This window comes from Streptosporangium sp. NPDC049046 (genome assembly GCF_040649155.1).
GTDB lineage: Bacteria > Actinomycetota > Actinomycetes > Streptosporangiales > Streptosporangiaceae > Streptosporangium.
Genome location: NZ_JBEZEZ010000010.1, coordinates 57672 through 115342 on the forward strand (window position 1 = coordinate 57672; position 57671 = coordinate 115342).

Sequence of the window (57671 nt, forward strand, 5' to 3'; positions counted from 1 at the left end):
CGACCGTGCTGTTGAAACCGACCACTTCCCACAAACGTGCGTCGTAGTAGACGACGTTGCCGAAGCTATAGCGCTGAGAGGAACTCCACTGCGGATAGTCCGCGCACCAGACGGTCGAAGCCGAAGCCGTCGCACCACCGGAGGTAGCCGCTCCCTGACGTTCGGCTCGTTGACTGTCGGAGAGAAGCAATCCCCTCTCCTTGGCGGCCGAGGCCTGAGAATCCGTGCCGTTGAACCGCTTTTCGATCGGCAACACATCTTTGCTGCCACGGATGTCCTGCTCGGGGCTTTTGGGCAGGCTTACCGACGTGGTTGTAGCCGAGGAATCCACCAGGGACGGAAAGCCCGCCGCCGAACCGGTCAACTGGTCAGGGGTGTCGGGAGGGCCGTGAAAGAGGGCGGGGGGTTGAACCGTCGCGGCGGATGCCGGAAACGCCTGGAACAGCAGCAGGCCCGGTAGCGCCGTCACCAGCACGGCCACCGCTGTCCAGGTTCTCACGACTACCGAAAACGACCATGACAAACTCCGGCGCATACGCCGTCACCCTCCGAACAAGTCAGCGCGAGAGCCAACCGCTCCCGCGTTACCCCAGCCCGCCATCAGGCCCGAGGTGGGCCGAGGTCGACGGTTCGGAGCGAGCTAACAGCAAACGATCAGAAATTACCCATAGAGCCTTTATGTCCGCAATATGTACAAGAGGGGCTAAATAGGACACGTGTTTCGGGTTTGAAAGTGTGACATGTCTGGATCGCGTTCTCACGGTGACGTTCGGTTGTGGAGGGAGACAGGCCGAAACGATCACGTAGGGGGAGGGGGTGGTGGCTCACGGTTCGCCTGGGGTGCTTCGTCTTCGAGTTTTGAGAAAAAGCGGTTCACGAGCGGTGGGATATGGCGGGCTTCACGACGGTCACGAGGGGAGAAGAGAGCTTGAACTCGTGGTTTTGGGGCGGGCCGAAGGTGGTGGCGGTGGTGCTGGAGTGGCTGGGGGTGATTTCTCGCGGGTTGAAAGCGGCGACGGGAAGGTCGTGGGGCGATGTGATTCGGAGCACATCGGGCCGGGCGTGGCGGGGATCAGGCGCGGAGCCAGGCACGTACGCGGTCCGCGAACCAGCCGGGACGTTGTAGCGGGATGCCGTGCCCGCAGTCCGCCACAATTTCCAGCTTGCTGCCCGGCAGGGCCTCGTGCAGCACGCGGGCCGAATCCCGCATCAGGGCCCGTTCACGTTCGCCGGCGAGGATCAGCGCCTCGCGGGGGAAACGCGACCACTCGGGCGGCGGCGTGAAGCGCAGGTTCTCGCCGACCGCGGCGAGCAGGGTCTGCTTCGAGATGCTCGCGGACGTGCGGACGTAGTCGTCGAGCAGCGGATCGGGGATGAACAGCTGCTTGGCCTGCAGTTTGGCGAACCACCGCTGCCGGGCGAGCCCGGCGGTGGCGCCGAGCAGACCGAGGGTGAAGCCGGTGGCCGCGATGGGCTTGGCCTGCGCGCTGACCACGACCACACGTTCTACGAGCTCAGGCCGGTGCGCGGCGAGCAGGACCGCCAGTTGCGCGCCCAGGGAGAATCCGACGACGGAGACGCGACCGCCCGCGTCGTGGAGGAGCTTCGTCAGGGCTTCTGCGGTCTGGGCATGGGAGTGATACGTCTCGTCCGCGCTGCGGTCGTGGCCGGGCAGGTCCGGGACGATCAGCCGGTGGTCGCGCGCGAGACGCTCACGCACCGGCTCCCACATCCAACCGGCGACACCGCCACCGTGCAGCAGGAGCACGGGCGGGGCGTCGGCAGGACCGTGTGTCTCGACATGCATGTGGGCCGCTCCCGTCGCGTCGGTTGATGACCATGATGCCAGGGGGTGGCCGTCCGGCCGACTCGGCAGCGATCAGGTGCCCGTCTGGCGCTCTCATGCCGGGTGGCGGTCTCGTCTCCGGTCTATCCGGTGCCTCGTGGTCGGAGGAGGACAAGGCGCCGGGCCAAGCAGGCGCTCGGGTCCGGGATGATGGCCGGATGAACGAGTTCGTCGAGGCGATGGCCCAGGTGGTGACCGGGGTGACGATCGTCACCGTGAAGGACGATCGCGACGACGTGGGGGTGACGGTCTCCACCTTCACCTCGCTGTCGCTGGATCCTCGGCTGGTGATGGTGAGCCTGGACAGCACCGGATATCTCAACGAGCTGCTGCTCAGGCAGGACCGCTGGGCCGCGAGTGTGCTGTCGGCCGGGCAGAAGGCGATCGCGAGCCGGTTCGCCACGGCGGGCCGTCCGGGGGCGAGGTTGCTGCTCGCGGGGACGCCGCACCACCGGGGTGCACTGAGCGAGGCACTCGTGGTGGACGGTGGTGTCACCGCGTTGGAGGCCGAGACGGTCAAGGTGGTCCCGGCCGGAGATCACACGCTGTTCATCGCGAAGGTCCTCGGGGTCGAGTACGTCGACGCGTCCGTGCTGCCGCTGGCGCGCTACCGGAGCCGCTACCGCTGATCGCTCGCTCTTTTCTCACGGGTTCCGTACACGTGAGAGCCGCCCCGGTCGACCGGGACGGCTCTCACGTGTACGACGAAGGTCAGCGGATCGTCCAGGTGCCCGGCAGGATGAGCGGGCCGTACGAGGGCAGGCCCAGCTCGCCGGCGAGGTGGGCGAGGGGGCCCCACGACTCCAGGCGGACCTTGGCCAGGGCGGCGGCCTTGTCCTCGCTGGACTCCGCGGGGCGCAGCCGCTCCAGGGGGTTGAGCTTGGGGTAGACGCGTACGGGGGCGTCGACGGCGAGGCCCGCCTTCTTGCGGGCGATGGCGAGGGCGTCCTCCAGGCCGCCGAGCTCGTCGACGAGGCCGCCCTCCAGGGCGTCGGCACCGGTCCAGACCCGGCCCTTGGCCAGCTCGTGGGCGCGCTCGCGCGACAGGCCGCGTCCCTCGGCGACCTTGTTCACGAAGTCGTCGTAGACCCGGTCGAGCCAGGCGTTGATCCGCGCCCACTGCGCCTCGGAGAAGGCGTTGGTGGGGGAGAACATCCCGGAGTTGGCGCCCTCGCCGACGGTCTCGGAGGTGACGCCGATCTTCTCCAGCAGCCCGCCGATGACCGCCTTGCCGCCGAACACGCCGATGGAGCCGGTGAGCGTGCCCGGCTGGGCCACGATGACGTCGGCGGCCATCGAGACCATGTAGCCGCCGGAGGCGGCCAGATCGCCCATCGAGATGATGATGGGCTTGCCCGCCTTGCGGGTGAGCACGACCTCGCGCCAGATGGCGTCGGAGGCGGTGTACGAGCCGCCGGGGCTGTCGACCCTGAAGACGACGGCCTTGACATGGTCGTCGTTGCGGGCCGCGCGCAGGGCGGCGCAGATGGTGTCGGAGCCCATCGCGCCACCGCCGCCCAGCGGGCTGCGACCGCTGCGGCCGAGCCGGATCGCGCCGTTGCCGCGGACGAGTGCGACGACCTGCTCGCCGGGGTGCGGGAGCTTCTTCGCGGACAGCGACTTGGCGTAGCGGCCGACGTACAGCAGAAGCGCGCCGTCGCCGACGGACTGCTTGACCTCGTCGTAGACCTCGTCGCGGTAGGCCAGTCGGTCGACGAGCTTGGCCTCGACGGCCTCGGCGCCGATGAACGGGCCCTGGTCGATCAGCTCGCGTACCTTGGCCGGCTCCAGGCCGCGTCCCTCGGCGATGCCCGCCACGACCTGTTCGGTGATCGACTCGGTGATGCGGCTCATCGACTCGCGGTGGGCCTCGGTCATGTGGTCCTGGGTGAAGGTGTTGGCGGCCGTCTTGTACTCGTGCCGCTGGCCGATCTGGTACTCCACGCCGATCTTGCCCAGGGCGCCCCGCAGGAAGCGCTGCTCCATCGCGACACCGGTCAGCCCGACGTCACCGGAGGGCTGGAGGTAGACCCGCTCGAAGGCGCTGCCCAGGTAGTAGGGGACGGTGCCCCCGCCGATCTCGCCGAAGGTCTCGGCGAACGCGACGGTCAGTTTGCCCGAGGCCCGGAAGTGGATCACAGCCTGGCGGAGCTCCTGGACGATCGCGAGGCCCAGCGGCTGGGTGCCGATCTTGACGATCAGTGCCCTGACCCGGTCGTCCTTCCTGGCGCGCTTGAGCCCGGCGAGCACGTCGGTGAGGCTCGTCTTGCGCATCGCCATGATGGCGCTCAGCGGGTCGGCCGGAGGACTGCCGTCTGTCAGGCCCTCGGTGAGGTCGAGCTCAAGGATCAGGGGAGCGGTACGCCGCTGCTTGAACCGTTCGACACTATCGATGATCACCTTGGTCGCGTCCATGCTCCTCACCCTAAGCGACACATACCGGGCTTATGCGGCTCGGCGGGTTCTCACCCGTTTTCCGGCACAAGCGAGCCCCGTAGTCCGCGTGCCTTCCGGCTTTACGCGGGCTACGGGGCTACACGGCCGCCGGGCTACGCGGCTCGGCGGGCGTTCACCTGCTTCTTGAGCATCGTGGTGGACGCGGCGGGGGAGGAGCCCTTCAGGCGTGCCTTCTCGACCGAGGTGAGGACCGTCTTCAGCGTGGCCGTCTCCTTGATCTTCGCGGTGAAGTTCACGCCGCCGTTCGCCCAGTTCAGCCAGGCGGCGAGCAGCTCGCTCTCCAGCTTGGCCTTCGCCGTCTTCTTGGCGGGCTTGAGCACCTTGTACGCGCCGCCCAGGGTGGAGGCGGGCGTGACCTCGGAGAAGACCTTGCTCGCCTTGGCCACCAGGCCGAGGTAGCAGCTCACCGTCGCGTCCTTGATCTTGCCCTTGCCCCGGGTGACCTCAACCGCCCACTGCGCGGCGCTCAGCGTCTTGGTGGACTTGCCACGCGTGCACACCGTGGCCGTCGCCGGCGGGGGGACGGTCACGGTGACGGTGACCGTCACCGTGGGCAGCGGGACCGGCGTCGGCACCGGGTCGGTCGGCGGGGCCGGCGGAGGGGGAGCGGAGCTGGGCCCGGGACTGGGTTCGGGGCTGGGCTCCGGGCTCGGGTCGGTGCCGGTCTCCGGGCCGGGGTCGTCGCTGGGGACCTCGGGGCCGGGGGGAGTGACGGGGGCACCCGGGGTGCCTCCGGCGATCGCGGCGTTCAGGTCGAGGCGGGGGGTGGTCACGCCGCCGTAGGTGACCTGCCGGCCCGCGGTCTTCAGCGCTGCCTCCAGCGCGTCCGGGGCGCCGGGGGTCTTCTGGGCCATCAGCGCCATGGCACCGGTGACGAACGGGGTGGACATCGAGGTCCCGCTGTAGACCTGGTGGCCGCCGCCCGGCACCGCGGACTCGATCTCCAGGCCGGGGGCGAAGAGGTCGAGCACGGAGCCGTAGTTGGACCAGTAGGGAACGGTGTCGTCGTCGCCCGTCGCGCCCACCGTCACCGGGGCGGAGAAGCAGCCGGGAGCCCCGGCGCCGGGCACGCCCTCGTTGCCGGCGGCGGCCACGACGGCCACGCCCTTGGCGCGCAGGTCGTCGATGCGGCTCTTCATCGCGGCCAGGTCCGGTTCGGCGTCACAGGTTCCCTCGTACAGGCCGCCGCCGAGGCTGAGGTTCACCGCGGCGATGTTCCTGCCGCCGTCCTTGAGCTTCGCGACGTGCTCCAGGGCGAGCAGGAGCGTGGACTCGAACGCGCTCAGGCAGACCCCGCCCTCGTCGTCGCAGTCGTTGAACCTGCTGAAGACCTGGATCGCCACGATGTCCGCCTCGGGCGCGACGGCGTGGGCGATCCCCGCCACGTGGGTGCCGTGGTCGCACAGGTTGACGCCCTCGTGGACGCAGGCGGGGGTGTTCGCGTCGGCGGATCCGGGGTCGTTCGTCTGCCCGTTGGGGCACAGGGACTGCGCGCCCTCGTCCGTCGCGGAGAAGCACGCCTGCTCCACGACCTTGCCCCCGAAGTCGGGGTGGCCGGCGTCGATCCCGGTGTCGATGATCGCGATCGTCTGGCCCGCGCCCTTGGTCCCGGTGGCGTGCGCCTTGTCCGCGCCGATCACCTGCAGACTCGTGGCGAGCGAGCCGGAACTCAGCGAGCCCAGCGCGGTGGGGGAGTAGACGCGGTCGCGGCGGATGGAGAGGACGCGCGGGTCCTCGGCGAGCTTCGCGAGCGACTCGCCGGTGCCCTCGACCACGATGAACGAGGTGTCCGCAGGTTCGAGGACGACCTCGGCGTCGGGCAGCTGCCGTGCCTCCCCGGCGACCGGGGCCGCCTCGGCGGGGGCCGCCAGCTCGACGATGACCCGGGCGCCGTCGGTGTCGGAGGCGAGCCCCTCCTCCAGTTTCGGCTGCGGGGGCGTCGCGTCGGCGGGGGGTGAGATCGGTGTGTCTGCGGGGGTCTCCTGACCGCCCGTCCCCTCGGCTCCGTCGCCCGTCTCCCCTGCTCCGGCCTCGGCTCCGGATCCGTCGCCCGGGGCCACGGGTGGGCTCTCGCTCGCGGAGGCCGTCGGGGGCGCCGGTACTTCTTCGGCGAGGGCGGGTATGGCGGGCGAGAGGGTGAAGACCAACGCCATGGCCACGACAGCTCGAAGTCGCACGCGTCCTCCGGGGGGATCAAAAGGGCGTTTCGGAGTCTAAGCAGCCGTATGCGCCAAGTGAATACTTTGCCCCAGATTTGGAGGATCTTCGGAGAAAAGCTCTGCCCCCGCGGCGTGACGCGCACGGAAGGCCGATCGGTCCCTGCGGCGTGACGCGCCGGGGGACCGAGTGGAGAAAAGCTCGGCCCCCCGCGGCGTAACGCGCTCGGAGGGCCGAGTGGTCGAAATATTACTTGAGGCCGTTGGAGATCGCGGTGATCAGCTCACCGTTGGTGGTGTCGCCGCTGGTCTCCCAGAAGAACGCCCCGCCCAGACCCTGGTTCTTGGCGTAGGTCATCTTCCCGGTGATGGTGGAGGGGGTGTCGTAGCTCCACCAGTTGCCGTTGCAGAAGGCGTAGGCGGTGCCGCCGACGGTGCCGGTGGGCGGGCACTTGGTCTTGAGGACCTTGTAGTCCTCGATCCCCGCCTCGTAGGTGCCCTGGGCCGCGCCGGTGGCGGAGCCGCCGGGAGCCGCCTGGGTCACGCCGGTCCAGCCGCGGCCGTAGAAGCCGATGCCCAGCAGCAGCTTGCTCGCCGGGATGCCCTTGGCCTTGAACTTCTGGATCGCCGCGTCGGAGTTGAACCCGGCCTGCGGGATGCCGGTGTAGGAGGTGAGCGGCGAGTGCGGAGCCGTCGGGCCCTGCGGGTTGAACGCGCCGAAGTAGTCGTACGTCATCGGCATGAGCCAGTTCAGGTTGTTGATCGCGCCGGCGTAGTCGGCGGCGTCGATCTTGCCGCCGTTGGAGCCGTCGGCCGTGGTCGCCGCGGTGACGAGGGCGTTGGCGCCGAACTTGGTGCGCAGCGCGGAGATGATGTTCTTGAAGGCGTTCGGGCCGCTGTTGTCACAGGTGAGGCCGCAGGCGTTGGGGTACTCCCAGTCGATGTCGATGCCGTCGAACACGTCGGCCCAGCGCGGGTCCTCGACCAGGTTGTAGCAGGAGTCGGCGAACGCGGCCGGGTTCTGCGCGGCCTGGGTGAAGCCGCCGGACCAGGTCCAGCCGCCGAAGGACCAGATGACCTTGATGTTCGGGTACGCCTTCTTCAGCTTGCGGAGCTGGTTGAAGCTGCCGCGCAGCGGCTGGTCCCAGGTGTCGGCGACGCCGTCGACGCTGTCGGCCGCGGTGTAGGCCTTCTCGTAGTCGGCGTAGGAGTCACCGATGGTGCACCGGCCGCCGGTGGTGTTGCCGAAGGCGTACAGGATGTGGGTGAGCTTCGACGCGGAGCCGCTCGTGACCAGGTTCTTCACGTGGTAGTTGCGGGCGTAGACGCCCCACTGGGTGAAGTATCCGACGATCTTCTTGCCGCCGGGGGGAGGCGGGGTGGGGGTGACCGTCGGGGTGGGGGTCGGGGTCGGCGTGGGGGTGACCGTCGGCGTCGGGGTGGGGGTCGGCGAGGGGCCGGTGCCGTTGCAGGTGGCGCCGTTGAGCTTGCAGTTCAGCACGCTGGTGATCCCGCCGGGCGCGCCGTTGAAACCGAAGCTCGTCGAGGCGCCCGCGGCGAGCGCGCCGTTCCACGACTTGTTGACGAAGGTGTAGTGGTTGCCGCTCTTCGTCAGGTCGGCGTCCCAGGACGTGGTGATCGAGGTCCCGGCGGGGAGGTCGAACTCGACCTTCCAGCTGGTCAGCGCGCTGGTCCCGGCTTGCACGACGACCTTGCCCTCGAAGCCTGATCCCCAGTTCGAGGTCGTCGTGTAGGTGGCGGTGGCGGGTGTGGCGGCCGTCGCGGTGCCGATCCCCAGGGGAACCAGCAGCGCCGCCGCCGCGATGAAGGAGCCGATGGTAATTCGTCGCAAGGGTCGCTCCAGGTCAGAGAGTGCCGAGTCCCCGTATTCATAGGAAAGTTTCCTATTAATTACCAGAGCGTAGGTTCTCGTACGCCGACGGTCAATGCCTTGTTCGTTGATATAAGGCCGATTTAAGGTTTTCGGCCGAACGGGCTGCGGCGAGGGTGCCGGAAGCATAGAGCGCGAAAACGGGCCGGTCGCGCGAATCGCGCGACCGGCCCGTTCTCACCTGGTCTGTTGGGCTCTGCGGAGGGGGAGTTCGGTCAGGCCGGTTCGGCCTCCCGGCGCTCCTCGGGTCCCTCGGGCTCGGTGGCCTCGGCCGCCTCCCGTACGACCTCAAGCCGCTCCCGTGTGATCTCCTCCTCGGCGGCCTGGACGATCTCCTCCGCGCGCTGGTCCGCGGCGGGTTCGAGCGCGCCGGGGTGGCGCAGCCAGAGGGCACCCAGCGGCGGGACGCGCATCGTGGCCGAGTACGGGAGACCGTGGCGCGGCTCCTCGGTGGCCTGGACGGCGCCGAGGTTGCCCACGCCGCTGCCCGCGTAGTCGTAGGCGTCGGTGTTGAGCACCTCCTCCCACGCGCCGGGGAAGGGCAGCCCGAGGCGGTAGTCGTCGTGCGGCGCGCCGGAGAAGTTGGCCACGCACGCCACCACCGAGCCGTCCTCGGCGTAGCGCAGGAAGGAGAAGACGTTGCCCAGCGCGTCGTCGGCGTCGATCCAGCGGAAGCCGTCGGGGGAGGCGTCCACGCTCCACAGGGCCGGAGACTCCTTGTAGACCCGGTTCAGGTCGCGCACCAGCCGCTGCACCCCCTTGTGCCCGTCGAAGTCGAGCACCCACCAGTCGAGCCCGCGCTCCTCCGACCACTCCGACCCCTGGCCGAACTCGCCGCCCATGAACAGCAGCTGCTTGCCGGGATGGGCCCACATGAAGGCGAACATCGCCCGCAGGTTCGCGAACCGCTGCCACTCGTCGCCGGGCATCTTGCCGAGCAGCGACCCCTTGCCGTGCACCACCTCGTCGTGCGAGAGCGGCAGCACGAAGTTCTCCGAGTACGCGTACATCAGCGAGAACGTCATCTGGTGGTGGTGGTACTGGCGGAAGACCGGCTCGTGCTTGAGGTACGCGAGCGTGTCGTGCATCCAGCCCATGTTCCACTTGAACCCGAAGCCGAGCCCGCCCAGGTGCACGGGACGGGAGACGCCCGGCCAGGCGGTCGACTCCTCGGCGACGGTGACGATGCCCGGCGCCTCCCGGTAGGCGACCGCGTTCATCTCCTTGAGGAACGCGACCGCGTCGAGGTTCTCCCTGCCGCCGTACTCGTTGGGCGTCCACTCGCCCTCGCGCCGCGAGTAGTCGAGGTAGAGCATCGAGGCGACCGCGTCGACGCGCAGCCCGTCGATGTGGAACTCGCGCAGCCAGTACACGGCGTTGGCGACGAGGAAGTTGCGCACCTCCCGGCGGCCGAAGTCGAAGATGTAGGTGCCCCACTCGGGGTGCTCGCCCCGCGCGGGGTCGGCGTGCTCGTACAGCGGGGTGCCGTCGAACCTGGCCAGCGCCCAGTCGTCCATCGGGAAGTGCGCGGGCACCCAGTCGACCAGCACCCCGATGCCCGCCTCGTGCAGGGCGTCGACGAGGTGGCGGAAGTCGTCGGGGGTGCCGAAACGAGAGGTCGGGGCGTAGTAGGAGGTCACCTGGTAACCCCAGGAGCCGCCGAACGGATGCTCGGCGACCGGCATCAGCTCCACGTGCGTGAACCCCATGTCCACCACGTAGTCGACCAGCTCGACGGCGAGCTCGCGGTAGGACAGGCCGGGGCGCCAGGAGCCGAGGTGCACCTCGTAGACGCTCATCGCCTCCCGCAGGGCGTTGCCCTCCGCGCGGCGCCGCATCCACTCGTCGTCCCGCCAGGCGTAGTCCGACTTCTCGATCACCGACGCGGTCGCGGGGGGCAGCTCGGTGCGCCGGGCCATCGGGTCGGCCTTGGCCCGCCAGACCCCGTCCACACCAAGGATGCTGAACTTGTAGCGGTCGCCGGGGCCGAGACCGGGGACGAACAGCTCCCACACGCCCGACCCGCCGAGCGAGCGCATGGGGTACGCGGCGCCGTCCCAGTGGTTGAAGTCGCCGATGACCCGCACCCCGCGGGCGTTGGGCGCCCAGACGGCGAAGGCCGTGCCGTCCACGTCCTCGTGCCGCATCACCCGCGCGCCGAGGACCTCCCAGAGCCGCTCGTGGCGTCCCTCGCCGATGAGGTGCAGGTCCATCTCGCCCAGGGTCGGCCAGTGCCGGTAGGGATCGGTGGTCTCGTACGGCTCGGCGCCGGCGTAGGCGATCCGGAGGCGGTAGTCGGGGATCTTGTCGACTCCGGGCAGGGTGACCGCGAACACGCCGTGGGCGACGTGCTTCATGTCGTGGGCCTTGCCGTCCACGAGTGCCTGGACCCGCTGCGCCATGGGGCGCAGCGTCCGGATCGTCACGCCCTCGGGACCCAGGTGCGACCCGAGGATCGAGTGCGGATCATGATGTGCTCCGCCCGCGAGCCGGTCCAGGTCCAAGTGCGCGCTCATGGCTTTACTCCCGTAGATCGATAGCCCCTACCTTGCCCTACTCGGGTGACCGAACCCATGCCCATGTCCGCTATCACCATGCGTATTGGGAAACGCGCGGAGCCAAAGGAGGGGAAAGTCACGATTGTCGGTCATGTGGGGCCATCACAACGCTGTGCGCCGACCGTATCCGATCATCGGCGGCGGCGTCCCGGTTGAACCCGGCCGATTCCGATGATCACATCACCCAACACCGCCCGGTGCCGCCCTGTGCGGTCAAAAGCTGCATAAAGTAGCAGAAAACAGCAGGTCAGTGCGGGTTTTTGGCGGTGACGTCGCGGGGGGTGATCCGGAACCCCTGCCAGTGGCTCGGCATGGGGTCGGCGTCCTCGTCGCGGGGGACGTGGTGGTAGCCGACGTTGACCCACAGGACCGGATCGGTGAGCCGCTCCCCGTTGGTGTAGCGGTCGACGGACAGGGCGCACCCGGGAGACGGGTTGACCGTCGCGAGGCGCTCGCAGGAGCGGTAGTCGGTGACGTAGAGATCGGCCCGGGTGAAGGCCTCATCGGCGGGACCCCGGTACTGGGCGGTGTCGGAGTTGTTGATCTCCCAGGAGACGCGGTGCCCGTCGGCGTTGCGCACCTTCCTGTCGACCACCCGCCACCAGCGCATCGGTCTGCTGACGGCCTTGGCCTCCGTCCCGAACACCGTCCGCTGGATCTTGCGGGTCGCGGTGCCGGAGCCGCCGAAGTCGTACTGCTCCACGACGTCGTCCGCCCGGCCCGCCACGTCGAAGTCCAGGCGCCAGAAGATGTTGTGGGTGTGGTTCGCCTCGAACCCGGTGGCGCCCACCCCGATGGGCCAGCCGTGCTCGGGCGTGGTGGTGAACCCGGCGAGCGACCCCGTGGCCCCCACGCGCGGGGTGATCGCGCCGTCGTCGGAGAAGGCCCACTCGGCGAGGTAGGTGTACCAGCCGACCTGGAAGGCGGCGAAGACCACCAGGTCACGCCCCTGGGCCGTCATGTTCAGCTGATCGGGCACCGCCTTGAGGTACGCGTGGCCGCGCGCCCTCGTCGTCACGCAGACGAACTGCTCGCGACGCTCGCCGAGCGGGCAGTCCGCGGCCCGCAGCGGAATGGCGGCATATCCCAGCGAGCCGATGTCGTGGTAGCGGGGCCTGCCCCTGTCGTACGGCACGTGGATCTGGGCGAGCGAGGTGCTGCGCAGCACGGCGATCGGCCGATGGCCTCTCGGGGTGTAGACGACCCCGGTCAGGGTGAGGCCCTCGACGTTGCGCATCTCCCAGCAGAGCTGCCAGCGCGCCCCGTTGGGCAGGGTCTTGTCGACGCGGTACGGCGCGTTGCAGGGGGCCGCGGGAGGTTGCGCGCCGGTTCCCGTCGCCGCCGGCGCCGTCTGCGGGCCGGGGGACGGCGCCGCGCCGGAGGAGGTGAGCCGTGGTGGCAGCGGCGGTATGGGGGCTCTCGGCGCGGAGGGCGGCGCGGCGAGCCCTCCGGCGAGCAGGGCGCAGGAAAGGGTGAGGCGGAGGAACACGGATTACCACTCCAGGGTGTGGATCTTCTTGGCGGACAGGTCGACGACCATCCGGCTGGTGTCCAGCCAGGTGCCGTCGGGCAACCGGACGAACAGCCGCAGGCACCGGTGGACGTCGCACTCCTTGGCGGACCCGCGCTCGCCGTACGGGGTGAAGATCAGCCCGCGCAGCCCCAGCTCCGCCGCCGACCTCAGCGGTCCGCCCCCCGCCTTGGTGTACGCCTCGCGCACGGTCTTGCCGTATCCCGGGTGGGCGAGCAGGAGGGCGGCGGCCGTCGTCTCCTCCTCCTGCGACGGCGGTGGCTGCACCCCCCGCGCCACGGTCTCCCGTATGACCTCGCCCCGGCCGAGGTCGACGGTCCGCACGATGAGCCTGTCGCTGCCGTAGTCGTAGAGGTACGCGTCGGCGCGGCGCCGGTCGGAGGCGTCCTTGTCGTCGTCGCGCTCCACGTAGAGCAGCTTGATCCGGCCGGCGGCCATGTGCGACCTGGATCCCGCCGACGCGATCGTGGTGGCCTTGGCGACCTCCTGGCCGGTGAGCGGGTCCTCCCGCGCGGGCGCTCGCAGGGCGGCCCCCGCGGCCTGCGACCCCTGCTCGCCGGAGACGAACAGCGCCGCCCCGGCGACGACGGCCACCCCCGCTCCCGCGACCGCCATCACCATCAGTCTTCGCCCCATGAGCACCTTCTTTACTCACCGTTGACTTTTCCTTGCGAAGAGTAGCGATCGGTGAGTGTCCCGGCGGGTCCAAAGGCGTATTGCACTTTTGGTTTACGTTGTTGGTTTTTGGGAGCTTTCGTCCGTTTTCAGGGCCGCGACGGGCCATGTGGTCACTGAGTCGGTCACTGAGTCGGTCTTGGAGTCACTCGGCCATGAGGCGACGACGACGTCGATCGTCATCTCGTCGTCGCCCGGTGTGCCGGAGACCTCGACGGTCACGCCCGTCCACCCGCCCTCGGGCAGGTTCAGCGCCGGTGAGGTGTCCCCGCCGATTCTCGCGTTGCCCAGCGAGGGGTACAGGTCGTTCGCGTCGCCCCGGTTGCCCAGGCTGCCCGGCCTGGCGAGCTGGCGCAGACCGTCGGCCTGCATCAGCTCGATCGCGAGGCGCCGCTCGTCGTCGACGTTGGGAACGGACTCGTCCACCACGTAGACGGCGACGCCCTGATCGGGCAGGAACTCGTCCTGACCTCGCCGGCGGCGGTACTCCACGACGACGTACTGCGTGCTCGTCATCGTCCGGTCGTTGTGGACGACGACGAAGTCGCCGCCCTCGGCTGCCGGTCGCAGCGTGATGCCGCGGGTGGTCTCGGTGACCAGGCGCGGGGTGACCCAGTCGTGGAACATGCGCAGCATGCCGGTCGGGAAGACGGGCGTGACGCCCCCGTTGCCCCACGACCCCGCCGCCATCAGGCAGAAGTTGCCCAGCCCGTGCGACTTGACGCCGGTCTGCGCCCGGTCGGTGTCGTAGTAGTCGGCCCAGCGCGCGGCCAGGTGCCCCCACTCGTGGGCGCAGACGCCGACGTTGCAGTCCTCGGGAACGGTGAGGAAGGTGCTCACCTGGAGGCCGGGCCCGACCGTGATCGGCTGATCGCCGACGGTCCACTTCAGGCTCCAGATGAACCGCAGCCCGGCGGCGTCGGAGAAGGTCTCGGCGCCGGGACCGGCGTGCACGACGAAGAGCGCGGTGACCCGGTTCTCGCCGAGCGCGTCGTAGGAGGGGTCGAAGACGACGCCCGCCTCCAGGGCGGCGAGCACGGCGTCGCGCGCCATGCCCTGGGCGTTGCGCGGGAAGTTGCGCTCGTCCATCCCCGACTTGTCGTTGGCGTAGAAGGCGAGCGTCCGCGGCAGCCGGAACCAGCCGAACACCTCACCCTGCACGTCGATGCCCCGCCCTTCGGGGTCGCCGTCGAAGCCGCTCACCTTCCGGTAGAAGTCGCGCATGCTGCCCGGCTGGGTGCCGAACAGCAGCTGTTCGAAGTGCGCCGCGTCGTGGGCGGGGTCGTGCGGCCGGTCGTCGAAGTCGACGAGCAGCACCAGGGTTCTGACGACGCCCCTGAGCTTCCTGGGCGGCCGGCTGATCAGGCTCGCGTCGGGATCCTGCGGGGTGGCGCTGCCGTCGTCCAGGCCCGCCGCGCGCGGCCCGCGACGCTCGGAGCGCCACACCGCGTAGTAGTCCTCGAACGTGAGGTGCTCGGGCAGGATCCCGGCGGTCCTCAGTTCGTGGAAGCGTGCCTCCAGCCTGTCCAGCGCGTCCGGCGCCAGCGGAACGAGATGCATGGTGTCCCCCCATCGTCCGTTCTTGCGGCGAAGGTAGGGCTCGTGGAGGTTCGTGTCGTGAGTAATCCCCTACTCAACCGGTGACCGGTACGACATCGGCTGCCTCCGGGGTCCGGAGGCAGCCGATGTCGTGTTCCCGAGGTCAGCTACAGGTCGAGCCGTTCAGGGTGAAGGAGCCGGGGGCGGCGTTGGTGCCGCTGTAGGCGCCGTTGAAGCCGATTCCGGCGGACTGCCCGGGGCTCAGGGTGCCGTTGTAGGAGGCGTTGCGGCCGGTCACGACCTGTCCGGACTGCGACCAGGTGGCGCTCCAGCCCTGGGTGACCTGCTGGTTGCCGGGGAAGGTGAACTTCAGCTCCCAGCCGTTGATCGTCGAGGTGCCGGTGTTGGTGACGGTCAGGTTGGCGGTGAAGCCGGTGTTCCAGCTGTTGGCGCTGTAGGTCACCTGGCAGGAGGCACCGCCGGGCGTCGGCGTCGGCGTCGGCGTGGGGGTGGGGGTGGGCGTCGGGGTCGGAGTAGGCGTGGGCGTCGGGGTGGGGGTCGGGGACGGGCCCGAGGTGTTCAGGCCGAAGAACTGGATCGCCGACTCGGCCATCCCGCCCTGCGGCAGGCTGTGCCCGACACCCGGCAGGCTGTAGGCCTCGACCTTGACGGTGCCGGTGGAGTCGGCGTAGCGGCTGCGGTTCCAGCCCTGCCGGGGGGTGTCGGTGGAGGTCGGCGTCTGGCTCAGACCGTGGACGTTGGTCCACTGCTTGACCGCCTCGCCCAGGTTCGGATAGCGCAGGGTGGAGTCCTCGGTGCCGTGCCACAGCTGGACGCGGGGCCGGGCGCCGGTGTAGCCGGGGTAGGCGGCCCGTACGAGGTTGCCCCACTGCTCGGGGGTTCTCACGATCGTGCCGTTGGCGCACTCGCTGTTCCATCCGGAGGTGCTGGCGAAGCAGCCGAAGGGCACTCCCATGAAGGCCGCCCCGGCCTTGAACACGTCCGGGTACAGGCCCAGCATGACCTCCGTCATCATCGCGCCCGAGGAGGCGCCGGTCACGTAGACCCGGGAGGGGTCGCCGTTGTGACGCTGCTGGACGTAGTTCACCATCGACATCAGCCCGACCGGGTCGCTCCCGCCGCCGCGCCTGAGCGCCTCGGAGGAGGAGACGTCGAAGCAGTTCCCGCTGCGGGTGGCCGACGGGTAGATCACGATGAACCCGTACTGGTCGGCGAGCGAGGCGAACTGCGTGCCGGAGTAGAAGGCGGGGCCGGAGCCGGTGCAGTAGTGCACCGCGAGCAGGATGGCGGGACGGGGCGCCACCCGGTCCGGGACGTAGAGGTGCATCCGCAGGTTGCTCGGGTTCGTCCCGAAGCCGGTGACCTCCACCAGGGAGGCGGAGGACGCGGGCGAGGTGGTGAGCGCGAAGCCGAGCAGGAGGGGAAGGACCGCGCACGCCATTCGCAGTGCCGTCCTCAGCCGACTCCTCCCCGGTCCCCGGTCGGTCCGGCGTGGAACATCGCTGTCGGACATCGTCGATCTCCTTTCGGCCGTGGCCGATCGCCGGAGCCCCCTGACCTTCGCGGCCCCGGCGTTCGACGTCTCACGCTTGTCGCCGAAAGTTAAATTTGTTAGCCGAAATTTTCAATCACAGGATGGGGGTGCGGGTTCGCGTCCGGCGTACGCCCTCCTTTCCACGGCGGTTTCTCGCAGGTGAGAAACACCTTTGGTGGCGAAAGCGGTACGGATGCCCTCACCCCCTTCGATGAAAGTTTCCATCCTCCCTGGCTCCCGGGCATGTTCCGGGTGGTGCGCGGAGGACTCGGGCCCAACGGGGCGGTGCTCAGCCGGGCGCGGATTTCCACGGGCTTCCGGCGACGAGCCCGCCGTCGACGCGGATGCTCGTCCCGGAGATGAAGGACCCGGCGTCCGAGGCGAGCAGCAGGCACGCCCCGACCAGTTCCGAGGGCATCCCCGGCCTGCGCAGCGGGCAGCGCTCCAGGATCCAGGAGGCGCGGTCGGCGTCCTCCCAGAGGGGCCGGGACAGCGAGGTCATCAGGAACCCGGGGGATATGCAGTTCGCCCTGATGTTGTATCGGGCCCATTCGATGCACATCGTCTTGGTCACCTGCGCGAGGGCGGCCTTGTTCGCGCCGTAGACGGAGACGCCTTCGAGCCCGATCTCCGTGTTGATCGACGTGACATTGATAATGGAGCCGCCCCCTGTCGTCCGCATGACGAGCATCGCCTCGCGGGCGAGGAAATACGCCGCCTTCAGATTCACATCGGAAATCTCGGTCCACAGTTCGGGGGTGACGTTCGCTATGGGCTCTCTGGTGTTGATGGCGGCGGCGTTCACCAGCACGTCGAGGGTGCCGAATTCTTTCCGCGCCGCGTCCGCGAGTTTCTTGGGGGCACGCGGGTCCCGCAGATCGGCCGCCGCCACCGCGAATTCCACCTTCCCCGCCTCCAACAGGGATATGAGATCCGCGCAGCGCTCCACACTGACATCGCTGACGATGACACGTGCCCCCGCCGCGGCGAGTCCCGCGGTCAGCCATCCTCCGACCCCGCCACCGGCTCCCGTGATCAGGGCGACTTTGCCGCTCATGTCGAACAGGCTGGCTGGAGCCAGATCGTCCAGGCTCCATGAATTATTCTGATCGTGCGCCGACATCGTTGCGGAAAGGCCGTGATGACTGTTATACATGAATTGCCCATCGATTGGTGCCGTGGCTTCATGAGGTCAGCTCCAGAGGCGCAGGATATCCGACGTCTGCTCCCTCCCCAAGAATCCTGAAATGCTGACACGCCGCCCCTGTGTCGTCTCTTTCACCGCATGGAGTCGTGTTGATCTGATGATGACCAGGTCGCCGACGCCTGGCTTTATGGTGATGTCAGGTGAAGGCAGGCTTTCTACATCGAAGCCATACGTCCCTGACATGGAGGGGATATTTCGAGATTTGATCCCTTCGAAGGTCAGGTCCCAGACATGTAGTTCTCCGCCGTTCTCCGGGGCCTCCAGATACAGGTTCACCCCGAACTGTTCCGTGAACCGGAACCTGCCGCGGAGGGTCGGGCCGGCCTCGCCGATGATGTCGAAGTGCGGCAACGCGGACATTCCCGCCTCCCAGCTTCTCATCATTCCGAAGACGAGGGGCCGGTCATGATATTTCAGGAGGCCCGCGCCGCCCGGCCAGATCTCGTCGATCTCCGCCCTGAACACGTCCGCCGGATTCGCGAAGGGAAGAAACGCCTCCCTGAGCGAGCGCAGGACCGCCCGGGACCGCCTCAGGTATTCCTCCGAGCCGTCTGCCTCACCGCTCACGGTCTCGGAGAAGGCTTTGACCTGGCTTCTGTATATTCTCTGGAGCGAACTCTCCAGGACCGATGGGATCGCATTCAACCGGGCGTGTTCGCATATCCGGTCCGATACGTAGGAAGGCACTTGCAGGGCCAGCACGGCCGGATCGCTCAGGAGGTCCTCCAGGGATCGCTCCAGTGAGTGCGATCTGATCAACAAGTGGTCACCCCTTCTGTTGTAGCTCCGTCAGCGCGGCGGAACCTCCGGCGAAGACGTAGCCGGTGTCCGACCCGACGGCGATCAGCGTCGCGCCGTGATCGACCTCCTTTCTCGCGGCGGCGGTGCTCGGGCAGAAGATGCCCAGGGGGACCCCGCTCTCCTCGCACGCGGTGCGGACGCGGCCGATCATCTCGATGAGCAGGGGGTTGGCGAGGTCACCGAGGATCCCCATGCTGCCCGAGAGGTCGTACGGTCCGACGAAGACCGCGTCGATGCCTCGTACGTTCAGGATGTCGTGAATGTTCTCGACGCCTTCCGTGTCTTCTATCTGAGCGATCACGGCCACGCTCTCGCCCGAGGTCTCCAGATATCTCGCGAAACTCGTTCCGTAACCGTGAGCCCTCGCTATACCGACGCTTCTCTTGCCCGCAGGGGGATATTTCGCTCGCTCCACGGTGGTTCTGGCCTGCTGGGCGGTTGACACATGGGGAACGATGATTCCGTCGCAACCCGTGTCCAGCGCGTGTTTGATCCATGTCTCCGAGTCGTCGGGAACCCGGATCACGGCATATGACGCGGGCTGTAGCACCTCGATGATTCTCTGCGTACTCTTCAGATCGAGTATGGCTGAATGTTCGAGGTCAAGGAAGAACCAGGAAAACCCGGCTTTCTGCAGCAGCAGTGCCACCTCCGGGGAATCCAGAGTGATCAAAGTGCCCAGCAGGACGTCCTGTGAGTCCAGTCTGCTTCTGAGGTTGTTCACGAGTTGAGTGCCTTCTTGAGTGTCTGGTAGTGAACGCTGTTCTCAATATCGGGATTGAGTTTTACCAATCGCTCCAGACCGGCTGCCCGGACCTGTTTGCCCTCGTTTATCTTCGGCGAGAAATGCCACAGCATGTTGAAGTAGTCGAGCATGATCTTCGCCAGCACCGGATCGGAGATCAGCACCGAATCCATCGATCCCGTCAGGTCGACCGGCGGGAATATGAAAACGTTCACCCTGCCTTCCTTGTGGGTGATGTGCAGGCTGAGCGGATGGGGGAGAGGGCCGATGTAGTCCTGGTCGAACACCGCGAAGGAGACCCGCCCGGTGGCGAGTAGCTCGCAACTCCGCTCGGCGAGCCACAACGACTTCTGCAGGGTGTCCACGCTGGCTATGCTGCGGAAGCTCTTGAGCGGGCTCCGGCGACTTTTTATGCTGTTGTGGACCTCCGTGAAATACTTGTCCAGACCGGGATGTTCTCCCTTGGGCGGCGACAGGTTCAGGGTGCTGACGGTGGTGGCCCCGACGGTGATGCCGACCAGCTTCTCAAGAAACTCCTCGCTGGTGGTGAAGACCTCGATTCCCCTCGCCGGTTGCCTGAGCAGCCTCTCCTGTCTGTCGCGGATGTTTTCGAGGCGCCCGTAGACATATCCGATGAAGGTCGCCAAGGTGCCCAGGAGATATCCCGCCACGAGATCGAGTGGTACGGGTATCGGCCGGGGGAGAAACAGGTTTATGACTCCGACCGGCAGTGCGACGATCACAAATAGCCCTGACAGCCACATTGCGAGTTTCCCTGCCACGCGAGTCGCCTCGTCACTCAACGCGCCACCTGCTCGTGTCGGTGTCCGGCCGATCGTCTGGCGATCAGGTTACGCCCGCACCACGATCCTTTGTAGGCCCATATCGCGAGTGTCAGACGATGATTCGCGCCATATCTGATGTATTCCAGTGATCGGCCACCTTTTTCCGACCGGAATGCATAGGCGTAAACAGATGTAAACAGACGTGAGCGGACGGGAGTAGGCCGCCGCGCCGGCTAAGGGGCGGGTGCATCGGGCCACAGAGAGCGTTGTCGAGCGGGCAGCGAACGAGCGACGGGAGCGACACGCCGGTGTGCGGGAGGGCCACACCGGTGACGCTGCTTCGGCGCGCCACGTGGGAGCCGAGGCGGCGGGTCGGTCAGCGGAGCTGTCGAGATCAGCCGCTCGGGATGAATGTCAAACCGGTGTAGCGTTTGTCATATTATATAGATAAAAATCCTATTTAGGTAGTTATAAGCTGTTTTGATATTTTTGTTATGCATGCGAAAAGTGGTGTGGGTCACCGATTCTTTGCCGCAGCCGCCAATTCGTTGATCTTCCGGACAGCTGGATGGTCGGTCCCGTACAGTCGCTCACGCTCATTCGTGCGGTTCTTCCGCAGGGCTGAGGGTAGATCCCCTGTGGGAAGGAGGTCAGCACGCCAATGTTGCTAAGTTTCCGTACGGCCAACCATCGATCGCTCCGCGACGAACAGCAGTTGTTGCTGACTCTCAACTACGGTTCCGACACTCCGGCCGACGTTGAGTGGGAGTGTGTCCCCGTGGTCGGTCTCTTCGGCCCCAACGCCTCTGGCAAGTCCAACGTCATCGATGCGCTGATCTACATGCGGAACCTGGTGCTGGACTCCCTCAGGGAGAGCGAACCGGGCAGCGGAATCCGGCGATCTCCCTTCGCCCTGGATCCCGTCATGCGGGAAGAATCGTCTACCTACGTGGTCGACCTCCTTCTTGCGAAGGTTCGGTACACATACGGTTTTTCGGTCGACGACACGCGGGTGACCGAGGAGTGGATGTACAGCTATCCGCGGGGGCGGAAACGCACGATCTTCCATCGGGAGTTGGACGCCTACTCATACGGAGAGCACTCTCCGGAGTCCATGAAGCAGGTGGAGGGAATCACGGATTCGAACGTGCTCTTCCTGTCTGTCGCGGCGCGATCGAAGCAGGATCTGGTCAGGCCGGTCTACGGCTGGTTCGGTGGTGTCCTGGATCGCAAGCCCATGGTGACGCCCTTTCCTCGTAGCGCCGAGTTTCTTGACCGTTCCGGCTATCTCGATCGACTGACATCGCTGCTGCGAGCTGCGGACACCGGGATCGAGTCTGCCGAGATCGTTGATGAGACGGACGCGCAGTTCGCCGAGCGAACTGCGCGTTTGGGGCATCTATCTCGTTCGAGAGGGAGCGAAGGGTACTCACTGCAGCGACGCAAGGAAGTGCTATTTCGACACAAGGGGGAAAAGGGGGCATTCCCTTTGGGCTTGAGTGACCAGTCCTTCGGGACCAGGGCTCTCTATGAAATGGGCATTCCGGTCTTCAGGTCACTCGATCGGGGAACCCTTCTCATCGTCGACGAACTCGATGCGAGCCTGCATCCGTATCTGTCGGCTCAACTGGTCAAGCTCTTCAGGGAACCCTCGACCAACCCCCGGGGAGCTCAGCTCGTCTTCACCAGCCACGACGCCACGCTGCTCGGCCGGATTCAAGGTGAGGAAGTGCTTCACCGAGACCATGTCTGGTTCACGGAGAAGGACGAATGCGGTGCGACGGAGCTGTTTCCGCTCTCCGACTTCAAGCCACGCCGGGACGAGAACCGAGAGCGTAGATACATGGCCGGTCGTTATGGTGCCGTCCCCATCGTCAATGACGAGGTTTTCGCTACTGCGCTCTCAAGGCGCGGAGAGGCAGGCGATGTCCCCCCAGACATCCAAGTCCACGAAGATCAGCACTGAAACCAGTCTGAAGGGAGGTAAGAAAGGTTTTAAGAAGGAACGCTCCACCTTCCTGATCCTGTGCGAAGGGAAGACCGAGAAAGATTATTTCGCGGGTATGCGCTCCCGGCGCGGACCTCAGATCGACGTGGACGTCCCCAAGGGTGATCATCTCGCTAAGGTTCGCGAAGCCGTCGATCGTGCTTCGAATGATTACGACACCGTTTGGTGTGTTCTGGATACAGAACTTGATGGGCGTCTCACCGCCGAGATGACGCGCGAAGCAGAGAAGAGCAGCAGGGTCAGACTTGGCCTTTCCACGCCATGCTTCGAACTCTGGCTGATTCTTCACCATGCCGACTGGGCGAGACCATTTCAATCGGCCGATGCCGCCAAGAAAGAACTTAAAAAAATTAAGCCTTCCTGGAGTGAGAAAAACACCAGGTTTTCCGATTTCTCGGCCGGGGTCGACGCAGCGTGTGACAGGGCGAAAAAGCTCAATCCCGACGGTGGGAATTCGCTGAAGAATCCTTCGACCAGCGTCTGGGAGTTGGTTACCGGCATTCGCGAAAGTGGACCATCGGCCGCCAAAAGTAAGATCCTGGACACTTGATCGATGCTGGCGCGTCCGGCGGGGCTCCCTGTTCTCGCCTCCGTGAAGCGATCCTCGGTGGTGTCCCGAGGTCGGCTCCGGTTGCCGCGACGCGCGAACGGTGACCCCCTGACGACGAACAAGGGGTCACGGTTCGAACGACGTCGACACCGCCTCCTCTGAATCACGTCGAACACAGGTGTCTCACCGGGTCGCGGGAGCGCTTCAGGTGCTCCACGGGCGGCCGGTCGGCACGATCGGGCTGAACCGTACGGGCAGGGCCTCCAGGCTGCGAACCCACAGCGAAGGGCGCCATCGCAGCTCGTCCGGTTTCACGGTGAGATAGACATCGGGCAACCGGTCGAGAAGGACCTCCACGGTCGTCTTGGCGATGATCTCGGCGAGTTCGGGCGCGGGGAAGGGACAACCGTACTCGCCGTGGCCGAAGGACATGTGCGCCCGGTTGGCGCCGGAGCCGCCATGGGAGGCCGGTCGCACCTGCGGATCGGCGTTGGCCGCGGTGACGCCGAGCACCAGCATGTCGCCCCGGCGGATGCGCCGCCCGGCCAGCTCGCAGTCCTGCACGGCCCAGCGTGAGGGCAGGTTCGGCGTGGGCGGGTCCTTCCACAGCACCTCGTTCAGCGCCTCGCCGACGCTGCTGCGGCCGCCCTGCAGGCTCATCGAGAAGTGGTCGTCCACCAGCATCAGCCGCAGGGCGCTGCCGATCCAGTTGGCTGTGCTGTCGTGGGAGGCGATCATCACCACGATCAGATCCATGACGATCTCCTCGTCGGTGAGCCGCGAGGGGTGTGCCAGTACGCGCGAGGTGATGTCGTGGCCCGGCAGGGTGCGCTTGTCGGCGATGAGCCGGCCTATCTTGTCCAGGATTCGGGCAATCGCCGAGGGGGCCTCCTCGCCTCCGCTCAACACGTAGTTGACGTCCTCGACCAGTTCCGGCAGGTCGGTTTCCGCCAGCCCGAACAGCCGGGTGATGACCTGAGCCGGAATCCGGTAGGCGTACCGGGAGATCAGGTCGGTGTGGCCGTCCCCGGCGAACTCGTCGATCGCGAGGTCGGCGATCCGCTCGCAGATCAGGGCCAGCTCGGTGCGGTCGACGGCGTCCATCGCGTCACTGACGGCGCCGATCCGCCGCTGGTGCTCGGCCCCCTCGGAGTACATCACGGACGGCTGCCAGTTCACCTGCGGGAGCGACGGCCAGTCCGGGGGGAGGTGATCATTCATGTTCCAGCGCCGGGAGTCGCGGCCGAACAACTGCGGCTGGCTGGCGACATGGTGCAGCTCGCGATAACCGATCACGTACCAGACGGGGATGCCGTCGAGGAGAACGGGGACGACGGGGCCGTGCCGGCGGCGCATCTCCTGGAACAGCGCGGTCGGGTCGTCGCCGATCAGTGCCCCGTACAGGGGTACGGCATCGGCGTGGTCGGGGTATCCCTCCAGCAACTCCCGCCTCCGCTCGGGATTCTGCGATCCGGGCGAGGTGGCGGACGGGTCTGTGGAGTCGGGCAGGGGAGGGGAGTTCGTCACGGCATGCTCTCTCGGACGGGCGACTGTTCGTAGATGCGGGTGAGGTGCTCGATGAGCGTGATCAGCACGTGCTTGGACGAGGACCGCTCTCTCGCGTCGCAGTCGATGAGCGGGACCTCGGGCGACAGCGCCAGCGCCTCGCGCACCGCATCCAGGGAGGGCCCGTCGCTGAAGCGGTTGACCGCGACGACGAACGGGGTCCGGTGGTGCTCCAGCCGGTCGATGGAGTACCAGGAATCCTCCAGGCGGCGGGCGTCCACCAGGACGACCGCGCCCAGACTGCCGGCGAACAACTGGTCCCACACGAACCAGAACCGCTGCTGACCGGGCGCGCCGAACAGGTAGAGCACCTTGCTCTCGTTCAGCGTGATCCGGCCGAAGTCGAAGGCCACCGTGGTGGTCGACTTGTTGCGTACCTGGCTGGCGTCGTCGATGCCCACGCTCGCCTGGGTCATGACCTCCTCGGTGCTCAGCGGGCGGATCTCGCTCACCGAGCCGACCAAGGTCGTCTTCCCCGCGCCGAACCCGCCGACGACCACGATTTTCAGGGCGTCCGCGGCGGTCGTGCGCAGTGGCGTTCGCGCGGCGGCCGCCATCTGGTCAGAGGTTGTGGAGTGCAACGAGCACCTGCCTCAGGATTTCGGGATCCGGTCGTCCGGTTTGTGCGGCGATCGACGGATGACGGACGGTGATGCGACCGGTGTCCAGCAGGTCGCGCAGCAGGATCTTCACCACGCTGACCGGCAGTCGCAGTTCCGCCGAGATCTCCACCACCGCCGTCGGCCGCTGGGCCATCCGCAGGATCTTGATGTGCTCGGACTGCATACCGGGGGTGGGGGCGCACTCGGCGACGATGAGGGAGACGGAGTCGAAGGTCTTCTCATCGGCGCTGGTACGTCCCCCGGTGACCGTATAAAGCCGGTCGGGGTCTTCTCGGTCGATGGCTCGCCGTGTCATCCGTGGTCGTCGCCGTTCTTCGTTTGCCGCGGTGCCGCGGTGAGGTAGACCCCGATCTGCTCCACCAGCTCGTTCATGTTGTGCGCGATGAGCCCCACCTCGCCGTCCTCGTCGGCCACCACGGCCAGGTGGGCGCCGTCCCCGGCCGGCACGATGAGCAGCAGTCCGCCGGCGAACTCCACCATCGCCTGCCCCGCTCCGATGCCGTCCCCGAACTCGGCGGAGGCGCTCAGCGAGAGACTCTGGATCCCGGCGGCCAGGGCGGAGAGCTGGTCGGCACCGTCCCGGCCGAGGCCGGCGGTGAAGCTCATCTTCAGACCGTCCCTGGTCAGCACCAGCACATGCCTGATCCCCGGGGTCTTCTTCTTGAGGTTCTCCAGTAGCCAGTCGAAGTCACGATCGGTGGTGTTCGAAGCGTCGGTTGTGCTCATAGAAACGACGGGGTGCCCCTGCGGCGCGGGCCCGGGAGGGACGGCCCCTGCCTCCTCATCTGTGAATCCAAAGATGTCCGGTGGTCGGCGGACACGTGTCAAGAGTCGCCCGGGTCCGGGGAAGGGTCCGGAGGGGACGTGGGTCCACGACCGCCGGCCTGGCGGAACGCGGCGAACCTCGCGGCCGAGTCACGCCCCTCGCGCACGGGCTTGGCCGGCGACGCCTGCCGAGCCCTGGTCGCCTCGGCCAGCGTCTGCCCCCGGCGCCGCCTGGGCAGCAGGTCTTCGGACTCGTCGGCCGGCCCCTCCTGCGCGGGTACGGTCGCCTGCACGGTGGCCTGCGCGGTGGCCCGCACGCCGGCTTGTACGGCGGCCCGCACGGGGCGGCGGACCAAAGTCTCGGCGTCGGGCGACACGGTGATCGACAGGGGCTGCGTGATCAGCAGGCGCGGGATCAGCATCACGACCCCCATGCCACCGCGGGCGGACGACCGGAAGCTGACCGTCAGGCCGTACTTGTCGACCAGGCGTCCCACGACCGCCAGGCCCAGCCGGGTGCCGGACAGCGTCCGCATGTCGAGCGGCTCGGACACGATCCTGGTGGCGTGCTGCCGCTCGCGCGGGCGCATCCCCAGGCCACTGTCCTCGATCGTGATCACCACGCCGGCGTCCTCCTCGTCCACGTACACGTGGACCTCGGTGCCGTGCGCCGAGAACGTGGCGGCGTTGTCCATCAACTCGGCCAGCGCGTGCATCACGCCCTCGGCCGCGTATCCCGCGACGGCGGCGGTGCTGGTGGAGTGCAGCCGGATGCGCCGGTAGCCGCCGATGCGGCCCATCGCGCCGCGCAGGACGCTCTCCATGACGATCGGCCGGGTCCATCGCCGTCCGGAACGGCCACCGCTCAGCAGCGCGACGTTGTCCGCCAGCCGGCTCACCTGGGAGATGCGGTGGTCCAGGTCCAGCAGATCGGCGAACACCTCCTCGTCATCGCCGTACTGCTCCTCCAGCTCGCGCAGCCGGGCGAGCAGGCTGGTGGCCTGCGCCTGCACCCGGGCCGCGGCCCCGGCGCACGCCGCCATCACGGCGGTGCCCCTGCGCTCGCTCTCGGAGAGCTGCCGCGCCGTCTCGCGCAACAGGTCGCGCAGCGGCTCGTGCTCCGGCTGGGGTATCTCGGCCAGCGCGGCGCTCACCGACATCCGGTTCGTCTGGATCCGCCGGACCAGTTCCGGCAGCGTGTCGTCGATCAGCCGGGAGATCTCGTCCTCGGTTGTCTCACGGGACACCTGGGCGACGGCGCGCTCGCGTTCGAGTAGTTCGAGCTCGTGCCCGGCCGAGCCGAGCAGGTGCCGCAGCGGGCCTTCCGGAGGCTGAGGCATCTGGGAGAGCGCGTCGGCGACCGAGGCGCCTTCGCGCACCTGACGTCCCAGCGAGGGCAGTGACTCCTCGGCCATCCGCAGCGTTTCCCGCTCCAGCCAGGTGAACCGCGCGCCGGCCCACTCGGCCTGCTCACGCAGCCGGTTACCGGTGCCGGCGTAGTGGACGGCGGCGGCGACGGCGCCGGACAGCAGCAGGGCCGAGACCCCGCCGACGAGTGCCATCAGCCCTCTGGCTTCATAGGGGGCGGCGTATATCGCCCACAACCACGCGCAGGCCGTAATGACCATGGTGCCGAGAGCGGCGAGGACCACCAGTTCCCTCGGTGAAAACCTTCTCCGCGCCCGGTGGGGTGCATCTACTGACATCGGCGTCCTCGGGGGTGGCGGCAGGGCATGACAGGGCCGCGTCGAACCTGCTGTTCCCTGTAAGGCGGGACGGCCATGCGGTGCCGTTTCAACAGCAGAGCGTGAACAGGCAGACACCGTAGCATCACGGCTGCGACCAAGAACAGACAGTCACTCTCGAACTACGTGTTTCCCCTTTAATCAACCGCTGGTCAGTGCATCTGTTGACTAATACTCGCTATTGGGACATATCTGGATATATAGGATTATTTTCCGTGAGGGAGCGAGGTACGCGGCCCTGTCGTCCCGATGGACCGGAAGAAGATCATCTGGTCGCGAGCGAGTGAGCGGGCGGGCGGAGGTCGTTCGGGCTCGGGGCTGAGGTCTCAGCGGTCGCCGACGGAGAGATGCCAGCGGGCCCAGACGGTTTTACCGGGGCGGTCGGGAAGAGGATTGACGCCGTGATCGTGGGCGAGGGCCCTGACGATGGCCAGCCCGCGGCCGTGCAGCGACTCGGGATCCAGGGTGAGATGACGTGGCTGCCCGGGACCTCGGTCGGTGACCTGGACCTGGAACTCGTCGGCGTCGGCCCGCAGGGAGAGCCTGACCACGGGCTCGCCGTGGACGATCGCGTTGGCGAGCAGCTCGCCGGCCACCAGGGCGACGTCGTCGACGAGATGGTGCAGCGCCCAGGCCGCGAGGGTCTCGCTCACCATGGCGCGAGCCTTGCCGACGATCGGCAGATCGTGCGGCAGGTCCCAGCAGACGGTGCGCGGGCCGTCCGTGGGGTGCGGTGCGTCAGGGGTCTCGGGCATGGCCTCTCCTCGGGACGGCGGTGTGATGTCTTCGGCCTCGCGCATCAGGGCGCGTAGTTCGTCGGCGGTGCGGGCTCGCACGATCAGGGGTTCGGGGGCAGGCCAGACGGCGACGGCATGGAAGTGCCGGGTGCCGGTGCCGTACCAGACGGTCCAGGCGGGCTCGATCCGGTCGAGCTGCTCGGCGGCGGCGCGCTCGGCCGGGTCCCAGGCTCGGAAGTCGACCCGCGCGATGGCGGCCCCGCGCCGGTGTCTCCCGCTCTGCCGGGGCTGGGGGACGCGTTCGTTCATGTCGTCGCTCCCTGCCGGTGCGGGGTGTGCTTGCCGGAGGGGGTGCGGGGACCCGGCGGTCGTCCTCGCCGGTACGGCACGGCGGCGACCGTGACCCCGGACGGCTCAGGGCGCCGGTGCCGGCCGGGGGAGACCTCCGGGAGCCGCACCGGGGAAACGGCGGGGGGTGTGGGGGCGGGGATCGCGCGGATGGGTGTCGCGACCGGCGGGTGGCCCGAGAGGCCGAGGCGGCGGCGGACGGTCATCCGGGCGTGGACCTGCGCGGGGGTGGGCTGCTCCCAGTGGTGGCGGGCGCGGTGCGGGAGGCTGGTGGCCTCGTGCGCGTACGGGGGATGACCGCACCACCGGCAACCGAGCGGCATCGGCGGCCGGTCCGCGTGCCAACGCACCCTGATGGGCCTGGGGTTTCCTCTAGGGTGATGCATCAGATCGGACCTCCTGCGTCCGGTCGAGGGGCTCGTCCCGGCCTGCGATGCCGTGGCGGGTCCCGCTTTCGTTTCTGGGGTGGGGGCTTTTCCGGGGCGGGCTCGGCGCTGTCCGGCGGGTTGTGCCTGCGTCAGATGACTTCCGGCTGTCCGATCAGGACTTGCCGAGTGGTGACAGGTCTGTATCCGGCGGATGCATGAACTACCTGTCGATGTCGCATGTTCCGGCACCTCGGCGTCATTTCTGACTCTCTTTTCCGGACATAGCTGATTATTTTGGCGACAGGTTTGCCGGGGTCCTTTAGTGCATGTGGTAAGCAGGCTTATTCGATGGTTTTCTCGCGCCTTTCGTTCTCTTCACAGGGTGCCCTTGACCGGCTACGTTGGGTATCGAAACTCCCTACACACCTCCAGGACACTTTGTAGTGGACTGTGTTTTTTTGTGTTGACGGAGTAGCGCCCCCACAGGACGGAGCTGAAATGTCCGCTTTCCAGGAACCCGACCCTTCTGTAAAGCCGCTGGTCCTTTTGGGGGCCGAACTTCGCAAATACCGAAATCGAACAGGCATCTCCATAGAGCGCCTGGCGGAGGTCATCCCTTTCAGTGCGAGCCTGATCGGCTTCACCGAGCGAGGGCAGCGCAGAGCAGGCCGGAGCTTCATGGAGCACTACGACGAGGCCGTGGGCGCGGGCGGGGAGCTCGTCCGGCTCTGGGAGCACATCACCCGCTCGGCGAGCCCTCGGTGGTTCCGGAGCTGGCTGGAAATCGAACAGGACGCGCATTTCCTGCATACCTGGCAACCGCTCATCGTTCCAGGTCTGCTGCAGACCGAGGAGTACGCGCGGGTGGTTATCCGGAGCGAGCCTGGCATAACCGACAAGCAAGTAGAGAAGGCTGTCGCGGCCAGAATGGAACGGCAGGAGATCTTTGCTCGCGACACTCCGCCGTTGTTCCGCGCGGTGCTGGACGAAGGCGTTTTGCACCGTCTGGTCGGCAGTAAGGAAATCATGCGTCGGCAACTCGAACGCCTCGTGGAGGCGGTAGAGTCCCCGCGAATTGGCATCCAGATCATCCCCTCGAAGCTGGGGGTGGTGACCGGGGTTCTCGGTAGCTTCGTGATCGCGCAGCTTTTAGGAGCTCCGGATGCGGCGTATGTCCAGTCCGCAACTCATGGGCACGTGACAAACCGCCCAGAAGATGTCGAAGCTATCCATAGCAGGTATGACGCCTTGCGAGCCGAGGCGGAGCCTCAGCACATGTCCATCGAGTTGATCAGGGAGGCGGAGAAACTGTGGACCTGAGTGATGAGCTGAAGAGTGCGGCCTGGCGTAAGGCCACCAAGAGCGGCCCCGACCAGGGTGACTGCCTGGAGGTGGCTCCGTTGTCGGGTGGTCGGGTGGGGTTGCGGGACACCGAGGCGCCGGAGCGGGCGCCGTTCGTGGTGAGTGCGAGCGTGTGGGACGCCTTCGTGGACGGCGCCAAGAAGGGCGAGTTCGACTTCTGACTCCGCCTCCGGAAGCGAGAGAAGCCCTCGGCCACCTGGCCGAGGGCTTCTGCTGTCGTATGGGCTATGCCACGGTGTATTCGACGTCGCCGAAGTCGGCCACGACACGCAGCCGTCCGCCGAGAGCCTCGACGTAGGAGCGCAAGGTCGCCACCTCGACACGGTCGACCTCCCCGTGTTCGATGGCTGAGACCCTTGGGCCGGAGACCCCCATGGTGGTGGCCACATCCCGCTGGGTCAGATCCTGCTCACGTCTGATCTCCGCGAGCTTGTGCGCCCTGACCTCAGCGGCGAGCTGCTCCATCGCGGCGGACTTCTCGTCATCCGATTGGACGGGCAGTCCCGCAGCCTGACGCCGCTCCCGCGCCCGCTGCTTCACCTCGTCCCAGTTGACCGTGCTCATTCGTACTCCCTGCTAGCCAGCTCCATCCATGGCTTAACCCTGGCATTAAGTTGGCGGCAAGGAGGCACTTTTCTGATCACAGGGGTGCACGCGAGCGGAAGCCGCCGGTCGGCGCGTTTTGGGATGTGCCAGGCACTTCAGGCCGTTGAAGGATGTGTCCAGGCGACGTCCGGAGGCTAGAGGAAGAACCCTGCGGGCGCGGCCACGAACAGGTCGACCTCGCGGACGTGCCCGGTGTTGGCGGTGAAGGTGAAGTTCGACCAGGCACGGTACGGATCCGCGTCGGGTAGTACCGAGCGGACGTGTTCCGGGGCCTCGCGCTCGTGCTGGTATTGGGAAGGCGTGACCGTGGTCCAACGGCCTTCCAGCACGTTAAGGATCTCCAAAGCAGTGGGGGCTGCGTGGCTGTGCACCAGGTAGATCGCGGGCCCCGCCGAGCCGGGGGACTTCGATAACGGGCTGCTTACAGTGAGCCGATTCCCATCAGGTGGGGGTGGCGGCGGCGAGGCGGGTGGAGAGGGCGCGGATGCGGTCGACGAGCTCGGGCGGCTCGTGCACCTCGAAGTCGATGTCCATCAGCGCGACCCAGACGGCGAGCTCGTCGAGGTCGTTCGCACCGCTGGACACCGTGCAGGACCGCTCGTCGATCGGCTCGATCGCCCCCATCGTGGCCGGCATGTGCTCGGCGACGACCTCGGCCGGAGCGTGCATCGTGAAGCGACCCTGGTAGCGATAGGGCGCTCCGGAGATCGAACGGGACATGTAGGCCGCCAGGTCGGGGTCGGGCGGGTCGCGAGGCACGAATCGCGGCCCGTTCGGCGTCCGCAGGCTCAGGCGGTCGATCCGATAGGTGCGCCAGCCGGCCCGGCCGGTGTCCCAGCCCAGCAGATACCAGTGCCGTCCCGAATGGACGAGCCGGTAGGGCTCGGCGGCGCGGACGCTCTCCTGCCCGTCGTGCGTGCGGTAGTCGAACCGCAGGGTCTCGTGGTCGCGGCAGGCGGCGGCGATCGCGCTCAGGGACGCCGGGTCCACCGCCGAACCCGCCCGTCCCATCGGCACGGTCATCGACCGCAGCGCGTGTACCCGATGCCGGAGCCGGGACGGCAGCACCTGCTCCAGCTTGGCCAGCGCCCGCACGGAGGTCTCCTCGATCCCCGACACCGAGCTCCCGGCCGCCGTGCGCAGGCCCACCGCGACCGCCACCGCCTCGTCGTCGTCCAGCAGCAGCGGAGGCAGGTCCGTGCCCGCGCCGAGACGGTAGCCGGGCGCGCCCGCGGTGGCGTGCACGGGATAACCCAGCTCGCGCAGCCGCCCGACGTCACGGCGGACGGTCCGGGTGGTCACGCCGAGCCGCTCCGCCAGTTCCGCACCCGCCCACTCCCGGTGGGTCTGCAGGAGCGAGAGCAGTCTGAGCAACCGGGCCGATGTCTCCAACATGCCCCCAGATTGCCGTACTTCTAGGACCGATCCTGTCCTAACCCCTCCCTAGCGTGATCACCATGACGTTCACCACGGAGATCGCTCCGTTCCGCATCGATATCCCGCAGTCCGCGCTCGACGACCTGCACGACCGGCTGGCGCGCACCCTCTGGCCCGACGAGCTGCCCGGCGTCGGCTGGTCGTACGGCATCCCGGTCTCGTACGTGCGGCAACTGGCCGAGTACTGGCGCAGCGGGTACGACTGGCGGAAGCACGAGGCGGCGCTCAACGAGTACCCGCAGTTCACCACCGAGATCGACGGCCAGAACATCCACTTCCTGCACGTGCGGTCCCCCGAGCCGGACGCGCTGCCGCTCGTCCTCACCCACGGCTGGCCCGGTTCGATCGTCGAGTTCACGAAGGTGATCGGCCCGCTCACCGACCCTCGCGCCCACGGCGGCGACCCCGCCGACGCCTTCCACGTCGTCGCCCCGTCCATACCCGGCTTCGCCTTCTCGGGTCCCACCCGTGAGACCGGCTGGGACCTGCGCCGGGTCGCCCGCGCGTGGGCCGAGCTGATGAGCCGCCTCGGATACGAGCGCTACGGCGCCCAGGGCGGCGACAGCGGCTCGGTCGTCTCCCCCGAGCTCGGCCGCGTCGCCCCCGACCGGGTGGTCGGCGTGCACGTCAACGGCGCGCTCGGCTTCCCGACCTTCGACCCGGCCGAGATGGAGGGCCTTACCGAGACCGAGCAGGCCCGCATGATGCTCTACACCGACAACGACCGCTCCGGCTACGCGGTCCTTCAGGCCACCCGGCCGCAGACCGTCGCCTTCGGCCTGCACGATTCCCCCGCCGCCCAGCTGGCCTGGATCGTGGAGAAGTTCAAGGAGTGGACCGACCCCGCGCACGACCTGCCCGAGGAGGCGGTTGACCGTGACCAGATGCTCACCGACGTGACGATCTACTGGCTGACCCGCACCGCCGCCTCGTCCGCCCGGCTCTACAAGGAGGGCTCGGCACAGTGGGGGACGCCGGTCGAACGTTCGGAGATCGCGCACGGGGTCGCTGTCTTCCCCGGCGACGGCGGGATCCGGCGTGTCGCCGAACGCGAGCACAACGTGATCCACTGGTCGGAGTTCGACCGGGGCGGTCACTTCGCCGCGATGGAGGCCCCCGACCTGCTGATCGACGACGTCCGGACGTTCTTCCGCAAGGTCCGCTGACGATACGGAATGTGTCCGGCTGTCGGTGCTCCGGGCGACGTTCGGAGGTTAGCGGTCGCTCCACTTGATCTCGTGGGGGAGCAGGGTGAACGACCTGCCGTCCACGGTCGTGGTGATCTCGGCGTCGACGGTGTTGACCATCAGCAGCCGACGAGGCTGCGCGAGCACCCGGACGCCGGGGTCGGAGGAGGTGACGGGCTCAAGCTTGGCTCCGGCGGGGAACCAGGTGGCGAAGTCGGCGATGAGTTTGCCGGTCGGGAGTTCGGCGCCGGTCCCCGGGTCCCACATGCACCCCTGGCAGGTGCCCTGCTTGGTCTGTGGATTCCAGTACAGCGCCGTGGCGGCACCGCTCTTCGCGAACTCGATCATCGAGGCGGCCTGGACGGCGAGCCGCATCGGCTCGGGCCAGGTGGTCTTGTCCTCGGGAACGAAGTACCACTCCGACCACCAGACCGGCATGTCGCCGGTCCTCTCGCGCAGCCAGGTGGTGACCGCGCTGAACTTGCCCAGCGCGCCGAACGCGTCGGGCAGCATCTCGTGGGCGTCGGTCAGCGAGGCGCCGTCGACCACGATGAAGTCGGCGCCCTTCTTGTTCTTGAACCAGTATTCGAAGGCGTCCAGGGCGTTCTGGTTGACGACCCCCCACGGCCCCCGCAGCTCGGACTTTCCCGTCCTGTTGCTGTCGAAGCCGAGATAGGGGCCGCCGACCATGGCGTCGGGCCTGGCCGCCTTCACCGCGTCGTAGACCTTGTTGTAGAGCTCGGTGTAGCCCTTGAAGTCCGCGGGCTTGGAGTGGTCCTTCCAGAAGCCCTTGAACTCGTTCCAGACCATGAAGTACTTGACGTCGCGATACTTGGTGGCGACGGCCGCCGACAGCTTGGCGAAGTCGTCGAAGTGCTTGGGGTAGGGGGCGTCCTCCAGGTGCTCGCTCCAGCCCACGTCCGTGGTCGGGCCCTCGGGGCCGCCCTTCATCCAGTCGGGGGCGCAGCAGAGCGTCATGATCTGCGTGCCGCCGGACAGCCTCATGAGGTTCGTCCGGCTGTCGAGGTCCTCCCAGTAGAACTCTTTCGGACGGGGCTGGGGGTTGAGCGCTCCGAATCCCATGATGTGCTGGTTCTGCAGCATCGGGGTTCTGGCGAGAGTCCCGGCCACGACCCGCTCGAACTGCTCGGTGACGTTGTTGGCGCTCACCCCCGTGTGGGTGAGTCCCCACCGGGGCCACGCGGGGTCGACCGGCGGTGCCTTCCCGATCGCGGTGTCGAGCACCGCCGGTGGGGTGGCGGACTGCCGTGCGACGGGAGGCGCCTCGTCGGCGGTGTCGGCGGAGGAGCACCCCGCCGCCACCAGTGCCATCGCGACGACCCCCGCAGCCGAGGCGATCATCCGTCCAGGACGCCACCGCGCCGATGCTCCACTGCCTGATGACACCTGATCCCCGCTCGATCTTGGCCGTCTACTCTGCCCAGAGCGTTCCACAGGCGAGGTAAGAGCGGCGTATAGGGGCGTGGTTCGCCAGCCAATATCGTGGCCGATCGCCTCGGCCGGCTGCCGCCGGACGCGCTCAAGAAGCTGCCGGCGGACAAGGAACAGCTGACCAAGCTGCTGAGCTACCACGCGGTCGAGGGCGGGAAGAGCTCCGTCCCGGCTGGTCGCGGCCTCACCACGGGGCGGAAATACCCTCAAATCACCTTAAAAGCGACAAATCATATTACACCTGGCAAGACTTGCCGTTTGGGATACGGCGACTACGTCTCAAAACATGTACCTTATGTATAAATATCATATAAAGCTTACCTTAAAATTGTTGGATGCGTAGAATGCGTTGATTTGGGGTCTTGACGAAGATACGTCCTCTGGCGAAGATTCTTGCCAATTGCGTACTTTCTGCCGGGGTGACCCAATACCCGGAGACGTGCGCCAACTGGAGGCATCTCTCATGAGGAGTTCTCTCGATGGCAGGAGACTCGGCCGTATCGCGGTCGTGCTCACTCTTCCCATTGCCCTGAGCTTCGGTTCGTTCCCCGTTCTCGCCGAGCCGTCCCCGCCGGTCAGCGAGGTCGTCCCCGACCATCAGTCCAGCACCGAACAGAACGGTGTGGCGCTGCTGCGCGTCATCGTCCCCGACGAGGCCGGCATCGACCGGCTCAACTCCATGGGCGTCGACCTCGCGGAGTACAAGAAGCCCGTCGACGGCGGGTTCGAGATGCACGCGGTACTGAGCCCGGAGGAGGCCCAGAACCTCCGCGATCTCGGTTTCAACATCGTCGGCAAGATCTCCGACCAGACGGAGTTCGCCGAGAACCTGGTCCAGCGGCGGAGTGCCGTCGCGGCCGAGGCCCAGGCGGCGGCGGAGGTCGACACGCTGACCCCGCTCCGCGCCGAGTGGTTCACCAGCCTCGACGACCAGAACTTCCTCTCCGTCGAGGTGAAGTCGAGCGCCATCGACGCGGCGACGGTGCTCACCGTCGCCTGGGACAGCGGCAAGGGCACCGCCCCCGACTCGGGCGGCACCGCGACGATGTCGCGCTTCACCGACGCCGGCCAGTACATGTACCACCGGTTCAGCTCGCCGCTGGCCCTGACCGCGGTTCCCGCCACGGCCACGATCACCAGCAACCGGGGTGGTTCGGTCACGGTTCCGGTGACCAAGTGGCTGGGTGAGAAGCGCAAGCCCCCGAAGAAGCACTACGTCGTGGACTTCGTCGACCGCTACATGGACCCGACCGAGATCACCGACCGGATCTCCGGCCTGGCCCAGGAATTCCCGAAGATCTCGCAGATCATCGATCTGCCGCACAAGACGAACGGCTACCGCCGGGCGGCGCAGGCCCAGTTCGGCACCGTCGCGGCGAGCACGTTCTACGTGACCTCGAAGGCGTACGGGCACGAGGGCGGCAACGACATCAGCGTGGCGCTGGTGAAGCCGGACGCCGCCTCGGCCGCGCTGAGCGTGTCGGTGAGCGGCAAGAACGTCGTGGTCAACCTCGGCACGAACGAGTCCTCCGCGATCAACAGCACCGCCAAGGCGGTGGTGGACGCGCTCAACGGCAACGCCGCGGCGTCGGCGCTGCTGACCGCCGCCACCTACCGGGGCAACGCGGGTGCCGGTCTTGTCGCCGCGGCCGTGGCGACGAAGCTGACCGACAACCTCAAGGCGCCGGCGACCGTCTCGCGCGAGCCGTTCCAGACGAAGGCGCTGCGCATCGGCAAGCAGCGCGACGGCTCGAAGGTCGGCGTGTTCCTCTACTGCCAGGAGCACGCCCGCGAATGGGTGACCCCGCTGACCTGTGTGGAGACCGCCGAGCGGCTGCTGCGCAACTACGCCCGTGACGGGGAGACCAAGAAGCTGGTCGACAACCTCGACATCTTCATCATGCCCACGGTCAACCCCGACGGCGGGCACTACAGCGTGTACGACTACAACATGCAGCGCAAGACCATGACCAACCACTGCCCGGTCAACGCGGCCGACCCCGCGAACCGCAACGCCTGGGGTGTGGACCTGAACCGCAACTTCTCGGTCGGTTCGGTCTTCGACGGCTACAGCGGCGCCTCGACGAGCTGCACCAGCGGCACCTACGCGGGCCCGGCCGAGCTGTCGGAGCCGGAGGCTCGCAACGAGGTCTGGATCACCGAGCAGTACCCGAACATCAAGTTCGCGATGAACACGCACTCCTACGGCGGCTACTTCATGTGGGCTCCGGGCTCGTACAAGTCCGCTGGTCGTGAGACGCTGCCGCGGCCCGACTTCGGTACGGAGAACTTCTTCTGGAGTGCCTCCAACCACATCCTCTCCAGCGTCCAGTCCTGGCGCGGCAACGGTATCTGGCCGGGCCGCACCGGTCCGATCCCGGACGTGCTGTACTCCGCGGCCGGTAACAGCGCCGACGAGCACTGGTACAACCGGGGCATCATCGGCTGGAGCTTCGAGGTCGGCGCGGACGTCTACAACCCGCAGACCGGGCGTTTCGAGGCGGTCGGCTTCCAGCCGCCGTTCGCCGAGGGCCACGAGGAGGCGATGGAGTTCTCGTCCGGCCAGATCGGCATCCTGGAGGTGGCCCGTAAGTACGCCGATGACAAGAAGAAGCCCGCCTCCCAGGTGAAGGTGACCGACCGGACCGACACATCAACCAAGTTCACCTTCGAGGTCGACGAGCCCGCCAACATCTACTACACCCTGGACGGCAGCCGGCCGACGCTGAACTCCACCAAGCTTCTCAGCGCGGGAATGCGCGAGGGCACCCAGCAGATCACGCTCGACAAGACCGCCAACGTCCACTGGTTCGCCGTGGACATCGCGGGCAACGTGGAGGGCAACTACAAGCCCGACGGCAACGGCAACAACTACCGCAAGGCGAAGGTGGAGGTCCGTAAGCTCCCCTGACCTCTTGAGATGTTCGTGCGGCCGCCGGTCCACCGACCGGCGGTCGTTCGGCGCTCTCCCCGCGCCACGGGAGGGCGTCTAATGGCCGGTTTCGAAGGCGGCCATCGGGATGTGCAGCCAGGTCGGGCGGTTGCGGGACTCGTAGACGACCTCGTACGCGGCCTTGTCGAGTTCCAGGGCGCGCAGCAGGACGGCGTCCTCGGCGCGCAGGTGGCCGCCTCCAGCGGAGTAGCCGGCGAGGAAGGAGGAGCGGTTGAGCTCGGCCCACTCCACCGCGCGGGGGCGGAGGGCGTCGGGGTCGGGGTGGTCGGCGAGCAGGTGGCGGGCGGCGTAGTCGAAGGAGCGGAGCATCCCGGCCACGTCGCGCAGCGGGGAGGACAGGGCGCGGCGCTCGGCGATGGGCCGGCCGGGCTCGCCCTCGAAGTCGAGGATGACCCAGTCGTTGTTGGTGCGCATCACCTGGCCGAGGTGGTAGTCGCCGTGGACCCGCTGGACGGGCATCTCCCCGGCCACGTCCGAGACCCGCTGGTAGGCCTCCTCCGCGACGTGGGCGTGCTCGCCGAGGGCGGGCACCTCCTCCACCGCGACGTTCAGGCGGCGGCGGAACTCCTCGACCATCCGCTTGACCTCCTGCGACTCGATCACGTCGGTCGGGAACGCCTCGGCCATCTCCCGGTGGACCGTGGCGGTGGTCACGCCGAGGCGGTAGGACTCGGAGCTGAAGTCGCCGCCCGCGTCGGAGGCCGAGGGTTCGAGGGAGCCGTACAGGTCGCGGACGCTGGCCAGGGCGAGGGCCCAGCCGTCGTTGGCGTTGGACAGGAACTCCTGGGTCATCGCCAGCGTGGTGGTCTCGCCGTCGAGGTCGGTCTCGATCCAGCCGTACGGCTTGGCGATGTGCGTGCTGCCGCGCAGGGCGAGGGCGGTGACGATCTCCAGTTCGGGGTTCACCCCGGCGGTCAGGCGGCGGAACAGCTTGCAGATGTAGGTGCCGCCGTACACCAGCGAGGTGTTGGACTGCTCGGCGCCGAGGACGAGGCTGCGCTTGGAAGTGTCGATCTCCACCCCGTCGAGGTGGCGGAAGCGGATGGCGCCGAGGTCGCGGCCTTCCGCCATGCCGTCGAGCAGGGCGGTGGTGAGGTCGGCGTCGTAGGCGGCGTCGTAGTAGCCGTCGCCGATGTGGGCCGGTTTGAAGCGGGCCCACTCCGGCGCCTCGCTGCCGAGCAGCAACTGGTAGCGGTCCCGGCCCCCTGACTGGTGAACGGAGATGATCAGGTGACGCAGGCGCGGTGCCAGTTCCACGTCCGAGTCGATGACGAGATCGTCGATCGGGCGCCCCTTACCGGCGAACCATCGCTGATGGGTGATCCAGCCGGTAAGGAGCTCCGTCAACACGGCTTTACGCCTCCTGGGATGCGGGTGGCAGGGTGAACCAGTAGAACCCATGCCCAGGAAGCGTCAAAAGATACGGAAGCTCCCCAACCGATGGAAAAGGAACCCCGCCCATCGTCTCCACCGGGACCGATCCCTCGAAGCGGCGCAGGTCGAGCTCCACCGGCTGCGGGAATCGGGACAGGTTGTTGACGCACAGCATCCGGTCGTCGCCGAGCTCGCGCACGAAGGCGAGAACGCTCGGGTTGGACGAGTTCAGCTCGGTGAACTCGCCGAGGCCGAAGACCGGGTGCCGCTTGCGGATGTCGATCATCCGCTTGGTCCAGTGCAGCAGCGAGCCCGCGCTGCGCTGCTGCGCCTCGACGTTGAGCGCCTGGTAGCCGTAGATCGGGTCCATGATGACCGGGAGATACAGGCGTCCGGGGTCGCAGTCGGAGAATCCCGCGTTGCGGTCGGGGCTCCACTGCATGGGGGTACGGACACCGTCGCGGTCGCCCAGCCAGATGTTGTCCCCCATCCCGATCTCATCGCCGTAGTACAGCACGGGAGATCCCGGAAGGGAGAGCAGCAACGCCGTGAAAAGCTCAATCTGGTTGCGATCGTTCTCCAGCAGCGGGGCGAGCCGCCGCCGGATGCCGACGTTGGCCCGCATCCTGGGGTCCTTGGCGTACTCCGAGTACATGTAGTCGCGCTCGTCGTCCGTCACCATCTCGAGCGTGAGCTCGTCGTGGTTGCGCAGGAAGATGCCCCACTGGCAGTTCTCGGGGATCTTCGGCGTCTGGGCCATGATCTCGGAGATGGGGTAGCGCGACTCCCGCCGCACCGCCATGAAGATGCGCGGCATCAGCGGGAAGTGGAACGCCATGTGGCACTCGTCGCCGCCGGTGGCGGCGTCGCCGAAGTACTCGACCACGTCGGCGGGCCACTGGTTGGCCTCGGCGAGCAGCACCCGGTCGGGGTAGAGCCGGTCGACCTCCGCCCTGACCCGCTTGAGGTACTCGTGGGTCCTGGGCAGGTTCTCGCAGTTGGTGCCGTCCTGCTCGAAGAGGTACGGGATGGCGTCCATGCGGAAGCCGTCGATGCCCAGGTCCAGCCAGAAGCGCAGCACCTCCAGCATCGCGTCCTGCACGTCCGGGTTCTCGTAGTTGAGGTCCGGCTGGTGCGAGAAGAAACGGTGCCAGTAGTACTGGCCGCGGACGGGGTCGTGGGACCAGTTGGACGTCTCGGTGTCGACGAAGATGATCCGGGCGTCCTTGTAGAGCTCGTCGTGGTCGTTCCAGACGTAGAAGTCGCCGAACGGCCCCTCGGGGTCGTGGCGGGAGGCCTGGAACCACGGGTGCTGGTCGCTGGTGTGGTTCATCACCAGGTCGGCGATGACCCGCATGCCGCGCTTGTGCGCCTCGTCGACGAGTTTCACGAAGTCTCCGAGGTCGCCGAAGTCAGGAAGGATCTTCATGAAGTCGGCGATGTCGTAGCCGCCGTCACGCAACGGCGACTCGTACAGCGGAAGCAGCCAGAGGCAGTCGACACCGAGCCACTGGAGGTAGTCCAGTTTCTGGATGAGACCGCGGATGTCTCCGGTGCCGTCGCCGTTGGAATCGGCGAAACCCCGGATGAGAACCTCGTAGAAGACGGCACGCTTGAACCAGTACGGGTCGCGCGGTTTTTCCTCGTCGAAGGTGTTCGGAATCGGTTCAGGTAGCTGACTCACCAGTGGACTCCCCGCTGTTCTGCCGGTACACGTGCACCCGCCGGCTCACCGCTGGCTCGCCGCCGCTGCACGCAGAGTGAAGACGTGCGCTGGGTGGATGTGGGGATCGAGACGCACGTAGTTGTCCTGCCGCCAGCGATACGACTCGCCCGACAGTTCGTCGTCCACGACGAACTCGGCTTGCCAGTCGAGACCGAGGGCGGGCATGTCCAGCGACACCGTCGCCTCGTGGGTGTTGTGCGGATCCAGGTTCACGACGACGAGGACAACGTCGCCCAGGCCGTGCCGTCGTGTGGCCGTGTCATAGGCGCCGGGCAACCGCTTGGAGAAGCAGATCACATCCGGGTGGTTGACGCTGTGAAAACGTAGATTACGCAGTTCCTGGAGCGCCGGGTGTGCTCTTCGGAACAAATTGAGTTGCGTGATGAACGGGGCCAGGCTACGGCCTTCCCGCTCAGCCTCAACCCAATTGCGGGGTTTGTACTGATATTTCTCACTATCTAGGTATTCTTCGCTACCCGGTCGAACCGGTACATTCTCCGCAAGTTCATATCCGGCGTACACGCCCCACGTCGGCATCGCCGTCGCCGCGAGCACCGCTCTGATATGAAATGCCGGGACTCCCCCGTGCTGAAGGTATTCGTGGAGAATGTCCGGAGTATTGACGAACACGTTCGGCCGCATGTAGTGCGACGTCTCGTGGGAGAGCTCGCCCAGGTACGACTCGACGTCCGGGCGCGAGTTCTTCCACGTGTAGTACGTGTACGACTGGTGGAAGCCGACCTTGGCCAGCGTCCGCATCATCGCGGGGCGGGTGAACGCCTCCGCGAGGAACAACACGTCGGGATCGGTGGCGTGGATGTCGGCCAGCAGCTTCTCCCAGAAGGAGACCGGCTTGGTGTGCGGGTTGTCCACCCGGAAGATCCGCACCCCGTGGTCCATCCAGAGCCGTACGACCCGCCTGATCTCCTCGTAGATCCCCTTGGGGTCCTTGTCGAAGTTCAGCGGGTAGATGTCCTGATATTTCTTCGGCGGGTTCTCCGCGTACGCGATCGAGCCGTCGGCGCGGATGTTGAACCACTCCGGGTGCTCCTTGACCCACGGGTGGTCGGGCGCGCACTGCAGGGCGAGGTCGATCGCGATCTCCATGCCCAGCTCGCGGGTCTTGGCCACGAAGGCGTCGAAGTCCTCGAACGTGCCCAGGTCGGGGTGGATGGCGTCGTGGCCACCCTCCTCGGAGCCGATCGCCCAGGGCGAGCCGGGATCGTACGGCTCGGGGGTCAGGGTGTTGTTGCGCCCCTTGCGGAAACTGTGCCCGATCGGGTGGATCGGTGGCAGGTAGACGACGTCGAAGCCCATCTTCGCCACGGCGGGCAGCCGCTTGGCGGCGGTCTGGAAGGTCCCGGACTTGGGGGCGACGCCCTGCTCGATGATCGCGCCCTCGGAGCGCGGGAAGAACTCGTACCACGACCCGAACAGCGCCCTGCGGCGGTGCACCAGGACCGTGCGCGGAGCCGACCTCGTCACCAGGTCGCGCAGCGGGTGGGCGCGCAGCAGCGCCGCGGTCTCGGGAAGCTGGGCGACGGTGAACCGGGCGCGCGGGTCGATCTCGGTGTCGCGCAGTCTGGCCGCGACCGCCTGGAGCGCGGCCCGGTGCCCGCAGACGTGCTGCTGCGCCTCCTTGGCGCGCCTCGCCGTCCTCGCCGCGGGTTTCCTGCCGCTCACCGGCCCACCGGTCGCAACCGTACCGGTCACGGGTTCGCAGTCGGCGGCACGCACCGCTCTCGCCGCGCGGTCGAAGAGCCGGGCGCCCTCCTCGCACATCAGGTCGGCGTCCAGGCCCCGAGGGATCTTGATGCCCGCGTCGTGCAACCAGGTGGCGAGGGGGTCGCCCCACGCCTCCACCCGGAAACGCCACTCACCCTCGGTGGGCAGCGTCACCTCCACGCCCCACCGGTCGGTGCCGGGGGCGAGCTCGCCCATCGGCAACAGGGGGCCGCGCACGCCGTCGGGGCCGGTGAACACGACCCCTGCCGCGACCGCGTCGTGTCCCTCCCGGAACACGGTCGCGGAGATCTCGAAGGTCTCACCCGCGGCGGCCTTCGCGGGGCGGCGCCCGCAGTCGACCGTGGGGTGGATGTCCTGAATTGGAATTCGTCCGATCATCGCGTCTCAAGGTAGCGGCGGCACGCCCGGTACCGCCGGGGAAGTCAGCAAGGAAGGATCTTCGTTTGTGCAAGCATCACGGGGCGGTCGGTCTCGTGGCAGGCCGAGACCCCGCCCTGCTGGGACGGCCGGTTTCCCGAGGGCAGTACATTCTGGCTCGTATCTCCGGTGCCCCAATAGTCCATCTTCATGCCTGCCGATGGATAGAGTGCGGGACCTCTTACTCTTCCGCGAGTTGTCCTAACAGTCGATCACCTCTCTTTGATGTGTTTGGGGTGGATTGATAGCGGTGAGGGGGAGACGCGTGAGTGTTGAGGTCGCCCTCGTGGCGCTGAGTAACTAGGGTCTGGCAGCGTGAGAGCAATCCGTAGGTTTACCGTCCGCACCGTCCTGCCGCCGGAGCTGGCCTCCCTCGGCGAGCTCGTCCTCAATCTGCGCTGGTCGTGGCACCCCGAGACATTGGATCTGTTCGGTGAGGTCGATCCGGCCATCTGGGGACGCGTCGGGTACGACCCCGTCGCCCTGCTGGGCGCGGTCGAGGCCGACAGGCTCCGTGAGCTCGCCGCCGACCGTCGCTTCCTGAGGCGGCTCGCCGACGCCGCCGACGATCTCCGCGAGTACATGACCGCACCCCGGTGGTACCAGACCATCTCCGAGGCCCCGAAGGCCATCGCCTATTTCTCTCCCGAGTACGGCATCGCCGCCGCCCTGCCGCAGTACTCGGGCGGGCTCGGCATCCTCGCCGGAGACCACCTCAAGGCCGCCAGCGACCTCGGCGTGCCCATCCTCGCCGTCGGCCTGCTGTACCGCCACGGCTACTTCACCCAGTCGCTCTCGCCCGAGGGCTGGCAGCTGGAGCACTACCCCTCCCTCGACCCCGGCGGCCTGCCGCTCACCCTCCTGCGGGAGGAGGACGGCAGCCCGGTACGCATCAAGATCAGCCTTCCCGAGCAGCGCACGCTGCACGCCCAGGTCTGGGTGCTCCAGGTCGGCAGGGTGCCGCTGCTGCTGCTCGACTCCGACGTGGCCGAGAACGACAACGCCGCCCGTGACGTCACCGACCGCCTGTACGGCGGCGGCGGCGACCACCGGCTGCTGCAGGAGCTGCTGCTCGGCGTCGGCGGCGTCCGCGCCATCCGCGCGTACTGCAGGGTCACCGGGCACGCCGAGCCCGAGGTGTTCCACACCAACGAGGGCCACGCGGGCTTCCTCGGCCTGGAGCGCATCCGCGAGCTCACCGAGGCGAGGCTCTCCTTCGACGAGGCGCTGGAGGCGGTGCGGGCCGGGACCGTCTTCACCACGCACACCCCCGTGCCCGCCGGGATCGACCGCTTCCCCGCCGAGATGATCGGACGCCAGTTCGGCGGCGACAACGCGTGGCCCACGGTCCCCGTCGACCGCATCCTCGCGCTGGGCGCCGAGGAGGAGCCGGGCAAGTTCAACATGGCCGCGATGGGCATGCGGCTGGCCCAGCGGGTCAACGGCGTCTCCGAGCTGCACGGCGCGGTGAGCCGGGAGATGTTCAAGAGCCTGTGGCCGGGCTTCGACATCGAAGAGGTCCCGATCGGGTCCATCACCAACGGCGTGCACGCCCCCACCTGGGTCGGCCGGGAGATCATGGAGCTCGCCGGCAAGGAGCTGCCCACCCTGGTCGAACGGGCCCAGGGCTGGGAGAGCATCGCCAAGGTCTCCGACGGCGACGTCTGGGGCATCAGGGGACGGCTGCGCGAGAAGCTGGTCGTCGCGGCCCGCGCGCGGCTCCGCCAGTCGTGGATCAACCGGGGCGCCTCGCCGGCCGAGCTCGGCTGGATCGACGACGCCCTCGACCCCGAGGTGCTCACCATCGGCTTCGCCCGCCGGGTGCCCTCGTACAAGCGGCTCACCCTGATGCTGTCCGACCCCGACCGGCTCCGCGCGCTGCTGCTCGACCCCGCCAGGCCGGTGCAGATCGTGATCGCGGGCAAGGCGCACCCGGCCGACGAGGGCGGCAAGAAGCTCATCCAGCAGATCGTGAAGTTCGCCGACTCCGAGGACGTGCGGCACCGCATCGTCTTCCTGCCCGACTACGACATGGCCCTGGGCCAGCTGCTCGTGCAGGGCTGCGACGTGTGGATGAACAACCCGCTGCGTCCGCTGGAGGCATGCGGCACCTCGGGGATGAAGGCCGCGCTCAACGGCGGGCTCAACCTGTCCATCCGCGACGGCTGGTGGGACGAGTGGTACGACGGCACCAACGGCTGGGCGATCCCCACCGCCGACGGCGTCGCCGACCCCGACCGCCGCGACGAGCTCGAGGCCGCCGCGCTGTACGACCTGATCGAGCACGAGGTCGCCGACCGCTTCTACGACCGGGCCGACGGGCTGCCCCGGCGCTGGCTGGAGATGGTGCGGCACACCCTGGCCTCGCTCGGCCCCAAGGTGCTCGCGGGACGGATGCTCCGCGACTACGTGGTCGACCTCTACGCCCCGGCCGCCAAGTCCGCCCGCGCCCTCTCCGGCGAGGGGTACGAGCAGGCGAAGGGCTTCGCGGCGTGGAAGCTCAAGGTCGGCAGGGCCTGGCCGGGCGTGCGGGTCGAGCACGTGGAGGCCACCGGCCTGGGCGACGGCACCCCTGAGCTCGGGACCTCCCTGGAGTTGAAGGCCACCATCGCGCTCGGCGAGCTGGAGCCGGGGGACATCCGGGTCCAGGCGGCCTACGGCAGGGTCGGAGACCACGACGACCTCGCGGACCCCTGCTATGCGGACCTCGCCGTCGAGACCGAGGGCGACGACGGCAGGGCCGTCTTCGCCGGGACCGTCCCCCTCGACCGCACCGGACCCTTCGGCTACACCGTCCGGGTCGTTCCCGACCACCCGCTGGTGGCCTCGAACTCGGAGCTCGGCCTGGTCGCGGTACCGGAGGAGCCCGTCGGCATGACCAACGGCACCCTGCGCTGACCGCGTGATCACCCGGCGCGCGCCGGGTGACGGGACCTCCGTGGTCCTCCCCGTTCTCGGGGAGGACCACGGAGGTCTTTCGCGTTCCGGCCCGTTGAGCGTTCTGTCCGTTGAGCGCTCCGGCCGCTGAACGGTCCGGCGCTGAACGGTCCGGCGGTGAGCGTTCTGTCCGGTGAGCGTTCGGCCCGCAGAACGGCCTGGCCCGGCGAGTGTGCGAGCCGCCGAACGTTTCGGTCCGGTGAACGGTGGCGTATGAGTCGCGCATGAATGCGGGGTGATCACGCTTGAACGGTCGTACCCGACATGGATGGCCGAGAAGTGCTCTCGTTCGGCCGCCGCGCGTGGTGAGGTGGGTATGGTTTGGCCACTCGACCTGGCGCCCAGCAGAGGTTCCCGGCGCCGTGACCCCGGAGCGCGTCTGATCGTACGGCGGCCCGGCGGCGCGTGGCCCGCGGAGGTCGGTGCCGCGGGCCACGCGGAGGGAACCGCGGCGGGGAGCCGCGCGGAGGGGGCCGGAGAGGGCTTGGAGAGGGCCGGAAGAGGTGCGGCAGGGCCGGCCGTCGGCTCTCGGTGCCACCGTTACGATGATTCGGGCAAAACTCCTCTTAAAGTGCAAAATACGGCCATATGCGCCTTTTGTGGAGTTCTTTCTTGTTTGCGCTGGGGATGGGTAGATAACCGACATCTAGCGCACTCGGGGGAGAGCAGTGAACGCATGGACGTTGAAGGGCCAGCCGGGCGCACTGGGTGACACCGCGGTCACACTGGTCGAGGGTGGCTCCTTCTGCGTGTGCGCCCGCAACGGCGACATCCTCACCGGCGGGGCGCAGGGTGTCTACCACGCCGACACCCGGATCCTGTCGCGCTGGGAGCTGAGGGTGGACGAGATGCCCGTGGAGGCGCTCAGGGTCATCCCCGCCGAGCCCTACCACGCGATGTTTCTCGGCAGGGCGGCCCCCAGACCCGGCCGGGCCGAGAGCAGCCTGCTCGTGCTCAGGGACCGCTACGTCGGGGGTGGCCTGCGCGAAGACCTCACCTTGCGCAACCTGTCCGGTGAGCCCGCCGGGTGCGTGGTCGACATCCACGTGGCCTCCGACGTGGCCGACCTGTTCGAGGTGAAGGCCGGCCGGATCCGGCACGTGACCGACGTGGAGGTGACGGCCGACAGGACGGGACTGCTGATCGTCTCCTCCTGCCGCTCGCGCGGCACCAGGGTGGTGGCCGAGCCGCCGCCGTTCGCCGTGCCCGGTGTGCTCATCTTCCGCGTCGTCGTGCCCGCGCGGGGCGAGTGGACCGCCAGCCTGCAGGTCAACCCGATCCTGGAGGGCGAGGAGTCGCCCGCCTGGTTCTCCACCCACCACCCCCTGGAGCACGCGGAGCCCGCCAGGCGCCGCGCCGACTGGGAGCGCGCCAGTCCGATCGTCGTCACCTCCGACCGTGTCCTGACCCAGGTGCTGGAACGCTCCAAGGCGGATCTCGGCGCGCTGCGGCTCTTCGAGGCCGGTATGCCCGACGAGCCGCCGACGATCGCCGCGGGCGCGCCGTGGTTCATGACCCTGTTCGGCCGCGACTCGCTGCTCACCTCGTGGATGGCCCTTCCGATGGACCCGTGCCTGGCACTGGGCACCCTGAGACGCCTGGCCAGGCTGCAGGGCACCGTCGACGACCCGCTGACCGAGGAGGAGCCCGGCAAGATCCTGCACGAGCTCCGTTTCGGCACGCGGACCGGTGCCTCACCGCACGCGGGCCGCGCCTACTACGGCTCGGTGGACTCGACCCCGCTGTTCGTGATGGTCATGGGCGAGCTGCGCCGGTGGGGCGTGTACGGGGAGGCCGTCGAGGAGCTCACCCCGAACGTCGACGCCGCCCTCGACTGGATCCGCAGATCCGCCGACCCATTCCTGTCCTACCGGCGCAAGACCGACCACGGGCTGATCAACCAGGGGTGGAAGGACTCCTTCGACGGCGTCAACTTCGCCGACGGCACCCTGGCCAACCCGCCCATAGCGCTGGCGGAGGTCCAGGGCTACGTCTACGCCGCCTACGTCGCCCGTGCCCACTTCGCTCACCAGGTGGGCGACAGCGCCCTGGAGGAGCAGTGGACGGCCCGCGCGGAACGCATCAGGGACGCCTTCAACGAGCGCTTCTGGCTGCCGGACCGGGGCTACTACGCCATCGGCCTCGACAGCGCCGGGCGCGCCATCGACAGCCTCGCCTCCAACATGGGCCAATGCCTGTGGACCGGCATCGTCGACGAGAGCCGGGCCTTTCACGTCGCCGAGAGGCTGCTCTCACCGGAGATGTTCACCGGCTACGGGGTGCGGACCCTCGCCACCACCATGGGCGCCTACAACCCGATGAGCTACCACAACGGCTCGGTCTGGCCCCACGACAACGCCCTGATCGCGGCCGGCCTGATGCGCTACGGCTTCACGGGCGAGGCCCAGCGCATCGCCCTCAGCCTGCTGGACGCGGCCGAGGCCTTCGGCTGGCGGCTGCCCGAGCTGTTCTGCGGATTCGACAGGGCCGAGTTCGACTGGCCGGTGCCCTACCCCACCTCCTGCTCCCCGCAGGCGTGGGCCGCGGCGAGCCCCATCCAACTGGTCAGGAGCCTGTTGCGCTTCGAGCCGTGGATCCCCTACGGGCGGGTGTGGCTGGATCCCGTCGGGCTGGAGGGCCTGCGGATCCAGGGACTGCCGCTCGCGGGCACCAGGGTGACGATCGAGGTCGGCCCCGACGGCGCCACCATGGCGGGGCTGCCGCAGGGGATCACCCTGATCGAAGAGCCGTGCGGCCCCCTCACCGCCACCGCGGGGCGGGGCTGCTGATCGTTTCTCCAGCCTCCTCCCGGTTCCAACTTCCATGTCTCTTCAGGTGAGGTGACCGTGGTTTCTTCAAGAATCGTTCCCGGATGGTCCGACGGCCTGCGCGTCCTGATGGTCGCGCCGCCCTGGTACGACGTACCGCCCCGGGGCTACGGGGGCATCGAGTCGATGGTGGCCGTTCTCGTCGCCGGGCTGACCCGGCGCGGGAACGACGTCACGCTGGTCGGTGCGGGCAGAGCGGGGACCCGTGCGCGCTTCCTGAGCACCTACGGGCGTGCGCCCTCCGAGCGGATCGGCGAGCCGCTGCCGGAGATGCTGCACGCGGCGAGGGCGTACGCGATGACCTCGGGGCTCGTCGTGGACGTGATCCACGACCACAGCCTCGCCGGGCCGCTGACCGCGCCGGCGCGCGGCGTCCCGACATTGATCACCTGCCACGGGGAGATGGAGGGCGAGTTCGGCGAGTACTACCGGGCGCTCGGCACCACCGTGTCGATGGTCGCCGTCTCCGAGGCACAGCGGCGCATCGCCCCCGATCTGAACTGGGCGGGGGTGGTCCACAACGCGGTCGATGTCACGGCCTTCCCCTTCAGGGAGCGCAAGGAGGACTGGGTGCTGTGGCTGGGCCGGTTCAACGAGGACAAGGGCGCCCATCTGGCGATCGACGCCGCCCGCGCGGCGGGGCGGCGCATCCTGCTCGCCGGCAAGCTCACCGAGAAGGTCGAGTGCGACTACTTCGACGAGTACGTCAAACCCAGGCTCGGCCCCGACGCCGAGTACGTCGGAGAGGCCGACACCGCGCGCAAACACGAGCTGCTCGCGGCGGCGAGGTGCCTGCTCTTCCCGATCGTCTGGGAGGAGCCGTTCGGCATGGTCATGATCGAGGCGATGGCCTGCGGCACCCCCGTGGTCGCCCTCTGCAGGGGGGCCGTGCCCGAGGTGGTCGTGGACGGCGTCACGGGGTTCATCAGGAGCGATCCCTCCGAGCTTCCCGCCGCGATCGAGGCGGCGGACACGCTCGACCCGCGTGCCTGCCGCGTCCGGGTGGAGCGCTTCTTCGGCGTGGAGGCGATGGCCCGCGCGTACGAGGCGATCTACCGCAGGACGATCGCCGGGCTGCCGAGACAGGCGGCGAAGAAACCGGGCAGGAGCGCGGGGGAGAGCAGGGACCTGGCCATGCCCGTCAACTGAGAGGCGCCCTATGGTGGATCGCGGTACGGGGACCGAAGGGGATCCCGGCAGGCGGAAGGACGTCCATGGGTGAGTTCGTGCGGGTTGAGACGGCCGACGGGGTCGCGACGATCAGGCTCGACCGGCCGAAGATGAACGCGCTCAACCGGCAGGTCCAGTTGGAGATCGCCGAGTGTGCCCGGCAGGTGGACGCCGCCGACGACGTGTACGCCGTGGTCGTCTACGGGGGGAAGGTCTTCGCGGCCGGCGCCGACATCAAGGAGATGGCCGGCATGGCGTACGCCGACATGGCGGTCCACTCGCGGGTCCTGCAGGACTGTTTCACCGCCGTCGCGAGGATCGGCAAGCCCGTCGTCGCGGCCGTGACCGGCTACGCGCTCGGCGGCGGCTGCGAGCTCGCCCTGTGCGCGGACGTCAGGATCGCCGGGGAGTCGGCCAAGCTGGGCCAGCCCGAGATCCTGCTCGGCATCATCCCCGGCGCCGGAGGCACCCAGCGGCTGCCCCGGCTGGTCGGCCCGGCCAGGGCGAAGGACCTCATCTTCACCGGCCGTCACGTGTCCGCGGCCGATGCGCTGGGCATCGGCCTGGTCGACCGGGTCGTCCCCGACGACGACGTGTACACCGAGGCCCTCGCCTACGCCGCCCGGTTCGTGGGAGGCCCCGCCCTGGCGCTGCGCGCCGCCAAGCAGGCCGTGGACCGCGGCCTGGAGACCGACCTCGACACCGGTCTGGAGATCGAGCGCCTGCAGTTCTCCGGCCTGTTCGCCACCGACGACGCCGGGATCGGCATGCGCGCCTTCGCCGAGAGGTCCACGGCGACGTTCACCGGCCGCTGACCTGTCCGGTGAGGTCGGCCGGGCTTGATGGGATCGGTCCTAGGTGATCAAGAATTGCCGGTATCGTGCCGGATTATGGTGCGGTTGGTGAAGCGTGCGCTGGTGCCCGCTCCGCTGCGGCGGGCGGTTCTCGGCTGGTTCGACTCTCGGTACATCTCCAGGGCCGACCACAGGCAGGACGTGAAGGACGCGCTCTGGGAGGTGCAGACGCTGGCCAGGGAGGTCACCGCGCTGCGCGCGGAGGTCGTCGAGCTGCGGACGCGGGTGGCCGGGGTCAAACTCGACCCGGTGCGGGCCGGGCGCTGGGACGACGCCCACCGGCTCGCCCAGGAGACCGCGGTCGCGCTGGACGGCGTGCTCAGGAACGAGGTGCTGCTCTGGCAGGCCGTGGACCGCGCCACCGGGACCTCCGAGACCACGGGGGCATCGGGAGGCACGGGAAGCACTGAAGGCGCGAAGGGCGCGGCGAGTGTCGGGAGGGGGAGCGGCGCGTGAGAGTGGCCTGGACGGCCGACGGCGGCACCTGGCACCTGGTGTTCCGGCTGGACCCCGAGGACGACGTCACCGGCCACTGCGCCGACGGCCAGGCACTGAAACTGGCCACGAACACCTTCAGGGCCGAACTGCCGCACCCGCCGCGCGACATCCACCCCGACCTGCTCGCCCTCGCCGCGTGGACCGTGATCGCGCCGTGGACCCGGCGCCGCGTCACCTTCGACCGGCCGATCTCGCCGGAGCTCGCCGGGGCGATCGGCGAGGGCTGGGGCGTCGAGGCGGGTCCCACCGGGACTGCCGGGACGCGATCCGGCGGCAGGCTCGCGATCTCCTACAGCGGCGGGGCCGACTCGGTCGCGGTGGCCGCGATGCTGCCCGACGCGCCGTTCGTGCACTTCCAGCGGGTCTCCCACCCGCGCGTGCCCAACCGGTGGACCCACTACCGATCCGACGTGCTGGCCTCGCTGGCGGAGAAGACCGGCCGCGAGCTCACCGTCGTCCGCTCCGACCTGGAGTTCACCCTCGCCGAGCCCCGTCCCGGCTATCCCGAGCATCACGCGGTCGCCGTGGGCGCGCTGCTGATGGCCGACGAGCTCGACCTGGGCGGCCTCGCCCTGGGCTACGAGCTGGGGTCGCGCTGGCTGGGGGGCGCCCGCTACGTGCACCGGTACACGCCCGACAACCTGATGTGGGCCCCGCACGGCGCCTGGGGCCGGGCGTTCGCCGCCGCCGGGCTGCACCTCGTACTCCCGGTGGGAGGGGTGAGCGAGGCCGTCACGATGCGGCTCGCCCTCGGCTCCGAGCTGCGCGGACAGCTCCGCTGGTGCCTGCGCGGGGTGGGCGGCCCCTGCGGCACCTGCGGCAAGTGCCTGTACAAGGAGCTCATCCAGGCCGCCGTCGAGCGCCGTCCGCTCCGCACCACGATCACCGCGGGCCGCCCGGTCGCCCGCAAGTGGCAGCGACCGCCCCCGTACGGCGGGCAGGAGATGATCGAGTACGGCTGCGCCAGGGTACCCGGCATCGAGGACACGGTCTTCGCCGCGGCGGCGCGGCACCTGCGCGCGACCGAGTCCTCCACCGCCTGGCTGGACCGTTGCTACCCGCCCGCGGTCGCGGAGATTCCCGAACCGTGGCGCAAGCAGGTTCACGACTTCGTGGACGGGGAGATCGGTTTCATGAGCGAGGACGAGGCGCGCCGCGTCGAGACGTGGGGGATGCCGTGAAGGTCTACGTCTCGGTCGACATGGAAGGCGTCACCGGGCTGACCGACCCCGAGGAGATGCACACCGGAGGCCGGGGCTACGAACGCGGCTGCGAGCTGATGACCGGCGACGCGAACGCGGTCGTCGCGGGGGCGTTCGACGCCGGTGCCACCGCCGTGCGCGTCAACGACGCCCACGGCTCGACGAAGAACCTCAGGATCGACCTGCTCGACGAGCGGGCGACCCTCCTGCGGGGTCCGGGAAAGCCGCTGCGGATGGGGCAGGGGCTCGACGCGAGCCACCGGGCGGCCTGCTTCGTCGGCTACCACGCGCGGGCCGGCGTCCAGCACGGGGTGCTCAACCACACCTGGATGGGCAGGGAGATCCACAACATCTACCTCAACGGCGAGGTCTGCGGGGAGACCCGTCTCGTCGCCTCCTTCGCGGGCACGCTCGGCGTGCCGGTGGTCCTGGTGACCGGCGACGAGGCCGTCTGCGAAGAGGCGAGGGAGCTGCTCGGCGACGTGGAGACCGTCGCGGTCAAGAAGGGCGTCGACAGGTTCGCCGCCGAACTTCTGCCGCCCGCCGTCGCCCAGGCCCGGATCCGCGAGGCGACGGCCCGCGCGCTCGACCGGGTGGCCGACTTCCGCCTGTGCGCCCCCGAGCCGCCGTTCGTCCTCGGCGTCGAGTGGAACTCCACCGCGATCGCCGCCGGATGCGCGATCATCCCCGGTGTGACGGCTGCGGGCCCCCGGCACACGGAGTTCACCACCGACGACTTCTCGCAGATCATGGCCCTCCTCGGGATCTTCGCGATGATCGGCGGCCAGGTGGCCTGCGGCAGCGGCGCGTACGGGTGACCCTTCCGATGACCGCTCGCTGCCCTTTCGCCCTTCTTTCGGCACCTAGTCACCATCGATCCGGATAACCTGCGACGCGCGATTCCTCTCGCCCCGGCGGCTCCTTTCGCCCCGGCGAACCCCTTCGACCCGACGGTGCCCGATGTGCTGTGACAACCCCCATGAGTGACGAGACGGGTCCCGAGCGGCCCGACACCTCCTCCGCGGTGCCCACCGCCGAGAAGGCCGCGCCACCCGCCGGAGCGGGCCTGACGCGCAGGGCGCTGCTGGTCGGGGTGGGCGCCGCCGGCGGCGCCGGGGCGATGTTCGCGGCGATGGGCGCGCTCGGTCTCGCACCGGAGTCCCAGAACAGGGACTTCACGCCCCCGCAGCGCTCCGACTTCTCCCTCACCGGCAGGGCGGCGGCCAAGGTGGTCGTCCTCGGCGCGGGCGTCGCCGGGCTGACCTGCGCCTACGAGCTGGGCAAGGCCGGGTACGACTGCACGGTCCTGGAGGCGTCCGGCCGGGTGGGCGGCAGGACCCTCACGCTGCGCGCGGGCGACCGGCTGGACGAGCTGGGCGGCGAGACGCAGACCGCGGCGTTCGAGGAGGGCATCTACTTCAACGCGGGGGCCGCGCGGATCGCGCCCTGGATGGTCACCATGGACTACTGCCGCGAACTGGGCGTACCCGTTGAGATCTTCGTCAACAACAACGCCTCCGCGTACGTCTACACCCAGGGCATGACCGCCCCGGCCAGGGCGCGCGCGGCCCGCGCCGACCTGTACGGCTACGTCGCCGAGCTGCTCGCCAAGGCGAGCAACGCGGGCGCGCTGAACCGGCGGCTCACCAAGGACGACCGCGAGCGGCTGGAGGAGTTCCTGCGGCGCTTCGGCGACCTCGGCCCCGACCTCGCCTACCAGCGGGACTCCAGGCGGCGCGGGTTCGAGACCTACCCGGGGGTGAGTGAGGGCGTGCCCGTGGACGCGGCCGCCTCCCTGCGCGAGGTGCTCGCCGCGGGCACCGGCAGATACGTCACCATGGACTTCGGCTACGACCAGGTGATGCCCATGTTCCAGCCGGTGGGCGGCATGGACGCCATCGTCGTCGCGCTCGCCGACGCGGTCGGCCGCGACCGGATCAGGACCGGCACCCGGGTGACCGGGATCAAGAACCTGCCCGACGGGGTGGAGATCACCCACCGGAGCGGCACCGAGGACGGCGTCGTCCGCGCCGACTACTGCGTCGCGACCCTGCCGCCCCACCTGCTCGCGCGCCTGCCGCACAATCTCGGCACCCCGATCACCGCCGCCCTCCGCACCCCCGTACCCGTCTCCGCGGGCAAGATCGGGCTGGAGTACGGGAGGCGCTGGTGGGAGATCGACGACCACATCTACGGCGGCGCCACCGAGACGGACCTGGACATCACTCACATCTGGTACCCCTCCCACGGCTACCACTCCCGCGGCGGCCTGGTGGTCGGCTACTACAACAGAGACGAGAACGCCGACATGTACACCGGTCTCTCCCACCGCGAGCGCCGCAACCGCGCGCTCACCCAGGGCAAGAAGATCCACGGGGAGAAGTACCGCGCGGAGCTGCGCTCCAGCATCTCGATCTCCTGGGGGCGCCAGCCGCACATCGAGGGCGGCTGGGCGAGCTGGCCCTCCTACGAGGGCGCGTTCGCCCTGCTGCAGCGCCCCGCGGGCCGGGTCCACTTCGCCGGAGACTGGCTCACCCACCTCACCGCCTGGCAGGCCGGTGCGATGGAGTCCGCGAGGAGAGCGGTCACCGATCTGCACCACCGGGTACTCCAGACGACATCCTGAGTGTCACCGCACGGCCGTAAAGTCTTCGGTGCGGGAGAATTTCCAAGGGAATTCCTAGGGAGACGAGACGGCGATGACGATCGGGACGTTGGACTGGACGAGTGCCGCCGAGCGGCCCGACCTGCTGGCCGAGCCGGTGGCACGGGCCGTCGGGGAGCTTGACGGGTTCGGCGGCGGGGCCGGCGGAGTCGGTGGGCTCGCCGGGATAACCGTCGCCGAGATCGACCCGGAGCTCGCCGACACGGCGGCCTTCTGCGAGCGCTACGGGGTGGGCATGGACGAGTCGGCCAACTGCGTGATCGTGGCGGCCAGGCGCGCGGGGGAGACCCGCTACGCGGCGTGCATGGTGCTCGCCACCACGAGGGCCGACGTGAACGGGGTGATCCGGCGCCACCTGGACGCGCGGAAGATCTCGTTCGCGCCGATGGACGACGCGGTCACGCTGACCGGAATGGAGTACGGCGGGATCACCCCGCTCGGGCTGCCCGAGGACTGGCCGGTGCTCGTCGACGAGGCGGTGGCGGCCCACCCGGGGGTCGTGATCGGCAGCGGTGTCCGCCGCTCCAAGCTCGCCGTTTCCGGCTCCCTGCTGGCGGGGTTGAAGACGGCACGGGTTCTTCACCTGGCGAACTGACGCGAAAATGAGATTAAGTGGGAGAGGAAATCGGGAAACCGTCGAGGTTCTGTGAACGTTATTCAATCGGGAAATGTGGCCCGATGGTTCATCTCGTGGGCGGGATCTAAGCCGATATGGTGCTTCATGCCATGAATCAGGACGACCGATTGGGTCCCTACCGGCTGCTGAGGCGGCTGGGCGAGGGCGGTATGGGCGTGGTCCACCTAGCCGTCGACCCGCAGGGCCGGCAGGTGGCGGTGAAGGTCCTCCGTGCGGAGGTGGCGGGCGACGACGTCGCGCGTCGCCGTCTTTCGCGCGAGGTCGAGACGATGCGGCGGGTGCGCAGCGAATACATCGCGGAGGTCCTCGACGCCGACGTGACCGGCCATCGCCCGTACATCGTGACGCGATACGTCGCGGGCAGTCCGCTGGACGAGGTGATCAAGCAGGACGGCCCCATGGAGCTGCCCGCGCTGCTGCGGGTCGCGCACGGGGTGGCGTCGGCGCTGGCCGCCGTCCACTCGGTCGGGGTGATCCACCGCGACCTGAAGCCCGGCAACATCCTCATCCTGGACGGCGAGCCGGTTCTCATCGACTTCGGCATCGCGCAGGCGGTCGACGCCACCCGGCTCACCCAGACCGGCATGTTCATCGGCACCCCCGGCTATCTCGCCCCCGAGATCATCGAGGGGCACGAGGCCGGGCCGGAGGTCGACGTGCACGCCTGGGCGGGGACCCTGGTCTTCGCCGCCACCGGCCAGCCGCCCTTCGGCAAGGGCACGCTGGAGATGATCTTCTACAACATCACCGCGGGCAAGGCGAACGTCGACGCCGTCCCGCAGACGCTCCAGCCGGTCCTGCGGGCCGCCCTCCAGCGCGACCCGGCGAGGCGGCCGTCGGCCGCCGAGCTGGCGGAGCGGGTGGGACGCCTGCTGCCCGCCTCCGGCAGGCCCCGGGTGCCCGACGAGATCACCACGGTCGCGGAGTTCGACGACTCCGCCCCCGGCTCCCGTACGCCCGGCACGCCCGGCGCCCCGGGCACCTCCGGCCGTCCCGGAGCCTTCGGCGTCCCCGGCACGTCCGGCGTCCCCGGTGCGTACGGTGTTCCCGGTGTCCCCGGCGCGCGGTCCGGCCAGGGTGGCCTGCCGGGTCAGGGTGATCACGGTCGTCAGGCGGCCCGGCAGGGGCAGGGTTCCACGGGATCCGGGTCCCCGGTCCCGCACGTTCCCGGCCGTCAGGGCGCCGCCGTCGAGCCCGGCGACGTGCCGACCCCGGTGGCGTCACGTCCCGCGGTCCCGCAGCCCACCTCCTGGCCTCCCACCCCCGTGGCCCAGCCCCACGAGTACGTCTCGATGCTCGGCGCCGAGCAGCCCGACCCGTGGCCCACCCGTCGGGTGACGTCCGAGGAGCTGCGCCAGGCCGCGGCGGCCCAGCAGGCCGCGCACGACCTGCCCACCGGCATGCTCGCCCCCGAGGACGTCCCCACCCGCACCCCGGGCGTCGTCCCCGGAGCGATGCCCGGCCCGTCCACTCCCGCCGTCCACGACCAGGGTGCCACCGCGCCGGTCTCCGACGGCGACATCCCCACCCAGCGGGTCCGCCCCCAGGATCTGCAGGAATACATCCGCCAGTACACCAACCAGCCGGGACAGCCGGGACAGCCGGGACAGCCGGGACAGCCGGGACAGCAGGGTCAGCAGGCGCAGGCGGGTCAGCACGGTCAGCAGAGCCGGTCGCCGCTGCCGGGCGGCCGGCCCGCGCCGCCCTACCCGCAGCGGCAGGCACCGCCCGACCAGCAGCAGACCCCGCAGGTCCGCACCCCCACGCCGCCGCCCTACCCCTATCCGCACCCCCAGTCGCAGCACCAGCAGCAGGCCCACCAGTACGCACAGCACCACCAGCAGCCCCAGCAGCCCGTGCCGCCGGCGCTCCACCCCGGCCAGCGTCCGGGTCACGCGTTGCAGCGCTCCAAGGCGTACGGGGTGGCGGGTGTGCTGATGCTGGTCGTGATGACGGCCGCGGCGGTCATCGCCCCGGTGATCGTCGCCGCGCTGGTGATCCCGGCGGCGATCCTGCTGCGCGCCGCCGACATCGCCCAGCCGGCGTTCAACGCCAGAAGAAACGCGGGTGAGGCCGCGGCCGACGTCCTGCGGGTGCTCGGCCAGCCGGTCGCGCTCCTGAAGTCGATCGGCATCACCGTCGCCCTGGTGCCGTACGCGCTCAT

Annotated in this window: 46 protein-coding genes (2 of these 46 cut by a window edge); 18 read left to right on the forward strand and 28 right to left on the reverse strand. The window is 68.5% G+C overall.

Features of this window, described 5'->3' with window-relative positions; translation table 11 throughout:
* Both AB0B96_RS16070 and AB0B96_RS16075 read right to left on the reverse strand, forming a co-directional pair.
* On the reverse strand, nt 1-481 hold the 5' end (the start) of the coding sequence (locus AB0B96_RS16070; RefSeq protein ID WP_362899284.1) for a LamG-like jellyroll fold domain-containing protein. 7076 nt of this gene lie to the left of the window's left edge; 481 of the gene's 7557 nt are visible here — the first part of the coding sequence; the start codon lies at nt 479-481; its stop codon lies off the left edge, out of view.
* Nucleotides 482-1072: 591 nt separating this feature from the next.
* Nucleotides 1073-1807 carry an alpha/beta fold hydrolase gene (locus AB0B96_RS16075; protein WP_362899286.1) on the reverse strand — a complete coding sequence of 245 codons (735 nt, stop codon included), beginning with the start codon at nt 1805-1807 and terminating at the stop codon, nt 1073-1075.
* A 197-nt stretch (nt 1808-2004) separates the two neighbouring features.
* On the opposite strand from AB0B96_RS16075, the gene AB0B96_RS16080 reads away from it, so the two are divergent.
* Nucleotides 2005-2475: a flavin reductase family protein gene (locus AB0B96_RS16080; protein WP_362899288.1), complete on the forward strand. Its 471-nt coding sequence runs from the start codon at nt 2005-2007 to the stop codon at nt 2473-2475.
* Between the two features lie 82 nt (nt 2476-2557).
* Here AB0B96_RS16080 and sppA read toward each other — a convergent pair whose 3' ends face one another.
* The 12 genes from sppA to AB0B96_RS16140 form a co-directional block, all read right to left on the reverse strand.
* A complete protein-coding gene (gene sppA, locus AB0B96_RS16085) occupies nt 2558-4261 on the reverse strand; it encodes a signal peptide peptidase SppA (protein WP_362899290.1) in 1704 nt (567 codons plus the stop codon).
* A 134-nt stretch (nt 4262-4395) separates the two neighbouring features.
* Nucleotides 4396-6480 carry a S8 family serine peptidase gene (locus AB0B96_RS16090; RefSeq protein ID WP_362899292.1) on the reverse strand — a complete coding sequence of 695 codons (2085 nt, stop codon included), beginning with the start codon at nt 6478-6480 and terminating at the stop codon, nt 4396-4398.
* A gap of 229 nt (nt 6481-6709) precedes the next feature.
* Nucleotides 6710-8311, reverse strand: coding sequence for a glycosyl hydrolase family 18 protein (locus tag AB0B96_RS16095; protein ID WP_362899294.1), 1602 nt, complete (start codon nt 8309-8311; stop codon nt 6710-6712).
* Between the two features lie 254 nt (nt 8312-8565).
* Nucleotides 8566-10866 (reverse strand): 1,4-alpha-glucan branching protein GlgB, encoded by a 2301-nt coding sequence (gene glgB, locus AB0B96_RS16100; protein WP_362899296.1) that lies wholly within the window; start codon nt 10864-10866, stop codon nt 8566-8568.
* A gap of 289 nt (nt 10867-11155) precedes the next feature.
* On the reverse strand, nt 11156-12397 hold the full coding sequence (locus AB0B96_RS16105) for a copper amine oxidase (RefSeq protein WP_362899298.1): 1242 nt from the start codon (nt 12395-12397) through the stop codon (nt 11156-11158).
* 3 nt (nt 12398-12400) lie between these two features.
* A complete protein-coding gene (locus AB0B96_RS16110; RefSeq protein WP_362899300.1) occupies nt 12401-13075 on the reverse strand; it encodes a hypothetical protein in 675 nt (224 codons plus the stop codon).
* Between the two features lie 93 nt (nt 13076-13168).
* Nucleotides 13169-14674 carry a M6 family metalloprotease domain-containing protein gene (locus AB0B96_RS16115; protein WP_362899302.1) on the reverse strand — a complete coding sequence of 502 codons (1506 nt, stop codon included), beginning with the start codon at nt 14672-14674 and terminating at the stop codon, nt 13169-13171.
* 142 nt (nt 14675-14816) lie between these two features.
* Nucleotides 14817-16187, reverse strand: a complete 1371-nt coding sequence (locus AB0B96_RS16120) for a PHB depolymerase family esterase (RefSeq protein ID WP_362899303.1) — start codon at nt 16185-16187, stop codon at nt 14817-14819.
* 310 nt (nt 16188-16497) lie between these two features.
* Nucleotides 16498-17265, reverse strand: coding sequence for an SDR family oxidoreductase (locus tag AB0B96_RS16125; protein ID WP_362899304.1), 768 nt, complete (start codon nt 17263-17265; stop codon nt 16498-16500).
* Nucleotides 17266-17400: 135 nt separating this feature from the next.
* Nucleotides 17401-18177 (reverse strand): 2OG-Fe(II) oxygenase, encoded by a 777-nt coding sequence (locus AB0B96_RS16130; RefSeq protein ID WP_362899305.1) that lies wholly within the window; start codon nt 18175-18177, stop codon nt 17401-17403.
* A 4-nt stretch (nt 18178-18181) separates the two neighbouring features.
* Complete coding sequence (locus tag AB0B96_RS16135; protein ID WP_362899307.1) at nt 18182-18940, reverse strand: aldolase/citrate lyase family protein; 759 nt, start codon at nt 18938-18940, stop codon at nt 18182-18184.
* A complete protein-coding gene (locus tag AB0B96_RS16140) occupies nt 18937-19764 on the reverse strand; it encodes a hypothetical protein (protein ID WP_362899309.1) in 828 nt (275 codons plus the stop codon). The genes AB0B96_RS16135 and AB0B96_RS16140 overlap by 4 nt, the downstream gene beginning before the upstream one ends.
* Before the next feature lie 643 nt (nt 19765-20407).
* Between AB0B96_RS16140 and AB0B96_RS16145 the strand changes: the two genes are divergently transcribed.
* The gene (locus AB0B96_RS16145) at nt 20408-21712 is read left to right on the forward strand and encodes an ATP-binding protein (protein ID WP_362899311.1); all 1305 of its coding nucleotides are present in this window, start codon (nt 20408-20410) and stop codon (nt 21710-21712) included.
* Nucleotides 21672-22304 carry an RloB family protein gene (locus AB0B96_RS16150; protein WP_362899313.1) on the forward strand — a complete coding sequence of 211 codons (633 nt, stop codon included), beginning with the start codon at nt 21672-21674 and terminating at the stop codon, nt 22302-22304. Before AB0B96_RS16145 ends, AB0B96_RS16150 begins: the two co-directional genes overlap by 41 nt.
* Before the next feature lie 204 nt (nt 22305-22508).
* Here AB0B96_RS16150 and AB0B96_RS16155 read toward each other — a convergent pair whose 3' ends face one another.
* From AB0B96_RS16155 to AB0B96_RS16185, 7 genes are all read right to left on the reverse strand, one after another.
* The gene (locus AB0B96_RS16155; protein WP_362899315.1) at nt 22509-23831 is read right to left on the reverse strand and encodes a cytochrome P450; all 1323 of its coding nucleotides are present in this window, start codon (nt 23829-23831) and stop codon (nt 22509-22511) included.
* The gene (locus AB0B96_RS16160; RefSeq protein WP_362899661.1) at nt 23828-24427 is read right to left on the reverse strand and encodes an ATP/GTP-binding protein; all 600 of its coding nucleotides are present in this window, start codon (nt 24425-24427) and stop codon (nt 23828-23830) included. Before AB0B96_RS16160 ends, AB0B96_RS16155 begins: the two co-directional genes overlap by 4 nt.
* A 4-nt stretch (nt 24428-24431) precedes the next feature.
* The gene (locus AB0B96_RS16165; RefSeq protein ID WP_362899317.1) at nt 24432-24788 is read right to left on the reverse strand and encodes a DUF742 domain-containing protein; all 357 of its coding nucleotides are present in this window, start codon (nt 24786-24788) and stop codon (nt 24432-24434) included.
* Entirely contained in the window at nt 24785-25219 is a 435-nt protein-coding gene (locus tag AB0B96_RS16170; RefSeq protein ID WP_350947539.1) for a roadblock/LC7 domain-containing protein, read from the reverse strand. The genes AB0B96_RS16165 and AB0B96_RS16170 overlap by 4 nt, the downstream gene beginning before the upstream one ends.
* Nucleotides 25220-25317: 98 nt before the next feature.
* Nucleotides 25318-26910 (reverse strand): ATP-binding protein, encoded by a 1593-nt coding sequence (locus tag AB0B96_RS16175; RefSeq protein WP_362899320.1) that lies wholly within the window; start codon nt 26908-26910, stop codon nt 25318-25320.
* Between the two features lie 419 nt (nt 26911-27329).
* Complete coding sequence (locus tag AB0B96_RS16180; RefSeq protein WP_362899322.1) at nt 27330-28049, reverse strand: ATP-binding protein; 720 nt, start codon at nt 28047-28049, stop codon at nt 27330-27332.
* Nucleotides 28046-28474 carry a hypothetical protein gene (locus AB0B96_RS16185; protein ID WP_362899324.1) on the reverse strand — a complete coding sequence of 143 codons (429 nt, stop codon included), beginning with the start codon at nt 28472-28474 and terminating at the stop codon, nt 28046-28048. Before AB0B96_RS16185 ends, AB0B96_RS16180 begins: the two co-directional genes overlap by 4 nt.
* Before the next feature lie 480 nt (nt 28475-28954).
* Here AB0B96_RS16185 and AB0B96_RS16190 point away from each other — a divergent pair, with 480 nt between their 5' ends.
* Together AB0B96_RS16190 and AB0B96_RS16195 are read left to right on the forward strand one after the other, a co-directional pair.
* Nucleotides 28955-29776, forward strand: coding sequence for a helix-turn-helix transcriptional regulator (locus AB0B96_RS16190; RefSeq protein ID WP_362899326.1), 822 nt, complete (start codon nt 28955-28957; stop codon nt 29774-29776).
* Nucleotides 29767-29979 carry a DUF397 domain-containing protein gene (locus tag AB0B96_RS16195; protein ID WP_350947554.1) on the forward strand — a complete coding sequence of 71 codons (213 nt, stop codon included), beginning with the start codon at nt 29767-29769 and terminating at the stop codon, nt 29977-29979. Before AB0B96_RS16190 ends, AB0B96_RS16195 begins: the two co-directional genes overlap by 10 nt.
* Nucleotides 29980-30043: 64 nt before the next feature.
* On the opposite strand, the gene AB0B96_RS16200 is transcribed toward AB0B96_RS16195, so the two are convergent.
* The 3 genes from AB0B96_RS16200 to AB0B96_RS16210 all read right to left on the reverse strand — a co-directional run bounded on the left by AB0B96_RS16200 (nt 30044) and on the right by AB0B96_RS16210 (nt 31819).
* Nucleotides 30044-30382: an XRE family transcriptional regulator gene (locus AB0B96_RS16200; RefSeq protein WP_362899328.1), complete on the reverse strand. Its 339-nt coding sequence runs from the start codon at nt 30380-30382 to the stop codon at nt 30044-30046.
* Between the two features lie 176 nt (nt 30383-30558).
* The gene (locus AB0B96_RS16205) at nt 30559-30753 is read right to left on the reverse strand and encodes a hypothetical protein (protein ID WP_362899330.1); all 195 of its coding nucleotides are present in this window, start codon (nt 30751-30753) and stop codon (nt 30559-30561) included.
* Nucleotides 30754-30865: 112 nt separating this feature from the next.
* Nucleotides 30866-31819, reverse strand: coding sequence for a WYL domain-containing protein (locus tag AB0B96_RS16210; RefSeq protein WP_362899332.1), 954 nt, complete (start codon nt 31817-31819; stop codon nt 30866-30868).
* A gap of 62 nt (nt 31820-31881) precedes the next feature.
* On the opposite strand from AB0B96_RS16210, the gene AB0B96_RS16215 reads away from it, so the two are divergent.
* Nucleotides 31882-33027 (forward strand): epoxide hydrolase family protein, encoded by a 1146-nt coding sequence (locus AB0B96_RS16215; RefSeq protein WP_362899334.1) that lies wholly within the window; start codon nt 31882-31884, stop codon nt 33025-33027.
* Nucleotides 33028-33075: 48 nt separating this feature from the next.
* Here AB0B96_RS16215 and AB0B96_RS16220 read toward each other — a convergent pair whose 3' ends face one another.
* Nucleotides 33076-34410: a xylan 1,4-beta-xylosidase gene (locus AB0B96_RS16220; protein ID WP_362899336.1), complete on the reverse strand. Its 1335-nt coding sequence runs from the start codon at nt 34408-34410 to the stop codon at nt 33076-33078.
* Nucleotides 34411-34551: 141 nt separating this feature from the next.
* Here AB0B96_RS16220 and AB0B96_RS16225 point away from each other — a divergent pair, with 141 nt between their 5' ends.
* Together AB0B96_RS16225 and AB0B96_RS16230 are read left to right on the forward strand one after the other, a co-directional pair.
* Nucleotides 34552-34803 (forward strand): hypothetical protein, encoded by a 252-nt coding sequence (locus AB0B96_RS16225; protein WP_362899338.1) that lies wholly within the window; start codon nt 34552-34554, stop codon nt 34801-34803.
* Between the two features lie 160 nt (nt 34804-34963).
* A complete protein-coding gene (locus AB0B96_RS16230; RefSeq protein ID WP_362899340.1) occupies nt 34964-37411 on the forward strand; it encodes a M14 family zinc carboxypeptidase in 2448 nt (815 codons plus the stop codon).
* 78 nt (nt 37412-37489) lie between these two features.
* Here AB0B96_RS16230 and AB0B96_RS16235 read toward each other — a convergent pair whose 3' ends face one another.
* The 3 genes from AB0B96_RS16235 to AB0B96_RS16245 are packed head-to-tail and all read right to left on the reverse strand — an operon-like array spanning nt 37490 to nt 42677.
* On the reverse strand, nt 37490-38803 hold the full coding sequence (locus AB0B96_RS16235) for a phosphotransferase (protein ID WP_362899342.1): 1314 nt from the start codon (nt 38801-38803) through the stop codon (nt 37490-37492).
* Nucleotides 38804-38807: 4 nt separating this feature from the next.
* Nucleotides 38808-40511, reverse strand: a complete 1704-nt coding sequence (gene treS / locus AB0B96_RS16240) for a maltose alpha-D-glucosyltransferase (protein ID WP_362899344.1) — start codon at nt 40509-40511, stop codon at nt 38808-38810.
* Nucleotides 40512-40556: 45 nt separating this feature from the next.
* Nucleotides 40557-42677 carry an alpha-1,4-glucan--maltose-1-phosphate maltosyltransferase gene (locus AB0B96_RS16245; RefSeq protein ID WP_350947567.1) on the reverse strand — a complete coding sequence of 707 codons (2121 nt, stop codon included), beginning with the start codon at nt 42675-42677 and terminating at the stop codon, nt 40557-40559.
* Nucleotides 42678-43031: 354 nt separating this feature from the next.
* Here AB0B96_RS16245 and glgP point away from each other — a divergent pair, with 354 nt between their 5' ends.
* The 10 genes from glgP to AB0B96_RS16295 all read left to right on the forward strand — a co-directional run.
* Nucleotides 43032-45614, forward strand: coding sequence for an alpha-glucan family phosphorylase (gene glgP / locus AB0B96_RS16250; RefSeq protein WP_362899346.1), 2583 nt, complete (start codon nt 43032-43034; stop codon nt 45612-45614).
* A 707-nt stretch (nt 45615-46321) separates the two neighbouring features.
* Complete coding sequence (locus tag AB0B96_RS16255; protein WP_362899348.1) at nt 46322-48442, forward strand: glycogen debranching N-terminal domain-containing protein; 2121 nt, start codon at nt 46322-46324, stop codon at nt 48440-48442.
* 57 nt (nt 48443-48499) lie between these two features.
* Nucleotides 48500-49630 carry a glycosyltransferase family 4 protein gene (locus tag AB0B96_RS16260; protein ID WP_362899350.1) on the forward strand — a complete coding sequence of 377 codons (1131 nt, stop codon included), beginning with the start codon at nt 48500-48502 and terminating at the stop codon, nt 49628-49630.
* 65 nt (nt 49631-49695) lie between these two features.
* Nucleotides 49696-50466, forward strand: a complete 771-nt coding sequence (locus AB0B96_RS16265; protein WP_362899352.1) for an enoyl-CoA hydratase-related protein — start codon at nt 49696-49698, stop codon at nt 50464-50466.
* An 87-nt stretch (nt 50467-50553) separates the two neighbouring features.
* Complete coding sequence (locus tag AB0B96_RS16270) at nt 50554-50961, forward strand: hypothetical protein (RefSeq protein WP_362899354.1); 408 nt, start codon at nt 50554-50556, stop codon at nt 50959-50961.
* Nucleotides 50958-52184, forward strand: coding sequence for a DUF6395 domain-containing protein (locus AB0B96_RS16275; RefSeq protein ID WP_362899356.1), 1227 nt, complete (start codon nt 50958-50960; stop codon nt 52182-52184). The genes AB0B96_RS16270 and AB0B96_RS16275 overlap by 4 nt, the downstream gene beginning before the upstream one ends.
* Nucleotides 52169-53023 carry a M55 family metallopeptidase gene (locus AB0B96_RS16280; protein WP_362899358.1) on the forward strand — a complete coding sequence of 285 codons (855 nt, stop codon included), beginning with the start codon at nt 52169-52171 and terminating at the stop codon, nt 53021-53023. Before AB0B96_RS16275 ends, AB0B96_RS16280 begins: the two co-directional genes overlap by 16 nt.
* 161 nt (nt 53024-53184) lie before the next feature.
* Entirely contained in the window at nt 53185-54831 is a 1647-nt protein-coding gene (locus AB0B96_RS16285; protein WP_362899360.1) for an FAD-dependent oxidoreductase, read from the forward strand.
* A 73-nt stretch (nt 54832-54904) separates the two neighbouring features.
* Complete coding sequence (locus AB0B96_RS16290; RefSeq protein WP_362899362.1) at nt 54905-55465, forward strand: YbaK/EbsC family protein; 561 nt, start codon at nt 54905-54907, stop codon at nt 55463-55465.
* Between the two features lie 131 nt (nt 55466-55596).
* On the forward strand, nt 55597-57671 hold the 5' portion of the coding sequence (locus AB0B96_RS16295; protein WP_362899364.1) for a protein kinase. The gene runs 337 nt beyond the window's last position; 2075 of the gene's 2412 nt are visible here — the first part of the coding sequence; it begins with the start codon at nt 55597-55599; the stop codon falls past the right edge of the window.

Excerpts from the sequence above, each read along its gene's own strand:
- sppA (WP_362899290.1), bottom strand. The coding sequence starts at position 4,261 with ATGGACGCGACCAAGGTGATCATCGATAGTGTCGAACGGTTCAAGCAG.
- AB0B96_RS16080 (WP_362899288.1), top strand. The coding sequence starts at position 2,005 with ATGAACGAGTTCGTCGAGGCGATGGCCCAGGTGGTGACCGGGGTGACG.
- AB0B96_RS16290 (WP_362899362.1), top strand. The coding sequence starts at position 54,905 with ATGACGATCGGGACGTTGGACTGGACGAGTGCCGCCGAGCGGCCCGAC.
- AB0B96_RS16165 (WP_362899317.1), bottom strand. The coding sequence starts at position 24,788 with ATGACACGGCGAGCCATCGACCGAGAAGACCCCGACCGGCTTTATACG.
- AB0B96_RS16265 (WP_362899352.1), top strand. The coding sequence starts at position 49,696 with ATGGGTGAGTTCGTGCGGGTTGAGACGGCCGACGGGGTCGCGACGATC.
- AB0B96_RS16145 (WP_362899311.1), top strand. The coding sequence starts at position 20,408 with ATGTTGCTAAGTTTCCGTACGGCCAACCATCGATCGCTCCGCGACGAA.
- AB0B96_RS16245 (WP_350947567.1), bottom strand. The coding sequence starts at position 42,677 with ATGATCGGACGAATTCCAATTCAGGACATCCACCCCACGGTCGACTGC.
- AB0B96_RS16285 (WP_362899360.1), top strand. The coding sequence starts at position 53,185 with ATGAGTGACGAGACGGGTCCCGAGCGGCCCGACACCTCCTCCGCGGTG.
- AB0B96_RS16120 (WP_362899303.1), bottom strand. The coding sequence starts at position 16,187 with ATGTCCGACAGCGATGTTCCACGCCGGACCGACCGGGGACCGGGGAGG.
- AB0B96_RS16190 (WP_362899326.1), top strand. The coding sequence starts at position 28,955 with ATGTCCGCTTTCCAGGAACCCGACCCTTCTGTAAAGCCGCTGGTCCTT.
- AB0B96_RS16210 (WP_362899332.1), bottom strand. The coding sequence starts at position 31,819 with ATGTTGGAGACATCGGCCCGGTTGCTCAGACTGCTCTCGCTCCTGCAG.
- AB0B96_RS16200 (WP_362899328.1), bottom strand. The coding sequence starts at position 30,382 with ATGAGCACGGTCAACTGGGACGAGGTGAAGCAGCGGGCGCGGGAGCGG.
- AB0B96_RS16115 (WP_362899302.1), bottom strand. The coding sequence starts at position 14,674 with ATGCATCTCGTTCCGCTGGCGCCGGACGCGCTGGACAGGCTGGAGGCA.
- AB0B96_RS16185 (WP_362899324.1), bottom strand. The coding sequence starts at position 28,474 with ATGCATCACCCTAGAGGAAACCCCAGGCCCATCAGGGTGCGTTGGCAC.
- AB0B96_RS16170 (WP_350947539.1), bottom strand. The coding sequence starts at position 25,219 with ATGAGCACAACCGACGCTTCGAACACCACCGATCGTGACTTCGACTGG.
- AB0B96_RS16180 (WP_362899322.1), bottom strand. The coding sequence starts at position 28,049 with ATGAACGAACGCGTCCCCCAGCCCCGGCAGAGCGGGAGACACCGGCGC.
- AB0B96_RS16230 (WP_362899340.1), top strand. The coding sequence starts at position 34,964 with ATGAGGAGTTCTCTCGATGGCAGGAGACTCGGCCGTATCGCGGTCGTG.
- AB0B96_RS16125 (WP_362899304.1), bottom strand. The coding sequence starts at position 17,265 with ATGAGCGGCAAAGTCGCCCTGATCACGGGAGCCGGTGGCGGGGTCGGA.
- AB0B96_RS16160 (WP_362899661.1), bottom strand. The coding sequence starts at position 24,427 with ATGGCGGCCGCCGCGCGAACGCCACTGCGCACGACCGCCGCGGACGCC.
- AB0B96_RS16075 (WP_362899286.1), bottom strand. The coding sequence starts at position 1,807 with ATGCATGTCGAGACACACGGTCCTGCCGACGCCCCGCCCGTGCTCCTG.
- AB0B96_RS16150 (WP_362899313.1), top strand. The coding sequence starts at position 21,672 with ATGTCCCCCCAGACATCCAAGTCCACGAAGATCAGCACTGAAACCAGT.
- AB0B96_RS16220 (WP_362899336.1), bottom strand. The coding sequence starts at position 34,410 with ATGATCGCCTCGGCTGCGGGGGTCGTCGCGATGGCACTGGTGGCGGCG.
- AB0B96_RS16110 (WP_362899300.1), bottom strand. The coding sequence starts at position 13,075 with ATGGGGCGAAGACTGATGGTGATGGCGGTCGCGGGAGCGGGGGTGGCC.
- AB0B96_RS16215 (WP_362899334.1), top strand. The coding sequence starts at position 31,882 with ATGACGTTCACCACGGAGATCGCTCCGTTCCGCATCGATATCCCGCAG.
- glgB (WP_362899296.1), bottom strand. The coding sequence starts at position 10,866 with ATGAGCGCGCACTTGGACCTGGACCGGCTCGCGGGCGGAGCACATCAT.